The organism is Paenisporosarcina sp. FSL H8-0542, from assembly GCF_038632915.1.
GTDB lineage: Bacteria > Bacillota > Bacilli > Bacillales_A > Planococcaceae > Paenisporosarcina.
The window spans coordinates 1,717,884-1,775,554 of sequence record NZ_CP152050.1; the positions used below are offsets into that span (position 1 = coordinate 1,717,884).

The 57,671-nt window shown below is 35.6% G+C and carries 68 protein-coding genes and 1 pseudogene (2 of these 69 cut by a window edge); 61 read left to right on the top strand and 8 right to left on the bottom strand.

The genetic code is table 11. The features are described 5' to 3' along the window. From MHH33_RS08950 to MHH33_RS09050, 21 genes are all read left to right on the top strand, one after another. On the top strand, window positions 1-170 hold the 3' portion of the coding sequence (locus tag MHH33_RS08950) for a hypothetical protein (RefSeq protein WP_342543623.1). 541 nt of this gene lie to the left of the window's left edge; the window shows 170 of its 711 coding nt (coding positions 542-711); the start codon falls outside the window, past its left edge; the stop codon is at window positions 168-170. A 106-nt stretch (window positions 171-276) separates the two neighbouring features. After that, window positions 277-519 carry a MafI family immunity protein gene (locus MHH33_RS08955; RefSeq protein ID WP_342543624.1) on the top strand — a complete coding sequence of 81 codons (243 nt, stop codon included), beginning with the start codon at window positions 277-279 and terminating at the stop codon, window positions 517-519. Window positions 520-697: 178 nt separating this feature from the next. After that, window positions 698-1,120 (top strand): hypothetical protein, encoded by a 423-nt coding sequence (locus tag MHH33_RS08960; RefSeq protein ID WP_342543625.1) that lies wholly within the window; start codon window positions 698-700, stop codon window positions 1,118-1,120. A gap of 96 nt (window positions 1,121-1,216) precedes the next feature. Continuing rightward, a complete protein-coding gene (locus MHH33_RS08965; protein ID WP_342543626.1) occupies window positions 1,217-1,657 on the top strand; it encodes a hypothetical protein in 441 nt (146 codons plus the stop codon). Between the two features lie 111 nt (window positions 1,658-1,768). Continuing rightward, on the top strand, window positions 1,769-1,909 hold the full coding sequence (locus MHH33_RS08970) for a hypothetical protein (RefSeq protein WP_342543627.1): 141 nt from the start codon (window positions 1,769-1,771) through the stop codon (window positions 1,907-1,909). Then, a complete protein-coding gene (locus MHH33_RS08975) occupies window positions 1,896-2,198 on the top strand; it encodes a hypothetical protein (RefSeq protein ID WP_342543628.1) in 303 nt (100 codons plus the stop codon). Before MHH33_RS08970 ends, MHH33_RS08975 begins: the two co-directional genes overlap by 14 nt. 91 nt (window positions 2,199-2,289) lie before the next feature. Next, window positions 2,290-2,634 carry a hypothetical protein gene (locus MHH33_RS08980; protein WP_342543629.1) on the top strand — a complete coding sequence of 115 codons (345 nt, stop codon included), beginning with the start codon at window positions 2,290-2,292 and terminating at the stop codon, window positions 2,632-2,634. A 171-nt stretch (window positions 2,635-2,805) separates the two neighbouring features. After that, a complete protein-coding gene (locus MHH33_RS08985; protein ID WP_342543630.1) occupies window positions 2,806-3,444 on the top strand; it encodes a hypothetical protein in 639 nt (212 codons plus the stop codon). 602 nt (window positions 3,445-4,046) lie between these two features. After that, the gene (locus MHH33_RS08990; protein ID WP_342543631.1) at window positions 4,047-5,012 is read left to right on the top strand and encodes a YafY family protein; all 966 of its coding nucleotides are present in this window, start codon (window positions 4,047-4,049) and stop codon (window positions 5,010-5,012) included. 110 nt (window positions 5,013-5,122) lie between these two features. Next, on the top strand, window positions 5,123-5,749 hold the full coding sequence (locus tag MHH33_RS08995; protein ID WP_342543632.1) for a type 1 glutamine amidotransferase family protein: 627 nt from the start codon (window positions 5,123-5,125) through the stop codon (window positions 5,747-5,749). Window positions 5,750-5,800: 51 nt separating this feature from the next. Further along, complete coding sequence (locus MHH33_RS09000; protein ID WP_342543633.1) at window positions 5,801-6,325, top strand: VOC family protein; 525 nt, start codon at window positions 5,801-5,803, stop codon at window positions 6,323-6,325. Further along, window positions 6,315-6,560, top strand: a complete 246-nt coding sequence (locus MHH33_RS09005; RefSeq protein ID WP_342543634.1) for a hypothetical protein — start codon at window positions 6,315-6,317, stop codon at window positions 6,558-6,560. The genes MHH33_RS09000 and MHH33_RS09005 overlap by 11 nt, the downstream gene beginning before the upstream one ends. A 152-nt stretch (window positions 6,561-6,712) precedes the next feature. Further along, entirely contained in the window at window positions 6,713-6,922 is a 210-nt protein-coding gene (locus MHH33_RS09010; RefSeq protein WP_342543635.1) for a hypothetical protein, read from the top strand. A gap of 98 nt (window positions 6,923-7,020) precedes the next feature. Next, complete coding sequence (locus MHH33_RS09015; protein ID WP_342543636.1) at window positions 7,021-7,422, top strand: DUF4181 domain-containing protein; 402 nt, start codon at window positions 7,021-7,023, stop codon at window positions 7,420-7,422. Window positions 7,423-7,686: 264 nt separating this feature from the next. After that, entirely contained in the window at window positions 7,687-8,181 is a 495-nt protein-coding gene (locus MHH33_RS09020; RefSeq protein ID WP_342543637.1) for a DinB family protein, read from the top strand. 449 nt (window positions 8,182-8,630) lie between these two features. Continuing rightward, entirely contained in the window at window positions 8,631-9,305 is a 675-nt protein-coding gene (locus tag MHH33_RS09025; RefSeq protein ID WP_342543638.1) for a hypothetical protein, read from the top strand. A gap of 149 nt (window positions 9,306-9,454) precedes the next feature. After that, entirely contained in the window at window positions 9,455-9,958 is a 504-nt protein-coding gene (locus tag MHH33_RS09030; protein ID WP_342543639.1) for a DinB family protein, read from the top strand. 191 nt (window positions 9,959-10,149) lie between these two features. Beyond that, the gene (locus MHH33_RS09035) at window positions 10,150-10,359 is read left to right on the top strand and encodes a hypothetical protein (RefSeq protein ID WP_016427129.1); all 210 of its coding nucleotides are present in this window, start codon (window positions 10,150-10,152) and stop codon (window positions 10,357-10,359) included. Between the two features lie 171 nt (window positions 10,360-10,530). Then, entirely contained in the window at window positions 10,531-10,938 is a 408-nt protein-coding gene (locus tag MHH33_RS09040; RefSeq protein WP_342543640.1) for a DUF4181 domain-containing protein, read from the top strand. 94 nt (window positions 10,939-11,032) lie between these two features. Then, window positions 11,033-11,422, top strand: coding sequence for a hypothetical protein (locus MHH33_RS09045; protein WP_342543641.1), 390 nt, complete (start codon window positions 11,033-11,035; stop codon window positions 11,420-11,422). An 89-nt stretch (window positions 11,423-11,511) separates the two neighbouring features. Further along, complete coding sequence (locus tag MHH33_RS09050) at window positions 11,512-11,943, top strand: hypothetical protein (protein WP_016427132.1); 432 nt, start codon at window positions 11,512-11,514, stop codon at window positions 11,941-11,943. A 217-nt stretch (window positions 11,944-12,160) separates the two neighbouring features. On the opposite strand, the gene MHH33_RS09055 is transcribed toward MHH33_RS09050, so the two are convergent. Continuing rightward, complete coding sequence (locus MHH33_RS09055; RefSeq protein ID WP_342543642.1) at window positions 12,161-12,766, bottom strand: DJ-1/PfpI family protein; 606 nt, start codon at window positions 12,764-12,766, stop codon at window positions 12,161-12,163. Window positions 12,767-12,866: 100 nt separating this feature from the next. Here MHH33_RS09055 and MHH33_RS09060 point away from each other — a divergent pair, with 100 nt between their 5' ends. The 3 genes from MHH33_RS09060 (at window position 12,867) to MHH33_RS09070 (ending at window position 15,708) form a co-directional block, all read left to right on the top strand. Continuing rightward, on the top strand, window positions 12,867-13,502 hold the full coding sequence (locus tag MHH33_RS09060; protein ID WP_342543643.1) for an HTH domain-containing protein: 636 nt from the start codon (window positions 12,867-12,869) through the stop codon (window positions 13,500-13,502). Between the two features lie 249 nt (window positions 13,503-13,751). Then, on the top strand, window positions 13,752-14,714 hold the full coding sequence (locus tag MHH33_RS09065; RefSeq protein ID WP_342543644.1) for an MBL fold metallo-hydrolase: 963 nt from the start codon (window positions 13,752-13,754) through the stop codon (window positions 14,712-14,714). Between the two features lie 346 nt (window positions 14,715-15,060). Beyond that, on the top strand, window positions 15,061-15,708 hold the full coding sequence (locus MHH33_RS09070) for a hypothetical protein (RefSeq protein WP_342543645.1): 648 nt from the start codon (window positions 15,061-15,063) through the stop codon (window positions 15,706-15,708). A gap of 227 nt (window positions 15,709-15,935) precedes the next feature. Here the strand turns inward: MHH33_RS09070 and MHH33_RS09075 are convergent, their stop codons facing one another. Together MHH33_RS09075 and MHH33_RS09080 are read right to left on the bottom strand one after the other, a co-directional pair. Further along, window positions 15,936-16,631, bottom strand: coding sequence for a lipoprotein (locus MHH33_RS09075; protein ID WP_342543646.1), 696 nt, complete (start codon window positions 16,629-16,631; stop codon window positions 15,936-15,938). Between the two features lie 28 nt (window positions 16,632-16,659). Beyond that, window positions 16,660-18,054, bottom strand: coding sequence for an alkaline phosphatase (locus tag MHH33_RS09080; RefSeq protein ID WP_342543647.1), 1,395 nt, complete (start codon window positions 18,052-18,054; stop codon window positions 16,660-16,662). A gap of 396 nt (window positions 18,055-18,450) precedes the next feature. On the opposite strand from MHH33_RS09080, the gene MHH33_RS09085 reads away from it, so the two are divergent. The 5 genes and pseudogenes from MHH33_RS09085 to MHH33_RS09105 all read left to right on the top strand — a co-directional run bounded on the left by MHH33_RS09085 (window position 18,451) and on the right by MHH33_RS09105 (window position 21,286). Continuing rightward, window positions 18,451-19,053, top strand: a complete 603-nt coding sequence (locus MHH33_RS09085) for a winged helix-turn-helix domain-containing protein (RefSeq protein ID WP_342543648.1) — start codon at window positions 18,451-18,453, stop codon at window positions 19,051-19,053. Then, on the top strand, window positions 19,050-19,223 hold the full coding sequence (locus MHH33_RS09090; protein ID WP_342543649.1) for a hypothetical protein: 174 nt from the start codon (window positions 19,050-19,052) through the stop codon (window positions 19,221-19,223). Before MHH33_RS09085 ends, MHH33_RS09090 begins: the two co-directional genes overlap by 4 nt. Window positions 19,224-19,233: 10 nt before the next feature. After that, a pseudogene (locus MHH33_RS09095) lies at window positions 19,234-19,815 on the top strand (ATP-dependent Clp protease proteolytic subunit); the annotation flags it as partial. A gap of 579 nt (window positions 19,816-20,394) precedes the next feature. Continuing rightward, complete coding sequence (locus MHH33_RS09100; protein ID WP_342543650.1) at window positions 20,395-20,883, top strand: ABC transporter permease; 489 nt, start codon at window positions 20,395-20,397, stop codon at window positions 20,881-20,883. 163 nt (window positions 20,884-21,046) lie between these two features. Beyond that, on the top strand, window positions 21,047-21,286 hold the full coding sequence (locus tag MHH33_RS09105) for a hypothetical protein (RefSeq protein ID WP_342543651.1): 240 nt from the start codon (window positions 21,047-21,049) through the stop codon (window positions 21,284-21,286). Here the strand turns inward: MHH33_RS09105 and MHH33_RS09110 are convergent. Further along, the gene (locus tag MHH33_RS09110) at window positions 21,273-21,497 is read right to left on the bottom strand and encodes a hypothetical protein (protein WP_342543652.1); all 225 of its coding nucleotides are present in this window, start codon (window positions 21,495-21,497) and stop codon (window positions 21,273-21,275) included. The genes MHH33_RS09105 and MHH33_RS09110 overlap by 14 nt on opposite strands. A gap of 169 nt (window positions 21,498-21,666) precedes the next feature. Between MHH33_RS09110 and bioD the strand changes: the two genes are divergently transcribed. From bioD to MHH33_RS09150, 8 genes are all read left to right on the top strand, one after another. Continuing rightward, the gene (gene bioD, locus MHH33_RS09115; protein ID WP_016427146.1) at window positions 21,667-22,347 is read left to right on the top strand and encodes a dethiobiotin synthase; all 681 of its coding nucleotides are present in this window, start codon (window positions 21,667-21,669) and stop codon (window positions 22,345-22,347) included. After that, on the top strand, window positions 22,337-23,698 hold the full coding sequence (gene bioA, locus MHH33_RS09120) for an adenosylmethionine--8-amino-7-oxononanoate transaminase (RefSeq protein ID WP_342543653.1): 1,362 nt from the start codon (window positions 22,337-22,339) through the stop codon (window positions 23,696-23,698). The genes bioD and bioA overlap by 11 nt, the downstream gene beginning before the upstream one ends. Before the next feature lie 52 nt (window positions 23,699-23,750). Further along, window positions 23,751-24,305 carry a biotin transporter BioY gene (locus MHH33_RS09125; protein WP_051123212.1) on the top strand — a complete coding sequence of 185 codons (555 nt, stop codon included), beginning with the start codon at window positions 23,751-23,753 and terminating at the stop codon, window positions 24,303-24,305. Further along, window positions 24,271-25,269: a biotin synthase BioB gene (bioB, locus tag MHH33_RS09130; RefSeq protein WP_342543654.1), complete on the top strand. Its 999-nt coding sequence runs from the start codon at window positions 24,271-24,273 to the stop codon at window positions 25,267-25,269. The genes MHH33_RS09125 and bioB overlap by 35 nt, the downstream gene beginning before the upstream one ends. 388 nt (window positions 25,270-25,657) lie before the next feature. Beyond that, the gene (locus MHH33_RS09135) at window positions 25,658-26,776 is read left to right on the top strand and encodes an ABC transporter (protein WP_342543655.1); all 1,119 of its coding nucleotides are present in this window, start codon (window positions 25,658-25,660) and stop codon (window positions 26,774-26,776) included. Window positions 26,777-26,787: 11 nt separating this feature from the next. Continuing rightward, window positions 26,788-27,981 (top strand): ABC transporter permease, encoded by a 1,194-nt coding sequence (locus MHH33_RS09140; protein WP_342543656.1) that lies wholly within the window; start codon window positions 26,788-26,790, stop codon window positions 27,979-27,981. Window positions 27,982-28,004: 23 nt separating this feature from the next. Continuing rightward, window positions 28,005-28,913, top strand: a complete 909-nt coding sequence (locus tag MHH33_RS09145) for an ABC transporter ATP-binding protein (protein WP_342543657.1) — start codon at window positions 28,005-28,007, stop codon at window positions 28,911-28,913. 189 nt (window positions 28,914-29,102) lie between these two features. After that, window positions 29,103-29,906 carry a hypothetical protein gene (locus tag MHH33_RS09150; RefSeq protein WP_342543658.1) on the top strand — a complete coding sequence of 268 codons (804 nt, stop codon included), beginning with the start codon at window positions 29,103-29,105 and terminating at the stop codon, window positions 29,904-29,906. Window positions 29,907-30,001: 95 nt separating this feature from the next. Here MHH33_RS09150 and MHH33_RS09155 read toward each other — a convergent pair whose 3' ends face one another. Together MHH33_RS09155 and MHH33_RS09160 are read right to left on the bottom strand one after the other, a co-directional pair. Further along, a complete protein-coding gene (locus MHH33_RS09155) occupies window positions 30,002-30,385 on the bottom strand; it encodes a YqzG/YhdC family protein (protein ID WP_342543659.1) in 384 nt (127 codons plus the stop codon). Between the two features lie 161 nt (window positions 30,386-30,546). Further along, window positions 30,547-31,503: an NAD(P)-dependent alcohol dehydrogenase gene (locus tag MHH33_RS09160; RefSeq protein WP_342543660.1), complete on the bottom strand. Its 957-nt coding sequence runs from the start codon at window positions 31,501-31,503 to the stop codon at window positions 30,547-30,549. Between the two features lie 290 nt (window positions 31,504-31,793). Here MHH33_RS09160 and MHH33_RS09165 point away from each other — a divergent pair, with 290 nt between their 5' ends. Genes MHH33_RS09165 through MHH33_RS09175 form a run of 3 tightly spaced genes read left to right on the top strand, consistent with a single transcriptional unit; the run spans window position 31,794 to window position 33,394 of the window. Continuing rightward, window positions 31,794-32,504: a cytochrome c biogenesis protein CcdA gene (locus MHH33_RS09165; RefSeq protein ID WP_342543661.1), complete on the top strand. Its 711-nt coding sequence runs from the start codon at window positions 31,794-31,796 to the stop codon at window positions 32,502-32,504. A 40-nt stretch (window positions 32,505-32,544) separates the two neighbouring features. After that, a complete protein-coding gene (locus MHH33_RS09170) occupies window positions 32,545-32,874 on the top strand; it encodes a thioredoxin family protein (protein WP_342543662.1) in 330 nt (109 codons plus the stop codon). A 1-nt stretch (window position 32,875) separates the two neighbouring features. Continuing rightward, window positions 32,876-33,394, top strand: a complete 519-nt coding sequence (locus MHH33_RS09175; protein WP_147640323.1) for a cytochrome c biogenesis protein CcdC — start codon at window positions 32,876-32,878, stop codon at window positions 33,392-33,394. A 73-nt stretch (window positions 33,395-33,467) separates the two neighbouring features. Here MHH33_RS09175 and MHH33_RS09180 read toward each other — a convergent pair whose 3' ends face one another. Beyond that, on the bottom strand, window positions 33,468-33,899 hold the full coding sequence (locus tag MHH33_RS09180; protein ID WP_016427159.1) for a DUF2621 domain-containing protein: 432 nt from the start codon (window positions 33,897-33,899) through the stop codon (window positions 33,468-33,470). A 116-nt stretch (window positions 33,900-34,015) separates the two neighbouring features. Between MHH33_RS09180 and MHH33_RS09185 the strand changes: the two genes are divergently transcribed. From MHH33_RS09185 to MHH33_RS09265, 17 genes are all read left to right on the top strand, one after another. After that, window positions 34,016-34,234, top strand: a complete 219-nt coding sequence (locus tag MHH33_RS09185; RefSeq protein WP_016427160.1) for a DUF1659 domain-containing protein — start codon at window positions 34,016-34,018, stop codon at window positions 34,232-34,234. A 20-nt stretch (window positions 34,235-34,254) separates the two neighbouring features. Next, window positions 34,255-34,467, top strand: coding sequence for a DUF2922 domain-containing protein (locus MHH33_RS09190; RefSeq protein ID WP_342543663.1), 213 nt, complete (start codon window positions 34,255-34,257; stop codon window positions 34,465-34,467). A gap of 60 nt (window positions 34,468-34,527) precedes the next feature. Next, window positions 34,528-34,656: a YvrJ family protein gene (locus tag MHH33_RS09195; protein WP_016427162.1), complete on the top strand. Its 129-nt coding sequence runs from the start codon at window positions 34,528-34,530 to the stop codon at window positions 34,654-34,656. Between the two features lie 91 nt (window positions 34,657-34,747). Continuing rightward, complete coding sequence (locus tag MHH33_RS09200; RefSeq protein WP_016427163.1) at window positions 34,748-35,344, top strand: SCO family protein; 597 nt, start codon at window positions 34,748-34,750, stop codon at window positions 35,342-35,344. A 392-nt stretch (window positions 35,345-35,736) separates the two neighbouring features. After that, a complete protein-coding gene (locus MHH33_RS09205; RefSeq protein WP_342543664.1) occupies window positions 35,737-36,372 on the top strand; it encodes a PepSY domain-containing protein in 636 nt (211 codons plus the stop codon). A gap of 396 nt (window positions 36,373-36,768) precedes the next feature. After that, window positions 36,769-37,440 carry a response regulator transcription factor gene (locus MHH33_RS09210; protein ID WP_342543665.1) on the top strand — a complete coding sequence of 224 codons (672 nt, stop codon included), beginning with the start codon at window positions 36,769-36,771 and terminating at the stop codon, window positions 37,438-37,440. 59 nt (window positions 37,441-37,499) lie between these two features. Further along, window positions 37,500-38,831, top strand: a complete 1,332-nt coding sequence (locus MHH33_RS09215; RefSeq protein WP_342543666.1) for a HAMP domain-containing histidine kinase — start codon at window positions 37,500-37,502, stop codon at window positions 38,829-38,831. 108 nt (window positions 38,832-38,939) lie between these two features. Beyond that, entirely contained in the window at window positions 38,940-39,608 is a 669-nt protein-coding gene (locus MHH33_RS09220; RefSeq protein ID WP_342543667.1) for a phosphatase PAP2 family protein, read from the top strand. Window positions 39,609-40,492: 884 nt separating this feature from the next. Beyond that, complete coding sequence (locus tag MHH33_RS09225) at window positions 40,493-40,660, top strand: DUF3658 domain-containing protein (RefSeq protein ID WP_342543751.1); 168 nt, start codon at window positions 40,493-40,495, stop codon at window positions 40,658-40,660. A 786-nt stretch (window positions 40,661-41,446) separates the two neighbouring features. After that, the gene (locus tag MHH33_RS09230) at window positions 41,447-46,714 is read left to right on the top strand and encodes a S8 family serine peptidase (RefSeq protein WP_342543668.1); all 5,268 of its coding nucleotides are present in this window, start codon (window positions 41,447-41,449) and stop codon (window positions 46,712-46,714) included. Between the two features lie 523 nt (window positions 46,715-47,237). Then, entirely contained in the window at window positions 47,238-47,456 is a 219-nt protein-coding gene (locus MHH33_RS09235; RefSeq protein WP_342543752.1) for a hypothetical protein, read from the top strand. 196 nt (window positions 47,457-47,652) lie between these two features. Further along, window positions 47,653-48,333, top strand: coding sequence for a DUF3885 domain-containing protein (locus MHH33_RS09240; RefSeq protein ID WP_342543669.1), 681 nt, complete (start codon window positions 47,653-47,655; stop codon window positions 48,331-48,333). Between the two features lie 170 nt (window positions 48,334-48,503). Then, window positions 48,504-48,974 (top strand): hypothetical protein, encoded by a 471-nt coding sequence (locus MHH33_RS09245; protein WP_342543670.1) that lies wholly within the window; start codon window positions 48,504-48,506, stop codon window positions 48,972-48,974. 477 nt (window positions 48,975-49,451) lie between these two features. Continuing rightward, window positions 49,452-50,012, top strand: coding sequence for a hypothetical protein (locus MHH33_RS09250; RefSeq protein WP_342543671.1), 561 nt, complete (start codon window positions 49,452-49,454; stop codon window positions 50,010-50,012). Between the two features lie 140 nt (window positions 50,013-50,152). Beyond that, a complete protein-coding gene (locus tag MHH33_RS09255) occupies window positions 50,153-50,446 on the top strand; it encodes a 3-isopropylmalate dehydrogenase (RefSeq protein ID WP_342543672.1) in 294 nt (97 codons plus the stop codon). Window positions 50,447-51,012: 566 nt separating this feature from the next. After that, window positions 51,013-51,651: a hypothetical protein gene (locus MHH33_RS09260; RefSeq protein WP_342543673.1), complete on the top strand. Its 639-nt coding sequence runs from the start codon at window positions 51,013-51,015 to the stop codon at window positions 51,649-51,651. Between the two features lie 218 nt (window positions 51,652-51,869). Further along, window positions 51,870-52,085, top strand: a complete 216-nt coding sequence (locus MHH33_RS09265; RefSeq protein WP_342543674.1) for a hypothetical protein — start codon at window positions 51,870-51,872, stop codon at window positions 52,083-52,085. Between the two features lie 184 nt (window positions 52,086-52,269). Here the strand turns inward: MHH33_RS09265 and MHH33_RS09270 are convergent, their stop codons facing one another. Continuing rightward, window positions 52,270-52,743 (bottom strand): MarR family transcriptional regulator, encoded by a 474-nt coding sequence (locus MHH33_RS09270; protein ID WP_342543675.1) that lies wholly within the window; start codon window positions 52,741-52,743, stop codon window positions 52,270-52,272. 151 nt (window positions 52,744-52,894) lie between these two features. On the opposite strand from MHH33_RS09270, the gene MHH33_RS09275 reads away from it, so the two are divergent. The 4 genes from MHH33_RS09275 to MHH33_RS09290 all read left to right on the top strand — a co-directional run. After that, a complete protein-coding gene (locus tag MHH33_RS09275) occupies window positions 52,895-53,479 on the top strand; it encodes a DUF3238 domain-containing protein (protein WP_342543676.1) in 585 nt (194 codons plus the stop codon). 141 nt (window positions 53,480-53,620) lie between these two features. After that, entirely contained in the window at window positions 53,621-54,205 is a 585-nt protein-coding gene (locus tag MHH33_RS09280) for a DUF3238 domain-containing protein (protein ID WP_342543677.1), read from the top strand. A gap of 71 nt (window positions 54,206-54,276) precedes the next feature. Next, window positions 54,277-54,903, top strand: coding sequence for an FMN-dependent NADH-azoreductase (locus MHH33_RS09285; RefSeq protein ID WP_016427175.1), 627 nt, complete (start codon window positions 54,277-54,279; stop codon window positions 54,901-54,903). 419 nt (window positions 54,904-55,322) lie between these two features. Further along, window positions 55,323-57,671: the 5' portion of a S8 family serine peptidase gene (locus MHH33_RS09290; protein WP_342543678.1), read on the top strand. Its footprint extends 1,164 nt past the window's final position; the window shows 2,349 of its 3,513 coding nt (coding positions 1-2,349); its start codon is at window positions 55,323-55,325; its stop codon lies beyond the right edge, outside the window.

Sequence of the window (57,671 nt, forward strand, 5' to 3'; positions counted from 1 at the left end):
TTCCTTGGGTAAATATAAAAGATTTTAAAAAAGGCGGGATTATTACTCAATTGACTGAAAGTCCTTTCGATGAAACAATACTTGATTTCGAAAAAAAAGCACAAGAAGCATTAGGTTTAAGCAAATTTAATGGAAATGTAAATGATTATCCCAACCTACTGATTCTTTGATGCTTTGAAAGTTTCTTATTTAACTAACGAGTGCTTTAGTTCAATATCATCGGGCTGTTAAAGTAGCAATTATGGCTTATCCTATTAAAAATCAAGGTGTGGAAAAATGGATTTGAATATTTTATTAAGAGATATCTTTAAGAAAATACAGAAATTTTCTGGAGAACACGAAAAATATATATTAGAATATTTAGAACATAGAGAATGGGAACTGGCTTTGATAAGTATCTGTAGTGCAATTGAACAAGGTAATATTACCATAGACAAGAAAGATTTTTGTAAAATTGAAGAGGCTGGTCTCTATATGGATCTGGATAAACTTTTCTGGGAATCAATACAAACACAATGAATTGGCATATAGGGCTACATTGGTAGCTTATTGTTTTATTTTCTACGCGTTAATCCAAGAAGGATTAACGCTTTTTTTGTTGAACTTATTTAACTAACGGGGCAGTTTAGTTAGAGATGTCCGATTAGGTGAGTGTTTTAGAAAGTTGAAGGAAATAAATTAAAGTCGGTGACATTCATTGGAAAAGGATACTCAAATAGAAATTTTTAATATGTTCCACGACGGTACATTAATTGGAATATTAAATAAGTCGGGGAATATTGAATTGAAAATTGAAATACCATATTTAGCTGAAATGATAAATGAAAAGTTTAATTACTTTTATTGTGAATTGGTTAATTGCAAAGGGATTATGTTAGAGACCTGGAGCGATGAAAAAGAAGATACAAGTGATATAAATACAATAATTGAATATGAATTAGAGATATTGGATGCTCAAGCTTCGAAAGAAGGGATACTTGTAGGTTGTCGAAGCGAAAAAATCATAGGTGGTAATCTCCATATTAATTCGCAAAATATCAAAATCTATGATGAGAGTAAAAAAGAAATTTCTCTAGATGATTTAACTCGCACTTTTCACTGGTATTGGAACAAATTATAAATTTCTTATTGAACTAACGAAGCAGGTTAGTTCAATAAGGAATAATAATTTCCCCCAAAGATTAATGCAAAACATAAGAAAATGGTGATGAAACCGATGGGAAATTATAAAGATAATGATGACCTAGAATTATACAATTCAGTGATCGAAGAACTATGTATTAACCATCGTGAAAAAAGTATTACCTTTCAAATATTAAAGACCATATCACGCTTAGATAGACATGGCGGTTTTACCTATCGTGTAAAAAAAGGGACTTTGAAATTTGAGGACGTTTTTCATGCGAACATTCCGTATAGTTTTGAGTGGGATGAGTGGAGTGAATTTTATCGTTCGGCAGTATTGGAAAGTTCAAATGCAATTGATAATGTAAGAGAAATCGCTAAGGGAAATAAACATTTGAAGCATATTTATTTAGGGATTGATTATGGTGTTGAATATAAAGAAATAGACATAGTTTGCTCAAACCATTATCTATTATTAGAAGATCAAGAATATATCCTACATGATGAATTTGACTGGTTATATGAGGAATAAACAAAATGGTACGTTGATCCAAGAAGGATTAACGTTCTTTTTTATTGAATTAATTGAATTAACTGGGCAGGTTAATTCAATAAGCATAAAACAATAAGAGGGGCTGAATAATTGGGGGATCATGAGAAATATATTAGTGAAAGGTTCATAGAAATTATTCGTCAACTTGCGGCAGGCGCTTTAGAGCAGGTTAAGTCCGAAATGCCAGGTTGTATAACCTGTGATTTAATTGATGATTTTGAATTGGTATGAAGATTTCATTAAAATTAACACTTCAACATTATCTGAGAAACAAATGTACTTACTTAATGAGATTAATCGCGTTTCAGATGAGTTGTTTAAGGATGATGCCTTCAAGTGTTTGTACATTTATTCTGAAGAGGAAATAAAACAAAGCAACTATAAAGAAATCTTAGAGTCTGTTAATTGGAGAACAATAAGATCATTGGCTAATGACTTGCTAATTACATTGGGGGAAGAAAATAAAAACTTGCATCAATTTATCCAGATTAGTGACAGTGTTTGGAGAAAAACAGAATAGACAATGATTTTCTTATTCAACTAATGCAGCAGTTTAATCTAAGAAGAAATAGATATTGTTATCATTTTTTTAAGAAGAATGTTGGTGAGGGGTGGCTTTACAAGTGACTATTTTTTCGATAAACAATTACTTGAAATTAAAAAACCTTAATTTACACGATAGTGAACTCCACAATATACGGGTTGATTATTTGAATAAAGAAATACAAGTACAGTTTGTTACAGCCGTAACTCCAGAAGTTAATTCGAATCAAATTTTCTGGGTTTTTAAAGAGGTATACGACTTTAACATTACAATGAAAGAACCTTGGGGAAGTGGATTTTACGTTAACTCAATCGAATTTGATGAGTTTTCGGATAGGCATATTAAGACCATAGTTTTATTGAACTCAGGAGACGAGATAAATTGTATATCTGAAATAATAAAATTAGAGTAAGTTAATTTAACTAATGGGTGCTTTAGTTAAAGATCATCGGGCTGATTAGCGGCCCTTTCTCTTATTGAACTAACGGGGCAGGTTAGTTCAATAAGAATTATTTACAAACTAGAAGAGTTAGGACAAATTTTATGTACCACAGTTTCAACAACGCCAAAGGGATGTGTATTAATGAAAGAGTATTATCTCTCTAAAAAGAAGAAAATTAGGGGATGGAAGCGTCACAAGAGGAAAATAGAAAAATGGAGACAAAATGTAATCGACTTAGAAATTGATTACATACGAGAAAACCAAAAAGATTACGCAAAGTTGTGGATTCATCCCTTTTATTCGTTAGTCCGTACAAACCCACCAAATTGGTATAACCGTTTATTATTAAGCAAAATGATAGATGTATATCTAAACTGGTATGAAAAAATGGCGAAAGAAAATAAAGACTTTTATCTAAAGATTTGGTTATATGAACCTGAATTTATCAATTCCCAAATTGTTGTCTCGTACAAAGACTGTATAAATTTTTACAATGATACCTTTGATAAAAACACTATTAAAAAGGTATTTCCACTTCATAAATATGAGTCATTAAAGGATAAATTAGCAATGTTTGATTGGGAAGCCCACATTGATGCCGAAAAGTATTGGGAAGAGGAAATTAAAGAAGATATAGAGACAGGGTACAGAACAAAAGAAGAGGTAAATGAGATACTAAATAAATCTTATAAAACCGAAAAAATTAAACTTAGCTATGGAAGTGACACCATTTATAAAGTAAATGTTGGAGATGTTTGGGTGGGAACTTTGAAAAGATGATGGAGTACCCCTATGAAGAATGCTCTCAGTTCTTCATTAAAATATATACCTATACCATTTAAGCCATATTGAACTAACGGGTGCTTTAGTTGAAGATCCTCGGGCTGATTAGGTGGCTCTTTTTTCTTGTTCAACTAAAGGGGCAGTTTAGTACAATAAGTACTGACTTGAAATATTGTTTTGCATCTATTGAAGAAAGGGATTTACTACATTTCTTAATTGTGCAAAGAGATGAAATGCTAAGGTTTGATTTTGAACGTAATATAATTGAGTAAGCAGGTAGAAATTTTAGAGACCGTAAATAGTAATGAGACTTTGTAGCAAAGTTGGTAAACCCACCAACATCTCAGTGTTGCCACAAACACTCCTCACATGTGAAGTGTATAATATTGATGGTACGAAAAGAGATGTGACAGTACCACTCAAGGAAGTTGAAAGAAGGCAGACGAGTCACGTTGAATGCTGCGTGAGGATTGAAAGGCTGAAAGAGTGATGAATAAAGGGATGCAGGCGATTCGCAAAGCTAATAATTTAGATCCTTGAGAAGATAAAAAAGATATTTATAAAATATTGAGGTTTAATAAAAGGTGAGGGTTCAAGTTATGCCAAAAAACGATAATATGCTGGCCATTCTATGGATGCTGAATTCGGGCGTGAAAATAACTGCAAAACAGATATCAGAAAAGTTAGAAATAAATATACGAACAGTTTATCGGTATATTGATGCACTATGTGCCAGTGGAGTGCCTATAATATCCGATACAGGTCATAATGGCGGGTATAGCTTGCTGAATCATTTTATCAGAGCACCTCTGCTATTTGATATTGAAGAAAAAAAGGCACTTCTTCATGCTGCTGTTTTTGCAAAAGAAGCCGGATACCCTTTGAGTGAGGCATTAGGCAATGCGACATCAAAATTGAAAATGTATTCGAATCAGGAGCAGGAAAGTATACTTAGCCGTCATTTAGCTGGATTTGAAGTTATAAACCGCATGGGATACCCTTCTGTTCAGCCGGTATTAGCGGAATTGGAGCAGGCTGTAGCAAACGAATTCTCTGTAGAAATTGATTATCGCACAAGCCATGAAGAACAATCCATGAATAGGGTGATAGACCCCTATGGAATGGTTTACTGGAACAATAAATGGTATACTGTTGCATTTTGCCACCTAAGGAATGAAATGCGCAGCTTTCGGGCAGATCGGATTCTACAAATCAAGCGTACTCAAAAAATATTTAAGCGATCCGAAGCTTTTTCAGCCCGTGAATTTTTTATGCAAAATCTGTTACCTGATTTAGCGGGCAAGGATGGGTTAATTTCTTTAATTATCGGAGGCAGGTCAGAGGCATTGGATGACTTATGCCTGCATTGGTTTTTGGGACATCATCTGAAAGAGCGGACATCAAATCAAGCAATCTTTTTACTTGAGGAAAAATCAATTCATACATATGTCCCTTATTTTCTCCTATCATACGGGAAATCCATTCAAGTAATCGAACCACAGAGTTTGAAAGAAAAACTTGTTGCTGTTGTGTCGGAGTTAATGGAATATTATCAAATAAAATAACTTCACTGACAGCAGATGTCAGTGAAGTTATTTTATTATGATGATAATCATTGATTACTGATGGATGGTTGGTATCACTTGATGAATTGTAAAATAAGGAGAACTTGTAAATGAATAATACGGTATATCTTTATGTGTTTGACACAATGGCAGACTGGGAAATAGGTTACTTAACTGCCGAACTGAACTCGGGAAGATATTATAAGAAAGGGTTGCCCCCATCAAAAATAGTTACCGTGGGAATTGAAAAGACTCCTGTAACTACTATGGGGGGATTGAAAATACTGCCTGACATCAAACTGGATGAGTGCAGCATTGAATGCACAGATACATTGATTTTACCCGGTGGAGATACATGGACAGAAACAATTCACCAACCCATCTTAAAAATCGTTGAGAGGTGTTTAAAGGAAGGTATATTGGTTGTAGCGATTTGTGGTGCTACAATGGGGCTTGCCCAGACAGGATTGCTGAATTCACGTTGGCATACAAGTAATGATCTGGAATACCTTAAAATGATCTGTCACACTTACACGGGCGAAAAGTATTACAAAATGGAGTCTGCTGTAACTGATGGAAAACTGATCACTGCATCCGGAATAGCTCCGTTGGAATTTTCTGTACAAGTCTTGAAAGCTCTGGGTGTGTTTTCTTCAAAAACATTAGATGCCTGGTACAGTCTTAATAAGACTCATGAATCCAAATATTTCTATGAGTTGATGAATTCAATCCAATGAAGGTATAAGCATAAAATTGATATATTATGATCATTTAAAGGAGGAGTAAAAATGACTGAAAGCAAAAAATATATGGCAGTGTCAGGTAAATATACAAAGAATGGAACACCCAACGGCTTTACATCTATTACCCCATTTATAACAGTGAAGAATCCTTCTGAAGCAATAGAGTTCTATAAAATTGTTTTCAATGCAAGGGTTAAGGATATTACTGAATATCCAAATGGAAATGGCAATAAAATAATTGTTCATGCGGAATTAAATTTTGGAAATGGTTTTTTGCAACTGGGAGCAGCGAATCCGGCATATAAATTGGCCTTGCCGCCAGATGAAGACAATGCGTGTTATTCTTTAGGAATTTACGTAATTAATGTTGATCAGGTATTTGAAAACGCGGTAGCAAGAGGAGCAAAAGTAAGGGAACCGGTTGCAAGCTTTGTTTCAGGTGATCGATTCGGAAGTATATTGGATCCTTTTGGAGTAAGATGGTCTATTATGACTAGGATTGAAGATTTGTCAGAAGAAGAAAGTAGTCGGAGAGTTGCTGAATGGGCCAAAAGCTTTAGTGGAGAATAAACATGAGATTAATCGCGTTTCGGATGAGTTGTTTAAGGATGATGGCTTTAAGTGTTTGTACATTTATTCAGAAAGGGAAATAGAACAAAGCAACTATAAAGAAATTTTAGAGTCAGCTAATTGGAGAACAATAAGATTATTGGCAAATGACTTGCTAGTTAACATGGGAGAAGAAAATAAAAAGTTGCAGCAATTTGTCCAGATTAGTGACAATGTTTGGAGTAAACCAGAATAACAATGATTTCCTTATTCAACTAACGGGTGCTTTACTTCAATAAGGGGTAAAGCCTTTTTCTTATTGAACTAACGGGGCAGGTTAGATAAAGAAGGAGGGTGTTTTCTAATTGGTAAATTATGTTATAATTTATTTATAAGGGGGGTTGAGTGATGAGAACTAAGATTTTTGAATGGATTGGTTTCATTATCGTTTGCGTCTCGATATATGCTAATGCAACATTTCGTGCAGATGGTACTAACACGGAGACAGGAATAAACTTAACAGTAATCGGGATGATTATGGGTGCAATTCTTACTTGTACTTTTTTCTATATTAGGAAGTTTGGAAATAAAGGGGTACATACGAAGTCGACAAATTAACCTGCAATTTTATTTAACTAACGAGTCCGCTTTAGTGGAAGATCCCTAAGTTACTTTTACAATTATAGAGTAGGTCATTTTATTAACGGGAGGATCATATGTTCTTGATAAAGTTGGCACTCTTTGTGTTGATAGTGTTTGGTTTAAATGTGGTAGTAAAGCTTCTTTTGAAAAAAGTACTTAAGATTGAAAAAGAAAAAAACTCCTTTTTTTCTTACAACCACATAAACAATCTGCACAGGAAAATTGATTGGGGTATCAGAATTACTTCTATTATCACAATTACAATTACCAATATATTGGTGATAGTTGAAAATTATCCAAATTACCTTTTACTAATACCAATTTTCTGCCTTGGACTAGATTATCCAGTAAGAGCATTTTTTGAGAGGAAATATTCGCAGAACCCCAAACAATATATTCTAACTCTTAGCGAAGGGGTAATAATGTTACTTGCAATAGTAATAGTCATTCAATTTAATTTATTTATTACACAATAAAACTGCTTAGTTGTAGACAGTGTGGTTGCTAAGAAAGTAAGTAAGTCTTATTCAACTAACCGGTGCTTTAGTCAAAGATCTTCGAGTAGCTTAATCACTCTTTTCCTTATTGAACTAACGGGGCAGTTTAGTTGAAGAGCGGTAGTCAGGTACATGAAGAAGGAATTTAAACTGGATGAGTCGAATAATGAATGAGAATTTCATTGATTTTTTCATGTCTTTTAACTTTGAAAGATTACACTAAACAATGAGGAGATTGGTCTTATGCAAGTTGTAACCAAAATGTTTTTAGAACAACTCGACATGCATTGTTATGAGAATGAGTGGTTTGCATCCATGGAACAGGCACTTCATGGAGTCATCGCAGCTGAAGCAGTGTGGACATGTTCGGGAATCAGCAATTCGATTTGGCAGATTGTCAACCACTTGATATTTTGGAATGAAGACGTGATCCATCGAATTAAGGGCACAGAGAATCCGCATAAAGCAGAAAGCAATGATGAAACTTTTGGAAATCCAGGGGATCCAGAAGACGAAATTGGGTGGGCCCAGACAGTTCAGCGCCTTTATGAAGTCATGAATAAATTAAAAACGGTCATTGCTGACCTTGACGATGAAAAGTTAACAGCTCCGTATGCAACTAACAGATACTCTATTGAGCGTTTACTCAGCAATATTATGATGCACGATACGTATCATATTGGCCAAATTGTTCTGTTGCGAAAGTTGCAACCCTCCTGGAGTGGCGGTGATTGGTGAAATGAATAAGCTGTTTCCGTTAATCAGAACTTAAATACTTGTTTCCTTTTTTGGTCTTGGCCGATTTCTTCTTACCTGCACTTTCATTCTGTTCTGGTACAAGGCAGGCCCATATTCCTTTGTTCAATCATCGGGCGCTTTTCTTTAATAAGAAAGCGTAAGAAATGATGATTTATCCGCCGATGGTAACAAACTGACTGATACTTGTGTTTATTCTATAATAAAGTAACATTGTGAACAATTACACTTAAACTAAAGGTGTGCTTTACTTCAATAAGAAGTAAAGCATTTTTTTATATTACAAAGGGACAGGATAATGAATAGGGCATTTTGTTTTATCAATATGCCCTTAGAAATGGGCATACATTAAATGGACGAAAAAATTTCTTAGGTACCTTTTGTGATGCGAACCGGTGATATATCAATAAATAAAGAGGGAGCTTTGATTCTTGAAAAGAAATATTGCCTTAGTAGGTACACTTGGTTGTATGTTATTGGGTGGAATATGGATTCATCATCAGCATCAAGAAATTGTAGTTGCTTCAACTGTAAAATCTGAGAAAGAACAATCGGATGAGGTTCTGATCCAGAATACCCGGATGTTATCAAAACAAATAACAACTCAACTAAAGAAGGAACAAATTTTAGATATAGCAGGAATCAGTATAAATCACCAAAGTAAAGACATTGGTGTACGGGTAAATGGTACCCCGCAGTATCTGAATAAAGTGGAAAATGACATTAAGAGGATAGTTGAGATGTTGGCAGAAGAAACAATTTTTAAGGATTATGCAATCGGAGCTTATATTCAAATAACAAATGATAACAAAGCTGAATTAGATCAAATGGGGCAATTGAGTAAATTAATAAATACAATTCAAGAGGACCTAAAAGGTAAAGGCTTCGTAGAAATTGAAAATGTACTTATAGAAAAAAATTATAAGATGTTAATTGTGGTAATAAACACAACCATCCAAAAAAACGATTCAGCAAGCATCGATCGTGGAAAGGAAATTGAAAAAGAAGTTAAGGGCGCGTTAAAGGAAGTTAAATCCTCTTTAATAACTGAGACTGTAACAGTACAGGTTATAGTCAATAACTTTAGTCGCAAAAAAATAAATTAAATTCAAGATAAAAGTTCATAACGTTAAATTAGTCTTCTTCAACTAACGGGGGCTTTAGTTAAAGAAGGATTATTATAAATAATACAGCATATAAATATTGTGGCATCAAATGTCAATACTAAATCAAGTGGAAATGGAGGGAATTTAATATGACACACCCAGCATTAAAAATGTACAACTACCACGTATGGGCAAATGGAGTTATAATTGATCGTTTAAAAGAACTTCCAAAGGAAATTTATCATAAGGAAATTCAGAGTGGTTTTTCTTCGGTATCAAAGGTGTTGTCTCACATTTATCTCACAGATTATGCATGGTTTGACATTATCTCAGGTAAAAGTATGAATGATGCAATGGCGTTCACGAATCAATTAAGAGAACAGGTGGAAACGAAAAGTATTGAGGAAATGAAAAAAATATTTCTAGACTTAGCTGAACGAAACAAAGCACTTCTGAACAGTCAAGAAGATATTGAAAAGTTGATTGTGGTGGATAATCCATATGCTGGGTTGCTTGAAACTTCTATTTCTGAATCGGTACTACACGTTGTCACTCACGGATCATATCACCGTGGCAATATAGCTACTATGTTGCGGCAAATGGGGCACACCTCCGTTATGCAAGATTTCGGACTTTACCTATATTCAAAATAGATGAGAGTAACTCAAGCACCATCCACTTTAAATGGAACAGTTCCTCAACTAAAGGGTGCTTTACTTCAATAAGGAGTGAAGCATTTTTCTTATTGAACTAACGGGGCAGGTTAGTTGAAGAGGAAGGAGTTCTTTTATTTCATCGATCTTAGTCATATAATTAAGGAATATTTAAAGAAAGGAGTAGAAAAATGGAAAATAATTCTTTGCACATCAGAAATTACAATCGTCATAAAGAACATAATAAACGTGTAGCTGAATTTCATAAAAACCACGCTTCTCAAATAGCCAATGGAGAAAACGGAAATAGTTGGTTAGCTAAACTAGAAAGATATGTTTATAACAAAGGAATGACTCTTTTTAAGATAGTAAAAAAACATTTAATCAACTGTTCCTTTTAGGTACAGTTCTTTTTTTTGAAATTGATGATTATTTTGTTACACAGTTTAGGTCAACTCTACAATAAGTCTTCTTCAACTAACGGATGCTTTAGTTGAAACTCAAAGAGCTGTTTTATCGGTTCTTTTTCTTATTAAACTAACGGGGCAGGTTAATGGAATGGGAGGAGTTGTATGTTCTGGGTAAAATTCGGTTTAATTGCGATAATTGTTTTTGTCCTTATTTCAATAGTTAAGCTTCTTCTGAGGAAGCTACTCAAAATTGAGAAAGTAAAAAAAGAGCTATTTTCCTATAATCATATAAACGATTTACATCGAAAAATTGAAAAAGGTTTGAGAATTTTTTCTGCGATTGCTCTAATACTTCTATCTTGTGTGCTGTTGTATTATTTTGAAGATTTAATTTACCTGGTTTTAATTGCAGTAATCGTTTTTATGGTATTGGATTATTTGGTAAGAGCATTTTTCGAGTGGAAATATACACAATATCCGAAACAATCTATTTTAACTTTAACTGAAATGTTTTTAATTTTAATAGCAATAATAATCGTTATTGAATTTAAATTACTTGGTTCTTATTAAGCTAACGAGGTGCTTTAGCTGAAGATTATTTAAGCTTCTTAGACAGCTCTTTTTCCCTATTCAACTAACGGGGCAGAATACTTGAATAAGAAAAATGAAAAATATTGTTAAAATGAAAGTTCAAACCAATAGGGGGGTAATTATGATTGATGATAAAAAAATGAACCAATTTACATTAGTTGATGTTATTGAAAGGAAAATACATTTCACAAATACAAATACTATATTCGATAAAACAGAGTTTAAAGATATTAATGAAGGTGAATTGCTGGCTTATTATGAAATGTTGGCGGATGTTAAAGAAATGAAGGAAAATGAATTTGTAAGTAAGTACCTAAATATAATAAATAAACTTACGGTACAGTTTGAAAACGAAGAACTTACGGATAGAAGAGAGATAGAAAAAATGTCTGGATATAATAATGCCATTGTCTCTATCTTAAAGTGTATAAACCCGATTTATGAGTATGATTTAGAAGATTAGTCCATCAAAATTTAATTTGTCTTATTGAACTAACGGGTGCTTTAGTTGAATAACCAGCTGACTCATTTTCAGAATAGGGGGTTTAATGTTTGACTAGTAAATCACGCAAAATCTTAGGTGTTATATTAATTGTTTTGGCATTGATTCCGATTAGTAATGCGGTTAAATATTTCACATCTCCTCCCATATTAGTCGGTTATTCTGAAAATAAAGATTGGAAGGTTGAATATGTTTCAACAGGACATTATTGGGAGGCTCAGTTGTTCCCCTTGAAACAGGGTTTAGGACAACCTGAAAATTTAGTTTTTATCGAAGGCAATCAAAGGAATGAATATCCAGGTAAAGGTTCGAAAAATGAAGAACCCAACGATGCAAGATTATATTACTACTGCAATACATTAGGAAGCAGTCCGAAAGATAATGTATCTTATAAATTTGAATTCATCTCGAACAATGGACAGAAACAAATGATAAATTTAAAAAGACAAAAAGAAGAATTTTCAATTTGGAAAATATTTTAGCCTTTAATAGAGGGCATACTGAATCGATATGGTGTTCCTTCTTCAACTAACGGAGCAGGTTAGTTGAAGAAGTAAGATAAAAATTACATCAAAATTCAAGTGAGCATAAGATTCGAATAATTTTCTTTTAGAAATGTGCTTGAGAGTAAATATTGTAAAGGTAAAATGCACATAAATTCCTATCTTAAGGATTATGTGCATTGTGAATATTTGATATTTATGAATTAGTTTTTTTTGCCTCATAATAACCTAATTTATGGAAAGTGTAAAGTTGATTAATATGCTCCTTAGGATATGCTTCTAATAATTCAAGAATTTCTTTTGCAAATTCTAATGAAGCTGTTCCATTTGCGGTCACAATTTTTCCGTCAGAAACTGCTTGCTCTAGTACATAATTCATTTCATTTCTGTAGTGATCTTTTGCATAAGTTTTCAAATCATTAAGATCATTGCTTGTATGCTTTATTTCATTTAACCATCCATTGGCTCCCATAAAAACTGTTGCATCACATATTGCCCCTACTGGAATATCCATAGTAAGTGCCTTTTCCATTATTGGAATGACGTTATTGTTTAGTGGCTTACGCCAAGAATTTCCCCCAATTAATATTAAACCATAAAAGATTTCAGGTATACTTTTTAAGGTGTAATCTGGAAGAACATTTAATCCGCCGATTGACTTTATAACACCCTCACTTACACTAACTATCTTAGTGATGTACTTATCTGTATTATTTAAAAAAGCTGCTACATAAGACATTTCCCAATCAGCGAATTCCTCTAACACTACAATTAAAATCTCTTTTTTCTCAGTTTGGTTCATTCTTAATCCCTCCTAGTTAAATTATAAAAATTCTATTAATTTGATACTGTCTTCAGTATATATTGTAATAGTGACAAATGATGACACAATTAGCAAATGAGTGAAAATTTTGAGTAAGGCAATTAGATTAAATGAATTAAGGTTGTATATTAATCGAGTCAACAAGTTTAAGGTAGATGATTTAGCAAAAGAATTTAATGTTTCAAGAAGAACGATTCTTAGGGATTTAGAAGAACTAAGTATTTTAGGGGTTCCACTAATTTCAGAGGTAGGAGCTAATGGAGGATATCAAGTTTTGGAAGAAAAAAATCTACTTGCTGTCTCTTTTACAAATGAAACAATAAAAACAACATCAGAATTATTAAATATAAAAAATTATCAATTTAGTTCAGTAAGTATTAACCCAACTACATCGAATCCAATTATTGAGATAAGAATTGAAGGAACAAAAGAGTACTTTAATGCAGTGAAGAATGAAATCAGAATACTTGTAGCTGATGCAGTTTCTTCAAAAACAAATATAAATTTTGATGTTAAAGTAAATAGAAGAAGTGAAAATGAAATAAGAGATGAAAAATGGCATCCGATTTTCACGAGCGTAAGGGAAGAAAAACCGCTAAAAATTTTGAGGAATATAAAGGATTTGCCTATTCCTTCCACCCAGAACCTTTACAGATTATCATCAAAACAGATTTGGAAAAATCTAAGTGGTGGTGGGATTCCGATGAAAAAGTAAAAGAAATAGAAAAATATGTACAAGAGATAATTAAACTTAAAAGTGAAGAATTTTTAATCGAAGAAATACCTCATGAAATCATAATAAGAGGTAAAGAGAATAAGAAATTGAATTAAAAAGAACACTTTTGATTTGTTGAGTTAAAAGCGTTTTTCTTATTCAACTAACGGGGCAGGTTTGTTGAAGAAGGATTATCCTCCAAGATTATCGAATAAAAGGAAATCCCGGGTTGTGGAGGAGGAATAGCTTATGAAAAAAAACAGTATTATTTTCTTTGAAAGAAATTTTCCAAGTGCAAACATGATCCTTATTAAAGATCAACTGCCCATCCTTATTGATACCGGTTTTGGGAGTGAAGCGAAAGAGACAGAGCAATTAATTAAAGAAGCAGGCGTTTCACCAGAAGAATTACATCTTATTGTGAATACGCACTATCACAGTGATCATGTAGGAGGCAATTTTCATCTTCAAAAAAATTATGGTGTTTCGATTGCTACGCATAAATGGGAAGCCGATTTAATTAATTTTCGTGACCCTGAAGCCTGTAGTGCAGAATGGTTAGATCAGCCTGTAGAACCTTATCGAGTCGATACAAAGCTCTCAGATAACGATGAGATTAATACAGGAAGTAGAACCTTGAAAGTCTTGCACACACCAGGTCATACGTTAGGGCATATTTCTTTATATGAACCTGAAGAAGAGATATTAATTTGCGGGGATCTCTTTCACAAAAATGATATTGGATGGTTAAATATCTTTCGAGAGGGTGTCACATCTATCCAACGATCTATAGAAAGTTTGGATCGGTTGTCCATGCTCCGGATTCAAAAGGCATATTCAGGACATGGACCTCAAATGGAGAATCCTCTGGATGCCATTGATGCTGCAAGAGAAAGGCTTGAAAAGTGGCTCAAGATGCCAGAAAAAATTTCATGGCATGCCTGCAAGAGAATTTTTTCATTCACGTTAATCATTAAAAACGGATTGGCAAAAGAAGAAATCGATAACTACCTGCTAACATGTGGTTGGTTCCAAGATTTTGCACGCCACTCTTTCCAACTTCAGCCAGAAGAATTTATTCAAATCCTACTCGATGAAATGATTCGCTCGGGAGCAGCAAACTGGCACAATAATCATTTAATAGCCGCCACCCCATACCAAGCACCACAAAAAAATTGGCTGAATAAGAACATAAAGCCGAAAGATTGGTAACCTTAGGGATTAGGGTCTTAACTGCAAGATAGAACGTGCAAAGCACCTAAGGCTGATGCTACAACCAGAGTGGAATTAATCTCCCATGTCAGAAACTGAAGGGCTCTTTGGCACCATAGTTCATCGACCATCCTCACACATCCGCCTCGGCCTGTATCCATTTTCATCCTCTGTGGTGCAGTGCTGAATTTGTGTTGCATGGATGGCTAACGGAACAGGATAGTTTAACAAGTAAATGCTAAAATGTAACTGAATTACTGTGGAAAATCCTAATCAAAAACAGCTATATGAATTCACGGGGATAAAAAAGCACTAACAATCAGTAGTGAAAAAAGGGAGAAGAAGGTTGAAATATTTTAATTATAAAAACTCTGTTTCTGCTTTAATAAAGGAAGAGAGCGAGAAAATCGAAAATGTTGACATAGAAAATGTTGCATTTTTCAAAATGATGATTGAACGATATGAAATGGCGTTGAGAATTACCAGACATTCCGTAAGAAGAAAGAAAATTATTACACAAATTAATATGTTAAAAAATATGAATACGTTTTGGGCGAACGTCGTTACCGATAGTTCTAAAATTAGGGAAATATACATTGATGAAAATATAACTGAACGGGAGTTTGTTGAAATAATTTCTGAATTATACAAACAAGAATTTTTTATCTATGCGATTATTCCCGAATGGGAGGAGGAGTTACTTAATATTCTCTCCAACCAGTTCGTTTTAGTTAAAAACATTATATTACCTAACGTATTTCCAAAAAGCACAGGTTATGTTGGTTTCGTTAAAGACAGCCAAAAACAATTCGTTTATGAATTTTATTTAAGGTCTATGAGTATGGCTATAGTTTTTTCAGATGAAGATGTTTCTAAGCACTTGGATAATACAAGTAACGAAAATATTGATATTCATAATATTTTCGAATCAAATGAAATCTCTCATATAACAATAGGCTCTGATGGTGGATGGTTAAATATAACTGAATACTAAACAAACGTGGGTTAATAAAGTTCTGGCAGTTCCGGAAAATCTGCAATCATCTATATTTGATGGCGAAGCTGATTCAATTGAAGAGGCTAAAGCTAAGAGTTACATGGAAAAAGCAGTTTTCTTCAAAGGTGAAGAAAACTGCTTTTTTATATTAAACTTATCAGGAATTATGGGATTTTTAATAATTCCTTCTGTTTAATTCGGGATATCGGGGGAAGAAGGTTATATTAGATATCCAATTTTATAGTTTTCGCTTTTTCAACGTGTTCACCCACGCCATCAAGAACATCACTTGTTAGAATTTCAATTGACTTAATATCATTTGTGTTTTCCAAAATAAACCCCATATTGCCTTTCTTAACATCATTTCTTTGTATTTCACCAGTCAATTCTTCGAGAAAAATGTCTTCTTCCCATGTTTTCAGCTCACCTTTATTCGTCTTAACAAAAGCAACTGGTGTGAATTTTATGTCCTTATCAGATGTATTTTTTACTTCAATTCCTACTTTAATAAAATCAAACTCTTCTTCATGAGTATAGGAATGGAAAAAGTCAATCATGCTGTAATCCGGAACGAAATGTAGCAGCTTAGCATCTTTTAAAACCATTTCAACCCCACCTATATTAACTGTCTTATTTAAGAGTTTATATGATTTTAATGTGAGTTCGCCTTTGGCATCGGTAACGGTTTCTCCAACTGTCATAAGATTAATGTCATCCGTTATTTGAGGATTCGGGACATATACATCTTCTTGTATATTAAGTTTTTTTTCCGTTTGGTCGATAGTTTTGACCTGATTCTCAGTAGCTTTGTCCTCGGTGGTATATACTGATGAACAGCCTGAAAGAACTAATAATAGAATCAAGAAAAACAAGTATCTCTTCATAGGAATCCCCCTAGCATAATAAAACACCCGTCGCATTTAGCAACGGGCTATTTTATTGTATCTGTTATTTTTTATTTTTTGTTTTATCTAAAAGATCAAAGATAATTTTGGCATTGTCTGTATTATCAATTTGTCCTGCCAATCGTTCTTTGTAAGGTCCGTAGGCAAATACTGGCACGTCTTCACCAGTGTGACCACCAGTTGTCCAGCCTGTATGAGAACGCTCATCAAAGATTTTTTCGATTGCATTATCGATATCAGTGACTTTTTTAGTCGTTGCAGCATCTTTAACAGATTGGATTTCTTGTGCTGTTAATGCTAATAGATTTTGATCTATATACGTTTTTAATGTCTTTTCAACATCTTCACCTTTAGCAATTTCAGCTGCCATAAAGTCTGGTGTGCGCTTAGCTGCTTTAATAGGCTGAGCAAACCAGTTATAAATTCCATCAGAACCAATAGAGTATCCGCCAGTTGAATGGTCAGCTGTAATAACAACTAATGTATGTTTGTCCTTTTTAGCAAAATCAATAGCGGCCTTCGCAGCTTTTTCAAAGTCTGCCATTTCACTCATTGCTCCAACTATATCATTATCATGACCGGCCCAGTCTACCTGGCTTCCTTCAACCATTAAGAAGAAACCATCTTTATCCTTGCTTAAACGTTGAATAGCTGATGTCGTCATATCTTGAAGAGAGGGAACTTCTTCTGTACGATCAATCATTTTAGGGAGACCGCCAGATGCAAACAATCCAAGAACCTGTCCTTTTTTATCTTTTGAAAGTTCCTCTTTGTTTGTTACATAACTATATCCGGATTTTTTGAATTCTTCTGTAAGATTGCGGTCAGGACGAACAAAATTTGAAGAACCGCCACCAAGGAGAACGTCAATTTTATGTTTGCCATTTATTAATTCATCGTAATAGTCATCAGCAATTGCATTCATATTTTTACGGTTTTCATCGTGTGCACCAAATGATGCTGGTGTTGCATGGGTTATTTCAGAAGTAGCGACAAGGCCAGTTGCTTTTCCATTTTCTTTGGCAGCCTCTAAAACGGTTTTCACTTCTGATTTATCGTTATCGACCCCAATTGCTGCATTATATGTTTTTACGCCAGCAGACATAGCTGTCGCAGCGGAAGCCGAATCAGTTATGTTTTGTGTTGGATCTTCCGGATAAGTCATCTGTTGTCCTATGAGATATTTATCAAATACTGTTCTTTCTACAACAGTTGTTGAAGGATCATCATTAAAATAACGATAACCTGAAGTATAGGTTGACCCCATCCCATCCCCGATTAAGAAAATAACGTTTTTTATTTCCTTGTTTTCATTGCTTCTCTCTTTTTCTTCAGCTTGTACGTTGATACTGGTAATTGATGCAGCCAAACCACCTAATGCAAGAGTTGATACAACACAGATTGGAAGTAGCTTTTTCGTTATTTTAGTTTTAACCATCTGATTAACCTCCACCATTCAATTTAATATGATAACAAGTTTTACTATAAAGGTAGATTGTTAATATCCTATTAAACCAAAGTAAAAGTAAGTTAAGATGATGTAAATCTACAATATTCATTGAGTAACATTTGAAAAATAGGAGGGCTAACGATGCCCCAGGTGTCATAGTACTTGGAATGGTCATTATTTTACTGGATGTCTTATGGGAGCGTTGATCCAAGAAGGGATTAGCGTTTTTTTATTAAAATTTTTTCTAAAGAGGCAGGTTAGTTTAAGAAAGAACTTTTTTGTACTTTGTTTCTTGATTACTCATTATTGAAAGTTGACATAAAACAAAAGTAAGAATAAACTGAATTTAACGTAAAAAAATTATTTTTACGTGGAGGTAATAACATGAACATAAATAAAGCAAAGAAAATGCTTGTTACAGAAACGGAACAATTGATGATGATTCGAAATCCGTTCAAATTAGAAATTTTGCAGCATTTGTCTCACCCTCATTCTGCCAGCGAAGTGGCAAAGTTTATGAACCAAAGCCCTCAAAGGATGAATTATCATTTCAAGAAGCTCGAAAATGCAGGATTAATATGGAAAGTGGGAACACGCAACATACGGAACTTGGTTGAGGTACTTTATGAATCAGTAGCCGAGCAATACGTTGTCACGGAAAAAACAGATATTCAAACGGACTTTATCCAGCAATTAAGAGATCAGGGTCCATTGATGCATTTGTATGATTTGTCTGAGCAAATCAAAAAGGATACCGTCGAATTACTAAACATTGTAGATGATGCAGTTCATGTCCCAAGTGCCGCGTTGGATTTTCAAGTTCAATTTGTGAATGAAGATGAGCGCAAAGAGTTTTTGAACAAGTATATCGAGTTGGTTCATGAACTGGTTTCAAAATATCCGGCAGAAAAATCAACAGAAAACATTCATTTTAAAGCGCTAATCGCTGTATATCCAAAGATAAATAAAGGAGGAAAGCTTAAATGAGTAAGGTTATATATGAAAATGAAAAAGTGGTGTACATTCCTTCGGAAAAAACTGTTCAAGAACAGACACAAATTCATACGGTAGGTACAGAGAGTCGCAAAGTCGAGATTCGGCAGGTTTCTTCCGGGTTTGGCGAAAGAAATTCTATAAAAATTCAAATGGCAGCATAAGGAGGTCAAACAAATGAGCAATGTTCCATTTGTGGTTGAAAAAAGTAACAGTGATGAAAGGTCTTACGATATTTATTCTAGATTGTTAAAGGATCGTATCATTCTAATCAGTGGTGAAATTGATGATTTGCTGGCAAGTAAAGTAATTGCACAGCTTCTATTCTTAAGTGGAGACAATCCTAATGAAGATATTCAACTATATATCAATTCACCTGGAGGATCTGTTACCGCAGGTTTTGCCATTTATGACACGATGCAGCATATTAAACCGGATGTCAGTACAACTTGCGTAGGAATGGCTGCATCCATGGGTGCATTTTTGCTTATCGGAGGGGAGTTGGGCAAAAGGTATGCCATGCCCAATAGCGAAGTTATGCTTCACCAACCATTAGGGGGAGTTAGGGGGCAAGCTGCGGTTATGGATATCCATGCAAGGCACATTCTTGAAACGAGGAATCGTATGAACCGCATTATGTCTGAGCGTTCTAAAGTATCAATCGAAAAAATGAATGAACTGACAGATCGCGATCGCTTTTTCTTTGCCGAGGAAGCAAAAGAATTGGGATTGATTGATATCATCTTAAGTAAATAATAATTTTCAATAGAGTTTCCTACTTCTGGAAAATGAAGTTAACAGACTTTGAGAACTGGCGCTACCGTCTTATAATTCAAGAGGTGCCTGTTCAAGAAACAGTCATAATATTTATAAATGATTAAACTTTCCTGTTTATTGTTCCTCTAAAAAACCGTTGGCGCGAACACGCCAACGGTTTTTTAGCTTTCCTTATTAATCGGGATTATTGAGAAGTACCTGCATTAACTAGAAAATAATGGCAATTCTGGTGCAGTAACAAGATCAGAATTAATCTCCCATAAGTGCTACCCATATTGGGTGCGACAGACTGTGATGCACCGTGGTCGTTGGTGTCAGACTCACGGGAGGGCTTTACCGCACCATAGTTCAGCGACCTTCATCTCCTAGCCGTAGTAATTTATACGGCTGGTTATTGCGATGCATGGATGGCAAACGGGGGAGGTTAGTTGTGAAATTTTGTTCTTTAAATTGGAACTTATTTGAATATTAACCGTATGAAGTAAAGGATAGCTATCACCGATAGCCGAATTTTAGGAAAACCACTACGATGATTGTGGTGTTTCATACAGAAAGGCAATGAAATTTGAGCTGATTTTTACTGAAGTTTTTTGGAAAAGCGTAAAACGGGGAGGGAAATGTATCTTTGAACAACAGTTTTATCATAAAGTAGCGAAATCATCTGCGAAATTTTTAATATTTACAATCATCATTATTCTTTTTTTTACGGGAATCACATTTACGTTTGTGATTCCTGGATTGAAGGGATTTAGTTTGTATTTTATGATTGTTTCTTTATTGATATATTTTGTGGTTGCGAACATATTTGTAGGGCTATCTAAAGAAAGAATATGGTTTGTCTTTATTGGCAGCTTGATTTTAAGTAGCCTTGGGATGGGATGGCGTTTATGGCTTGAATGGGGAGAATATAGTTTAGTTGAACATATGAATCCAGTAGTTTACGTTGGTTACCCAAGTATTATCGCTTTCATCATTACAGCAATTTATAGCTTTAGTAGTTCGTATTTGGAAAGAAAGTTAAATGAAAAAAAGCGATCTGTGTTTTGATAGGTAGTATTCCTGGACGTTTCTGTATTAGGCAGAATGCTCTTTCGCTAACTGGCAGAATTCCGGTGTACACGAATATTGCTAATCATTATGAATGAAGATCGTATGTCTTTATTTAAGTAACGGGTGCTTTACTTTAATAGAACGGTTTAGGAGGAATGATATGAAAAATATTATACAAATTTTGTTGGGAATCACTGTTATTGGTTTGGCTACATACTCACTAATATCTCCTGAATATGACTATATATTACTTCCAATAATGAACTTGGTAATGGCTTTACTACTTGCAGTGATAGGTTTATCTGTAATGAAAGATAATCATAAAAATGTAGGTATTTTATTGTTGATTACGTCTGGACTTTTATTTGTTGTTGCAAGTGCTAAACTTATTTTAGAATAACGGAGCCATAGTCAAGTAGAGCAACGTCATTTGAGACGTTGCTTTTTTTATATTTAAAAAGTAATTCCGATAAAACTTCTTCAGCAGCCTTCGAGTTAGTAGAAAACATAAACTCAAAGATCGCTTTCTCGATAGCAAAAGTTCGATTTACCTTTACCTCCCGGTTAAATAATTGGGTATTTGCTCCTTTTTTATTTGAAAAATAATCCAATTTTTCTGTCTCCAATGATTTTTTCTAAGTACGTAATATGTAATTTGATTCAATTATTTCATAAATCTTTTAATTCAAACCCAACTTGTGTTAACCTATTAATTGATTAGGTTAACACAAGTGTTTTTTAGGTTAATCTTTAAGATAATAGGAAAATGAGGGAATTACATTGCAACATTTTTGGGTGGTAGGTACTGATACAGATGTTGGAAAAACGTTTATCACAACAGTATTCATGCGTCATCTCCAAATGCAGGGACATAGAGTAATACCTTACAAACCTGTACAAACGGGTGAAGTCATGGATAAAGGTCGCTATTATTATCAGGACACAACCAGTTATTTAGAATATAGCTTACATCCCTTAGCTCAAGAGGCACTGAATACATACTCTTTTTCGACACCTGCATCACCGCATTTTTCAGCGGAACTTGAAGGGGAAACTATAAAAGAAGACAGGCTGCTTAAAGCGATTGAAAAGTTAAAACTAGAATATGACACGGTTATTTGTGAGGGGGCTGGAGGACTATATGTGCCACTTCATTCGGATACTACTTTGACATTGTTAGATGTTATCCAGCAATCAGCACTTCCTGTCATACTCGTAGCAAATACGAAGCTCGGCACAATCAATCACACTTTGTTGTCTGTAAATGCGCTGAAGGCACGTAATATCGAAATACTAGGTATTGTGTTCAACAAATTCGAGCAGAGTGCATTAGAAAAAAATAATATCGACACAATACGTCGATTTACCGCTGTTCCATACGTGGTAATTGAGGCGAATCGTACGATTGAAAGCTTTGATGATGAATCGGTTTTTGAAAGGTTGTTGACCGATGACATATAAAGAACTTCAAGCCCGTGACCTTAAACATATTTGGCATCCTTGCTCACAAATGAAAGACTATGAATCCTTTCCACCGATTGTGATAGACCATGGCAAAGGGGTGTGGTTGTACGACAATCAAGGAAATCGCTATTTAGATGCAGTTTCCTCATGGTGGGTCAATTTATTTGGTCATGCGAATCCGCGTATTAGCAAGGCTTTAGCTGAGCAAGCACAAAAATTGGAGCACGTTATTTTTGCGAACTTTACCCATGAGCCTGCGATACATGTGGCTGAGAAACTCGTTGCACTGACACCAAAAGGTTTGGAAAAAGTGTTTTTTGCCGATAACGGATCCGCCGCCATTGAGGTCGCACTAAAAATGAGCTTTCAGTACCGTGCCCAAACGAATCAGCCGAAGAAAAAACGGTTTTTAGCATTTACAAATGCCTATCATGGCGAAACACTCGGTGCCTTGTCCGTTGGAGGAGTCGGTTTATACAACGAAGTATTTGCTCCTCTGTTATTAAACGTTGTACATACACAGGGACCGGATTGTTTTCGCTGTCCTTTTGGCGAATCACCAACGACCTGTAGCGCTCCTTGTACACAGTATGTAGAAGAACAATTGAAGCAATATGCCGATACGATTTCTGCTGCCATTATTGAACCGTTAATTCAAGCGGCAGCAGGAATGAAAATGTATCCGCCTGTTTTCCTGAAAAAATTAAGGGCATTATGCGATGAATATGATGTGCATCTAATAGCTGATGAGGTGGCGGTCGGCTTTGGCCGTACGGGTACATTCTTTGCATGCGAGCAAGCTGATATTACACCGGATTTTTTATGTTTATCCAAAGGCATTACGGGTGGCTATTTACCGCTTTCCGCTGTATTGACAACGAATGAGATATTTAACGCCTTTTATGACGACTACGGTACGATGAAGGCATTTTTACATTCGCATAGTTATTCAGGTAACCCACTCGCACTACGTGTAGCACAAGAAGTATTGGCCATTTTTGAAGAAGAACAAGTGTTGACAAAGTTAGTAGCCAAACAAGAATTGTTAAAAAAATTAGCAAAAAGAGCATTTGAACATTTACCTTATGTAGGTGAATATCGTCAAACTGGCTTCGTTGGGGCAATTGAATTAGTTGCAAATAAAGAGACGAAGTCGTCATTCCCAAGTGAAGAGCGAATCGGCTATCAAATTTATCAGCGTGCACTAGAGAAAGGGCTCCTGATCCGTCCGCTCGGTAATATTATTTATTTCATGCCACCTTATGTCATTTCAGAAGATGAAATCGAATGGATGATTGGGACAACGAGAGTAGTTATCGAACAATTTTTCAAAGACAGGGGAATATAAATTGAAAAACTCACGAACTTTATCGCTTACCCTTGTTGCGGTTTTTGCTGCAATGACCGCAATTGGCGCTTTTATTAAAATTCCGTTACCCGTTGTGCCCTTTACACTGCAAATTATTGTCGTGTATTTAGCAGGTTCATTATTAGGAAGTAAGCGAGGTCTTCAAAGTCAGTTGGTTTATGTCCTCGTCGGTTTAGCGGGACTTCCTGTCTTTACTCAAGGCGGAGGTATTATGTATGTATTACAACCGACATTTGGTTATTTAATTGGCTTCGTTGTAGGTGCATATGTGATCGGCTTCATCATTGAACGCGTCGAGCAACCTACACGCAAACACTTTATTGTTGCGAATTTGATTGGAACTGCTGTCATTTATGCGATTGGTGTACCTTATCTTTACCTGGCATTAAATCTTTGGCTGGACGTACCAACTAACCTATCACATGTACTGGCAGTAGGGCTGTTAAATACGGTAGGTGTTGACATTGCACTTGCTATTTTTACGAGTTTAATAGCTACTCGTATATATCCATTTTTGAAAACAATACATTCAACGAAAAGAGGCACACAAAATGAACTGGCAAACATTAGCTCAGGAAGTCATTGACGGTAAAGAAATAACAAATGAAGAGGCAATGGAAATTTTAACAACGGACGATGATGAACTACTACCCCTACTGCATGGTGCTTTTACAATCCGTAAGCATTATTACGGGAAAAAAGTGAAATTAAATATGATTATGAATGCGAAAAGTGGCTATTGCCCAGAGGACTGCGGTTATTGTTCACAATCGTCAAAATCAACTGCACCAATCGAAAAATATCCGTTTATATCAAAAGAAGAAATATTGGCAGGTGCTAAGCATGCATTTGAAAATCAAATCGGTACATTTTGTATCGTTGCAAGTGGCCGTGGTCCAACACGTAAAGACGTAAATGTTGTCAGTGAGGCAGTAGAAGAAATTAAAGAGAAATACGGATTGAAAGTATGTGCTTGCTTAGGACTTTTAAGAAAAGAACAAGCCGAGCAGCTGAAAAATGCTGGTGTCGATCGCTATAATCATAACTTAAATACATCTGAACGCCATCACGATTACATCACGACTTCACATACATATGCAGATCGTGTGAATACGGTGGAAATTGTAAAAAAACATGGTATCTCTCCATGTTCAGGAGCAATAGTTGGTATGAAAGAAACGAAGGAAGATGTAGTTGATATTACACGTGCACTTCGCCGCCTGGATGCGGATTCGATACCAGTAAATTTCCTGCATGCGATTGATGGCACAAAACTGGAAGGTACAAACGAACTGAATCCGCGCTATTGCTTGAAGGTACTGGCACTGTTCCGTTTTATGAATCCAACAAAAGAGATTCGTATTTCGGGTGGTCGCGAGGTGAATCTTGGTTCACTTCAACCATTGGGTCTATATGCAGCAAACAGTATTTTCGTTGGCGACTATTTAACGACAGAAGGTCAAGCGGAGAATAAAGACTATTTAATGTTGCAAGATCTAGGCTTCGAAATAGAGCTTGCAGAAAAGCAAGCATCATTATGTGAAGCTTAACTTAATCAGGCAGTGACATATATTACATGTTTCACCAAACAAAAGTAGTGCTCATGGGAAAAATAGGTAAATGTGAGTTAGAAACTACTCTGTTTAGTCTAAGTAACTTTCAAAATTCTTTTTTAAAACTATTTTTTATATAGAAGAAACCATTTTGATTTTTGTCAAAATGGTTTCTTTTAGTTTGATGCTAAAAAAACATTCCAATATTTTGAATTTTTCGGGATGAATATTACATATATTTATGTTAAAATTTTCTAGTTAACGAGACTATATTTCATAGATAGGGAGGGTGATATAGGTTAGGAAGATATTTGAGCTAGTTTCAAATATTTGTGTTATTTGTGGATACATATTAAATACTGAGATTAGAAGTTGAGGGATGCCAATGTGGAACATTTTAAAGACTTGTTTAGTCCTAGAGAAATCAAATAAAAAAAATATTTTTGCTTGTATTTTCGTAGCAGTAGTTATTTTTGGCTTGATGTTATTTGTGAAAACTGAGGATTTAGGAAACAAAGTTAAAGAAATATCTGGTGAATCTCAATCGCTTTCATTAGCGTTGAGTAAATTTCAAAATGTAGACGCAACTGATGACGGAAATGGCAGTGACTTATATAAGAATTTAGCACTTCAACGTCAATATGTAGCTAAGCAAAGCATGTCACTAACAATGGAACGACCAGAATTATTTGTAGATACAGCGATAGACCTTGCAAATTTAAGAGCTAACTCATTTGATATGGAGGGCTTTGATAGTGTTGCGAGTTATCTACCTACAAAAGTAGAAAATCAATTAGATCGAGTGTTTTATCAATCTATTAAGAAAACCGGAATGTCGTTTTCCATAGATTCATTATCTTTCTTTCCATTTCTTGCTTATCTATTTGGTGTACTAGGTTCAGTTTGGTTTATTTTCACGTGTATGTATTCATGTGGAATCATGATTGAGGACTTCCAACATACATCTTTAATTAAGGGGTATCCAATCACGTTTGATAAGTATGTAATAGCTAAATGTATCTCATTAATGCTCATAGTAGGTATATTTCTTCTAGAGTTATTTGTTTGCAGTCTACCGTTAATTTATTTTAAGGGATTTGGTAATCCTTCATTTCCGATTGCTATCTTTGATGGTATTTTTGAAGTTTATCCAATATACCAATATCTAGGTGTATCTATGCTTTATATGATTTTGATTTCCATTTTTACAATACTATTATCAATAATATTAAATGTTTTATTGAAGAATATGTATTTGACGCTTTTTGTGCAATTATTATTGTATATTTTCCCTATATTATTTCCAAACATGATAAACCTTGTACCGTTTAATCCGTTTAATTTTTTGAATTTTCCGGGTATTTTGAATGGGCAATCTCTCGGCCTGGCAAACCCAGTCGTCCTAAATAGCACACATGGTCTTATCTATATCGGGATTAGTATTGCCATAATGGTAGTCGCTGTAAAGTACTTCTTGACTACTGGGAAACTTAAAAACATATAGGGGAGTGAGGAATGTTGGCGTATTTTAAGTTTGAATTTTTCCAATTTATTAGGAATAAGAAAAATATTGCAATTTATGTCATTCTACTTTTTTTCTCATGTTATTATGCACTAATAATTGCTCCAACATATAACCCTATTGAAAAAGTAGATGAAAGTGAAATTGAAGCACGGTATCTAACAAGGGAGGAATTTCTAAATAATGTTGAGTTTAGTGCAGGAACACATTTTTTAACTCTTTTTGCTATAGAAATATACCCAGAATGGAATGAATATGATAAAGGACGATTAGAAGCTATTAAACATCACAATCTGAAAGAGTATGCTGAGGCCACTTCTAAGTGGTATGCGTACGCTGATAATATGATTTTTTACAGGGGAATGGGTGTCCTATTTTATAACCCGGGGTATTACACATTTGGAAATAATTATGCAACGATGGACGGACACTATGCCTATTTACATTCTGCAAGTCGATACGAAGGATATACAGAAGGGAAATCGAGTTTATCTGTAAATGTTTTCGAAGAAAGGACAGCCTTACAAACATTGCAACGTCTGTTACACTCTTACCTTCCGCTAATTCTCATTGTTAGCTGTATATTCTTCACGGTGGATATCGTGTTGAAGGATCGCCGGAATTCAACACTGTTACAAGGCTTACCACTATCAAATTGGAGAAAGTTGCTTGTAAAAGGAGGAGTTGCCTTACTAGGTAGCATCCTATCAATTATTCCACTCTCTGTTGGTTTATTGATAATTGGTGGACCAAATGGATTTGGAGATTTTGATTTACCTGTACCGATATATTCTGCTGATGAAAAATTATTTTCAAATATAATGCTATGGGAATATCTAATACAAAACATGCTCTTTATGGTTTTCTGGTTTTTATTCATCATTTCATTACTACTTCTTGTGAGTGTAATGTTAAAAAATGAGTTTGCAAATTTATTGGTAGGTAGTGTGTTTGTTATTGCTGAATTTATCTATTTTGATAGAGGTAATGGGACAGTTTGGAATGTTCAGTGGACTCCAACGAGCTATGTTCAAGTTGGGCAAATTATCTCGGGGTATCGAAACTATCTTTATAATTCCAAAGCACTCACATTTGAAGGCGGACTCTCCGTATTAGGATTGTGTACGTGTATTTTTCTGTTATCCACTTTCTTGATTAGTAATCAAAGAAAGTTTAAGCTACTTTAGTTTGATAGAGATGGAGTGAAGATATGATTGAATTAAAAAATATTGGTGTTCACTTTTCAAGTAGAGACATTTTAAAAGATGTTTCGGTGATGTTCAATCCGGGAGAAATTATTGGTTTGGTGGCTCCGAATGGGACTGGAAAGTCAACGCTTATGAATGTAATCATGAATTATATCAACCCAAACAGTGGGAAAGTCATTCTAAATCATAAGTTAGAATATACAAATAAAAAGAATGAAGTGAAAATACATCAACTAGTATCCATGATGCCTGATCAAGGTGACTTATATAATCAGATTTCGGGAAAAGAGCATTTAAAAATTTATTCCTCTATGTGGAACAGTAACCCAAAATTGATTGACAGTATAATAAATGAACTAGGAATGGCGTCATATATAGACAAGAAAACAGGAACGTATTCTTTGGGGATGCGCCAAAGACTTTGTTTTGCAATGCAAATTGTATCAGATACCCAAGTCATGTTAATGGACGAAGTGATGAACGGATTGGATCCTACTCATGTCGAACTTATTTCAAAAATACTAGTTAAAAAGAAAATCGAAGGAAAGACGATTATTGTGGCTTCTCATTTATTAGAAAACTTAGAAAAATATGCGAACCGTATTTTCTTTATGAAAAATGGAGAATTGATACTAGTCAATGCCATATCCCCAGGGTTTGAAGAAAGAGAAATCACAACCGTAAGAGTAAAAGAAATGACAGAGATGACAAAAGAAAAGTTTTCAAAAGAGTTTCCAGATACAAACGTACGATCATTGCCAAATGGCGGTACTCTATTAGATGTGCGCGGATATGATTCGGGGAAATTAGGAAATATAGTAGAGTTTCTTAATGAAAATCAATTAACAGAGTTTAGTTTCGGGAAAATAACATTAAATGACTTGTATTCAATGTATTATCAAGAAGGCTGAGGTTATAGTAAAATATCAAAGCCCCGATTATGCTTACGTTCTAAGCTATCGTAATCATACTTTTATTATCTACTATACTCTTGAATTTTTAAGACAAAGATGTATAAGTAAGACGGTTTAATCACTATGTAGGATAGTTAAGATGGGATAAAACTCTTTATCGTGGGAAAGCTAGCCTTGGTGATGAAAATGAAAAATGGATGGATATTAATAATATTTATTGTTTTAGGAGTGTTTTCTTTATCTATACATTCTGAAGAGGCAACACTCTTCAGTGATGCATCTAATAAAGATGAAATACTGGAGAGTTCATATATTTCTTCTGATGTAAAGATGCCTGGAATTAGGGAGAAAGTATCCTTTGAAGGGTATGAAATTGTCGCAAAGTCAACTGAAGAGAATATTTCATTGTATGCAAAAAAAATGGAGGACTTAGAGAGCCAATATCGAGATTTTAAAATCGATTTCAAAGGTGAAACTTACTCCAGACCTTTTTGGATGAACGTTACTAACCCTACGTATGCCCCGGAAATTTTTTACGAAGATATTAACAAAGACCAGAAGAAAGAGCTAATAATAATTTTAACGCTGGGTTATGGTACTGGTGCTTTACTTGAAGAGGTTTATGTTTATAGATATACAAATGGATTGATTGACGTGCTAGTTGATGATCCTATAGCAATAATCAATAAAAACGTAAAAACCAAGTTAACGACTGAAAAAGCAGAAATAAGAATAGGTGACAAAGAATATAAAATTGATTTGGCCCCTTTACAAATAAACCCTACAAACTTATTTGAGGAAATTGCTTTTGGCGGTGTAATAAAATATGAAGTAAAAGACCAACAACTTACCGCTACACTCCCAGCTCAAATTACTGCAGCTGGCTATCTTGGTGAAATAGTTATTGTATATGAATTTCGTGACAAAATGTATCAAGCAAAAACAATTGAATTCCAACCTAGTGAGTTATTGAAAAAACGGGTGGAGTAGTTAAAAGAGCAGCGATTAAAAAATCATTGCTCTTTACTAATTAATTTATTTGTTCAATGAAAGGACCATTATGCATGTTTACTTCGAGTGACGGCTCATCTTGACGTTTCTTGAAATTTAATATTAACTACTTCTTCAGTTTCGGTATTATATTCAATTCTTACATAAACGCCGAATTCTCTGTTACCATCTTTTAACCATAATTTAAATTTTTCAATGGTTGTATTCTCTTTAGATTCGCTTCCTTCATGTAGATAGTCAATAATATCTGCATTGGGATATTTAGATTTTGTCTCTGACATAGCGAGCTGTCCCCACTTAGCGTAAGCTGGAATTTCTCCTTGTGCATTAGCAATAGACGGAATATGTGTTGGTGTTGAATTAGCTGTAATAATAATTCCAAGTGCAATAATTGTTTTTCGCATAATTAATCTCAACTCCTTTTTTATAGGATGAGTCATTTGCTTAAATTCATTCAATCCATACCTCTTTAGATGTTACTGACTCAAGGCCAGCTCGCCAATATCTCTGGTACGTAAGAGAACGCGCATTTTATAAAAATATAAAATGTGCGTTCTCTCATTTTCATTAAATAATCAATTCTAGTTTTTTCGCTTACTATATTATTTCAACAACTCTTTCACACAGTGATGACAACTTTTCCTTGAGCGTGACCTTCTTCAAAATACCTGAAAGCATCAGGTACTTCACTGAACTTATAACATCTATCAATAACCGGTTTTACTTTGCCGGCTTCAAGTAGTTCTTTCATAAAAATCAGATCTTTTTGGTTTGCACTTTGTAACATGGTACCCATTTTTTTATTGCTGATAAATGAATGCCAAGGTCCAAGTACCATTGCCTGGGTTAGTTGTGCACCGGCACCTCCGACCATAACATAATTTCCTTTGGGATTTAATGAACGCTTATAAGCAGAAATGGGTTTGTATCCGTTAACAGCAAGAATCAGGTCATAACGCTCCGCTTTTTTTGTGAAATCTTCCTTGGTATAGTCAATGACATGGGCTGCTCCAATCGATTGCACGATGTCCACATTTCTCGTACTGCAAACAGCAGTTACCTCAGCCCCAAAAGACTTGGCAATCTGTACTGCGAAAGTACCCACGCCACCAGAGGCACCATTAATCAATACTTTTTGACCTGACTGAATTTTGCCTTTATCCCGGAGACCCTGTAAGGCTGTGACTCCCGCCATAGGTACAGCAGCAGCTTCCACAAAGGAAATATTGGCTGGCTTTATGGCCAATGCATTTTCAGGAACAGCTACATATTCGGCAAATCCAGACCACCCACAACTAGATAGATCTCCGAATACCTCATCGCCTGGTTGAAACTGTTTAACATATTTTCCGACTGCTTCAACACGACCCGCTATGTCACCGCCAGGTATGGAGTATTTGGGTTTTAGAAGTCCGAAAGCAAAGCGGGCTAAGAGCGGTTCTCCTCTCAAAAGTACCAGGTTACCATAGTTCACGGATGCTGCATGAATCTTAACGAGTACTTGATTGTCCTCGGGAGTGGGTTTTTCCACCTCTAACATTTCAAGAACATCAGGTGAACCATATTTGTAACACACAATAGCTTTCAGAATTATTCCTCCTAATTCCCTTCGAATTCTTCCTTAAAGACTATAAAGATTGTCTTATTTATAGATATTCCAGTAAAGAGTTAATCAAGACTGGTATTTGTAAAAAATCACACTAGTTAGATTAACAACGATTGACTACAAGTAAGAGCTGGATACTTAAAAAATGTTAAAAAGTCACTAGCATTTTCATTTGGACAAAAAAATGTCACAAGCATTAATGACGTCATATGACTGATTATTTGATACGATGTTAGGAGTATCGTAAAGGAGCGACTTTGATGACGACAGATATCAATTTACTATTGGCATTTGGAGCCGGATTTTTAAGCTTCATCTCGCCGTGTACTCTGCCTTTATATCCAGCATTTCTTTCTTATATAACTGGCATGACATTGGATGAATTGAAAACGAATCGAGGCATTTTGCAAAGAAGAGGTATGTTGCATACTCTATTTTTCTTGATTGGTTTTTCAAGCATTTTTATTGCACTCGGATTTAGTACAAGTTTGTTTTATACGTTTTTCCAGCAGAATCAAGAATTAATCCGCCAAGTTGGAGCGATTTTTATCGTATTATTTGGTCTGCTTGTTGTGGGCGTGTTCAAACCTGAGTTTTTAATGAAAGAACGAAGAATTCAGTTTAAAAACCGACCATCCGGTTATTTAGGGACGGTATTAATAGGAATGGCCTTTGCAGCTGGATGGCAACCATGCACGGGGCCGATTTTGGCGTCAGTGTTTGTATTGGCTACAGATAACCCTGGTTCAGGTGTATGGTATATGCTTGCTTATGTTCTTGGATTCGCTATTCCGTTCTTCGTACTGTCTTTATTCATTACAAGACTTGGGTGGATTCGAAAACACAATGCGAAAATCGTGAAGATTGGCGGATATGTCATGATCGCTGTCGGGATATTACTATTCTTTGATGGGATGACATACATCATCCGTATATTAAGTCCGATTTTTGGTGACTTCCGAGGGTTTTAACAGGTAAAATAAATGGTATGTGGCAGAGGTGGTGTTGAAGATGAAATCCATATCAACTTATGAACAATGGCAGGAAGTCGTTCAACGCGAGAAGCATCTGCTGCTATTTGTGAAAACGACGAACTGCTCGGTATGTGAAGGGTTATATCCGCAAATCGCTGCACTTGAAGATGAAGTGTCTATTCCGTTTTATGTCGTGAATGCAGCAGAGGTACCTGAACTTGCAGGGCAGCTCAGTTTATTTACAGCACCGGTTGTCATGTTGATGTTACAAGGAAAAGAGTATGCAAGGTATGCAAGGTTCGTACCTGTAAAAGAAGTACTAGGAAAATTACAAGAATTACAGAAATGGGAGGAATCCAATGTTTGAACTGTATAAACAAATTCCTTCACAATGGCTAATCATTGGTTCAACCATCATGGCAGTGGTCATGGGGACAATTGTGATGATGGTACGCGCGAAATCTGCGAATAGACCGGTCAGTGCGAAGAAAATAATACTGCCACCATTGTTCATGTCTACAGGGGCTTTGATGTTTGTATTTGAATATTTCCGTGTTCCTCCAATGCAAATTGCAGAGGCACTTGGTGTAGGTTTGCTGTTTTCATTGGTGTTAATTTGGACGTCCAAATTCGAAGTGAAAAATAACAACATTTACTTGAAACAATCGAAAGCCTTTATTTTTATATTAATTGGTTTGCTGATTATAAGAGTCATTGCAAAAGTCATTCTAAGCTCGACGATTGATGTAGGCGAGTTAAGTGGAATGTTCTGGATCCTTGCTTTTGGCATGATAGTGCCATGGCGCATTGCGATGCTGATTCAATATAAAAATCTCGAGAAGAAAATCATCCATAATCACACAGAAAAGCCGACCTTAACTTCATAGGTCGGCTTTTTTCTATATTTGTTAGCTATTTAGCTCAATCCGCACGGGGGCCTGACGTGAGTCGCTTTCAGGTTTAAAACAAATGTTCATAAGGAGTCATATCAATTTTCATAGACTCAAGCTTTTTACGTAGGAATTTATGATCCCGCTTCGGTGTTGCTTGAATATATCCTCGAATAATATGATCATGCTCAATGGAAGTCGCTTTTTCCTCCAAAGCAATTTGACCCACTTTACCCGCAATCTTTTGTTTAGCAACTGGTCTGAATAATTCAGGAACAGGCGTGACCAGCTCATTCAACATCAACTTTGCTTGATCTCCCCATAAGTGTAGAGACTCCTGGACGTAATGCTCTTCCCAGTCAAGTACGGATTTTCCATCATCTTTCGGCAACACTTTCAAAAACTTGCGGAACATGAAGTAGCCACCAATGGCAAACAGGCCGGCAAGTACAAATACCCAAAATACAATAAACCACAAAAACCACCCATCTAAGCCCAACATTCTCACCTCTTATACACGATTCTTCCATTATAGAAGGTTTTGACAAAAAAAACACGCCCTATGTATCTTTTTTCTTGATTTCTCTCTATGTAATGAGTGAAAGGAGGTGATGCAACATGGCAAACGTTGATTTCAAAGAAGCGGTTGTACGTTTAACGTATGACGCAGGACTCACTCAGGATGGGAAAATGATTAAAAAAGCGAAAACGTACCGCAATGTAAAACAAACTGCAACAGCTGACCAATTATCGGAATTAACAGGCATACTATCTAGCTTTTCATCGTTTCCGATTATCGCTGCTGAGAAAATTGAAACAGGTAATATCCAAAACTAATGGAGAGAGGAGACTAACAAATGGCACAAGTACTCGAAATGCAATTTGAAACAGCTGGTGGCAAAAAACTTTCTGTTTCCATCGATGATCCACGTGCGGATTTAACTGCACTGGAAGTGGAAACTGGGATGCAAGTAGTAATTGCAAGCGCAGTCTTTGAAGTGGATGGATTCGGTTTAGCCAATGCTTATAATGCACGTTTAATCGAACGAAATGTAACGGATCTGGTGTAATACCATAAAAGGCTGCCCCGCAAAGTGGGGCGGCCTTTTATTTTACAAGGAGGTTAAAATATGGAGCAATGGCTGAAGTTAATTCAAGAAGTAGGTTTTCCGATCTTCGTGTCGTTTTATTTGATGCACCGTGTGGAAACAAAACTTCAACTCATTCACGAAGCGTTGTTATCATTAAAAAACGGATAGACACAAATTCGTTGAAATCGCTGGATACTCCCTCCTTGAATTCATAAATCCGATTCGATAAGATGAATAGGAGCGAAAGTGGGGAGAGTCCATGACGAAACTAACAAAAGCGTTCATAGTCATAACTTTGAGCGTAATCTTATTGGCTGGATGTAATTCAAATAAGTTTAAAGCAGAAACTGACTGGGAAGTAGAATCTTTTTCACATGAATCACAACGTGGGGAAGACGTATCCTTGGATAGTTTAAAAGGGAAAGTATGGTTGGCAACATTTATTTTCACTAATTGTGAAACGGTGTGTCCGCCGATGACAATGAATATGACAATGGTGCAAGATGAATTAATCAAATTGGGTGTGGAAGATTATAAAATCGTCGCATTTAGCGTAGATCCAAAAGTGGATACACCTGAAATCTTAACAGAATACTTAGCTAAATTTAACCCACCTGACGAAACCAAATGGGAATTGCTTTCGGGTTATGATCCTGTTTATATTGAACAATTTGCGAAAGAATCATTTAAATCTTTAGTCAAAGCTGATCCTTCCTCCAATCAAGTGGTCCATGGGCAAAGCTTCTACTTAGTCGATCAAAACGGTGTAGTTGTAAAAAGCTACAATGGCTTTCAAGATGTGCAAAAAGAAGAAATCGCATCTGACATGAAAGCATTAATCGAACAAGGAAAGTAAAATGAACAGGCTAAGATAGATTTAGCTAATATTTAGTAGGATAGTTAGTCCTTTATGAGGACTAACTATCCTTTTTTTATTGATTGTTTTTGATTTTCTTCTTCAACTAATGCAGCAGGTATCTAAGGAAAAAGAATAACCATAGGTTTTCGCGTTATTTTTCCCATATACTGTATAACTTAACTGAGGAGTAGAACGTGCTGAAGTTAAGAATATGAATGAAACGTAACATCTTTGTTAATCTTAGATAATTCAGCAGGGAAAGAAAAATGAGAAGTATCTCACTTAACATTCACTAATTTCTTAAAAAAAGTCAGCTGTCTTTTCATACACGTCTGTCACAATAAGGATTGTAAGATCGTTTCACACTACATTTTAGGAGGAATTCGGTTATGAGAAAGAAATTAATCATTCCAGCATTGGCTTTAACTTTAGTGGGAGGAGCAGTCGTAGGTACAAGCCATATGATGCCTGCGTTTGCCAAAGACAATACAAGTAACACCAATCAAGAGGAACATCAAGATAAAGAGAACAGTGCACAATTGCAAAAAATCGCAAAAATTTCTAGTAAAGAAGCAGAAGCCATTGCCTTAAAAGAAGTTCCCGGAACAGTGAAAGAGTCTGAGCTGGAAGAAGAAGATGGTGTCCTTGTTTATGGATTTGAAGTGCAAACAACTTCAGGTGATGTAAAAGACGTCAAAGTAAATGCAAAAAATGGTGATATTTTCAAAGTTGAAAATGAAGACAACGATGAAGGAGACGGTGAAGAAAATGACGACAACATCAAAAATCTTCAAAAAAGAGCTTCATTATCAAGTAAAGAAGCAGAAGCTATTGCTTTAAAAGAAGTTCCAGGTACAGTAAAAGATTCTGAACTAGAAGACGAAGATGGCGTCGTTGTGTATGACGTTGAAGTTAAAAAGTCTGAAGGGATTATCAAGGGTGTCAAAGTAGATGCGTCTTCAGGCAAAATCATTAAAGTTGCTGACGAAGAAGAAGATAATGATGATGAAGTCGAGAATGACTAACATCAAAAATAAATCTATAAATAGTTCAAAGGAATAGATGAGTTTATTTCATCTATTCCTTTTTTCTTGCCAATTGTTATTAGTGATTTTAATTTATTCAGGTACGATTTAGAAAAAAGAGGGTCGTTGTGATTAAACAAAAGGATTTACAAAGGAGCACGAAACAGGTTAGTTGCGATGAACCACTTAAATTAGCATATAAAAAAGATGATGTTTATGGTCTTTTAGGAATAAATGGGCAGATGAGACCACGACCCTTTACAAGTTAATTGGTTATTTAAGCCTTCAAATGGCGAAGTTAAGTGTTAAGTGAAAATAGATTGATGTCGAACAAAATTGTAAGGCTCACTGTTGTTCGATTACATAGACATTACCTGATTTCTTGGAGGGTTCATATTGAAGAAAATATTGTTAATTGAAGACGAAGATAGTATCTCTGAATTTTTAGAGTTAGAACTCAAACATGAAGGTTTTGATGTCAAAGTTGTCGATGATGGGAGAGAAGGCCTGGACGCTGCGATGAATCAAGAGTTTGATTTAATTTTACTCGACCTAATGCTTCCACATTTAAATGGAATTGAAATATGCCGTAGGTTAAGAGTGGTAAAAGATACACCGGTCATTATGTTAACTGCCAGAGATAGCGTTATGGACCGAGTCATGGGTTTAGATGTGGGTGCAGATGATTACGTTTCAAAGCCTTTTTCTATTGAAGAACTATTGGCCAGAATGCGTGTGATTTTTCGGAGACAGGAGAAGCATGAAGACAGCATCGCCAAACATTTAAAGTTCAAAGAGATTGAAGTCGACACCATCTCTCGGACTGTAAAGAATAGAAGCAAAGAGGTTACATTGACAAAAAGGGAGTATGAACTTCTCTTGATGTTTATGCAAAATGTCAATCGAGTTTTAACACGTGAAATCATTTTAGAAAAAATTTGGGGATATGAGACATTTATTGAAACGAATGTGGTTGATGTATATGTTAGGTACTTACGTAACAAAATTAGTATCGAAGATGAAAACTACATCCAATCCGTTCGCGGGGTAGGGTATGTGATGAAATAATGAAGTTCAAGACGAAGTTAAAACTCAAATGGAAACTTGTTTTATGGTCGACTCTCTTAATGATAGGTTTATTTCTATCTTATAATTTATTGCAGTACTTCGTGATGAATAGTTGGATGGTTCGATATGAAGAGCAATCGATTGAGAGAAAGATGGATGCTACTCAAGAGTATTTCTCGGAGCAAGATAATCAAAACTTATCGATAAGTACGTTTAAAGAGAGTGAATCTTTTTTAGAATCTATCAATGAAAAATCAGAAACGATACGAATATATGATCGATATGGTAGAAGCGTTGTTGCAGTAAGTCAAGAGGAGGAATTAATCGTAACCGAAAAAACTGTTCAAAATGAACAGTTTGAATTACAAAAGATTGGTGATGATAGGCTCCTCATTTTCAGAAAACCACTAGTAGGAACGAATTTTGTTGGGACAATCGAAATCGTGAAAAATCTAGAAATTTTTGATGATTTGTTAGAACAATTTGGAATGATGATGTTTTTAACAGGCATTGGCGCCTTTTTTTTAAGTTTATTAGGTGCGTTATTCCTGTCAAAACAATTTTTAAAACCCATTCAGGATATTTCATATACCTTAACGAGGATAAAGAAATATGGATTGGAAGAGAGGGTAATGGTTCATCAAAATCGAGATGAAATTGCCCAACTTGCAGTTCATTTTAATGAGCTAATGGACCAATTAGAAGAGTCTTTTAATCAACAGAGACAATTTGTGGAGGATGCTTCTCACGAACTGAGAACACCACTATCTGTATTACAGGGAAACCTTATGATGTTGGAGCGGTGGGGGAAGAACAATACTGAAGTTCTCAATAAATCATTAACTTCCTCATTACGAGAAGTTGAAAGAATGAATAAGTTAGTCAAAGAATTGTTAGAACTTTCAAGGCTTGATTCTGAAACAACGAATGATTCAAACATTACACAAATTGAGCCGAAACTTGTGATTGAAAAAGTAATAAATGATTTTAGACTGACTCATCCTGATGTTGATTTTAATCTATTCTTAGCAGATAAAGCACCGATTGCGATGACAGAAAGCCATTTAGAACAAGTCGTTACCATATTAATCGATAATGCGATTAAATACTCTGACTTCAAAAGTAAGCTGGTAATTCACTATCAGTCAAAAGATCTCGAAAATGAGATAATTGTGCAAGATTTTGGAATAGGAATATCTAAAGAAGAAATCCCATTTGTCACGCACCGATTTTATCGCGTTGAAAAATCACGAAATCGTAAAAAAGGTGGTTACGGGATTGGACTTTCCATTGCTCAAAAAATCATGGATACATACATGGGAAGTATGAGAATAGAAAGTGAGGTAGGAAAAGGAACATCCGTGACACTTACTTTTCCCAATCCAAAATGATTCAAATCGTAATGATTTTATTCCCGGTAAATACCAAAAAAACTCTTCCATATTAAAGAGTGTAGGAGGACATTTTTTACTATTAGTTCGAAATGGTGTGATTCATGCATGGATAAAAAAATTAAACTTTCGATTTTTTTAATCATCGGCTTATTTTCCTTTATCGGTTTTGGGGTAATGGCTATTTTGGTTCATGGTCAAAAAGTGATTAAATTTGATGATATAGTCATCAACTCAATTCAAGGATTAGAGACCCCTTTTTTGACGACAATCATGAGGTTTTTCACTTTCCTTGGGTCTATTACAGCCATCGTATTGTTGGCGGTTGTAATTATGTTAATTTTCTATTTTGTGTTTAAAATCAGATCAGAATTACTTTTATTTTTAGGCGTGATTGTAGGCGCGAATATCCTTTTTATCACGTTAAAACTTATTTTTCATAGAGCACGTCCAGACCTGCATCGACTCATTGAAATTACGGGGTATAGTTTTCCTAGTGGGCATTCCACGAATGCAATAGCTATCTATGGTATCCTCTCATTTATTCTGTGGCGACATATTCCCATCAAATGGGAACGAACTGTTGTAGTAATTTTAAGCGTTCTGATGATTTTAGCAATTGGTATTAGTCGAGTTTATTTAGGCGTTCATTATCCGAGTGATGTGATCGGTGGATATTTTGTTGGAGGTTTTTGGTTAATAATTAGCATTTGGCTATATCAGTTCTACAAAGAAAGGTTATATGAACGAAAACATAATCTCAAAGTTGATAAATAAGCAATGTCTTTTATCTATATCGTACAGTTTTTCATAGGACTTCACTTTTCGAAAACTCGGATGCTGCCTTTCTTACAACGCTTAACCTGAAAATTCCCAAACAAAAAGACCCTCTCAAAGTGTCCCGAGAAGGTCTTTTGCATTTTTAATATAATTCAACCAGTGCAGGATATCCTTTGGAGTGATCAATTGGTAACGCTTTCCTGTGTGTGTGAAAAATTCAGTGATAAATCGTTGCCATGAAGAAAAAAGACATCAACTGGTCCGAACGGTCGATTCATATCCCGAATGGAAAACGGCCAGTATCGTCCTCTTCACGAAGGAATGTGAGGAACACTTGAAAGTCTATCTTGAACCTCAGTGGGACGACCTGCCATATCTGTTTCTGAATACATCCAATAGCGAGCAGATTTGCAGGCGGACCATTCAAAAGCGGTTTACGCGTTAAACCAATAAGCTTGGCTTTAAGCTGACCCCACATACGCTCAGACATACGTTCGCAGCACACCTCGCCATCAAAGGGATGCCGCTCGTGTGTATCCAGACCCTGTTGGGCCATCACGATTTGAAACAGAAGCAATACTACGTAAGGCTCTACGACCATGCCCGGAAAGCCATCTATGACGAATGGATGTAATTTAGGGGATATAGGGAATCTTCGCAAAAAAATTATATTAACGCAAATAACCTACCATTCATAAAATGCCCAAAACCCTTGAATATAAGGGTTTTGGGCATTTTTGTTTAGGTGTTAAGGTTAAGAAAAGAGGGATTAACGCAAAAACGACTGAAAATCGAGCAAATTCGAAGGAATAAATGAAGATAAGGGTTGTTTTCTATCGAGTTAAACCTGAATATAAGGTTTTTGCAGAAACGGATGAAATATATTTTATGAAAAAGCGAGAGTAATCGGTGAAGCCATTGGGAATTTAATTCAATATATTGGCGACCAGTTTGTTAAATATAGAGTGAGACATTTAATAATGAATGGAGTCTTTGAAATAGAAGGTATTCCAAAAGCAATGAGGTTTTACAGTGTGAAACTCCGTTAATCTTCTTAAACTAACGGATGCTTTAGTCAAGTAGAGCAACGTCTTTTAAGACGTTGCTACATTTACATATAAAAGTACTTCTGATAAACAACCGGTTATAGCAGGTTCAAACATTGCAGTGGTTACAGGATTGTTTAAAAATACTTCCTACTATTTAAGAGTAAAAGTAGTAGGCGGCTTGAACGATGGTATATCTAACGTTGTTACGGTAATAACAGCAGATCCATTACTACCTGCTAAAAAGAACAACAATTAAAACCGCAATCATGAATGTGAAAAGCCGTTCACAGGCAGTCATTTATGCCGTTCGAAATCAACTTGTTCCGTTTTCTTATTTAAAAATCACTTATAAAAAAATGTCCTGTCCCTTATTATGTCCCTCTTGGTATAGCACTTTTGTTTTATGCAGGTATAGAACCAAAGAACAGCAAAAGATACATCCTATGTTTAATTTTCAGAAAAATATAAATGTGGGATGATAAGGGTTAATTGGTTTATATTTCTGAATATTTAATGAATAGATGTTGAAAACCCCAGTTGATACCAGATTAGTTGAAAAATTTTGAAAACCTGATGTTGAAAGACAGATCAGTGTATTAAATGTGAAGTTAAGTCATTGGCACGATACCTTTACATTTTTACAAATATATTAATTTACTTTTAGTTAGATAGGGGAGAGGAATGAGGAAAAGGAGAAACAAAAAAATTATTATTAGAATCATTGTTTCGTTCGTAATTCATTGCACTAAATGTGTAATAAAGAGACAGGGACTTGGAGGAAAGAAAATGGGGAAAAAAGCAAACAATAAAAGTAAGGTCTTAAAAAGCTTATCTGTATTTGCTCTATCATCTAGAAAACGTAAGTTAAAGTACATTTTAGCAACTACGACGATGAGTGCTTTATTATTGTCATCTGTCATTCCGTACAACGTGCTAGCGGCATCATCAACACCTATCGATCCTTTTCATCAGGATTCGAGCGTTCCACAGTTGACGAAAGAACAGATTGCGGCATTGAATCAGTACAGCATAGGTGGTCCAGAAATTTCGTCTAAGATCAACACTTCAAGCGCGGAATCTGTTCGCGTCATTGTTGAATTCAAGCAAGCACCGGCGAAAGTAGCTGTCATGCAGGCACAATTAGCTGGAGACAAGACAACATTAGAAGAAGAAACACAAGACGTAAGCGATTCGCACAAACAGTTTCGTGCATTTGTGGATGGATTGTCTCAGCACAAAGCTGGCCCAAGTGTTAATGCAGTTACTAAGCAAACTTTAGCTAGTGAAGAAGATGCTGGAGATTCATCTGCCATCCAAATTACAAGAGAATATAAGAACGCGTTAAATGGGGTTGCCATGACGCTTCCAGGAAACATGGTCGAGAGACTATTCGAATCTGGTCTTGTTAGCCATGTATTCGCAGATGAAATAGTCAAACTTGACCCGATAGAAGTGGAACAAGTGAAGCAGCAAAGCGTTGAAGGGTTAAAAGAAAATTCGATCCCACTTCCGGGAATTGATGCGCTTCATAACGCAGGCATTAAAGGAAACGGCATTAAAGTCGGCGTGTTAGATACAGGAATCGATTACAATCATCCAGATTTAACGGATGTGTATAAAGGGTACCGAAAACAAGAAGGTGAGAACCCTAGTACAATTGACCCGAAATCAGTTAAGGGGTGGGATTTCGTCGATAACGATGCAGATCCGATGGAAACAACATATGATGACTGGGTGAATGCAGGTAAGCCAGTAAGACCAGGCCGTGAATACCCGACGTCCCACGGTACGCACGTATCTGGAACAATCGCAGCACAATCGAAAGCCAATGTCGAATATCCGGCACAAGGGGTTGCCCCTGGCGTTGATTTATATGTCTACCGCGTACTAGGTCCTTATGGTTCTGGTGCTTCAAGCGGGATTGTTGCAGCCATTGACAAGTCCGTTAGTGACGGCATGAAAGTCATTAACCTGTCACTTGGTGCAGCGAGTAACGAACCATTATCAGCAGAAGCAATCGCGGTTAACAATGCGACAATCGCTGGTGTTACATGCGTCATTGCAGCAGGAAACTCAGGTAATTATGCATATACACTTGGCACACCTGGAGCAGCAGCGCTTCCGATTACGGTTGGTGCAAGTGACTTCTCGATGTCGATTCCGACCGCAACGGCAACAGTTGGAAACGAAACGTTCACCGACTTTAAATTGCTTGGAAAAGGGTTCAATGACCACGTGGAAACACTTGCGAATAAAACGTATCCAGTTGTGTTTGTTGGCTCAGGTGGCGAGGATGATTTCAAAGATGTTGATTTGCAGGGGAAAATAGCATTGATAGAGCGCGGAACGTATGCGCTTAGTGAAAAAATTGTGAATGCACAAAAAGCAGGCGCAGTGGCGGCAATCATGTATAACAATATCGACGGCGACATCGATAACTATTTAGCAAGTGGTGTTGGTTTTATCCCAACATTCCGGATGTCAAAAGCAGACGGCGAGCGTTTAAAAGCAGCTGCTGAAACGGATTCAATTACGTTTACCAATATCGGATCGATTGTAACAGAAGGAAACAATTTGGCCGATTTTAGTTCAAGAGGACCCGTTACGTCAACCTATGACATTAAACCGGAGGTTGTGGCTCCTGGGGTATCGGTTTACTCGACGTATCCAGAATTTATCCACAGTCCAGAAACAGGAATTGATTACTCACAAGCATATGCTCGTATTTCGGGTACATCAATGGCTTCTCCGCACGTAGCAGCGATTGCTGCACTGATTTTACAAGCACACCCAGATTACAAACCGGCTGATGTCAAAGCAGCGTTGATGAATAGTGCGGACAAACTAAATGGCGACTATTCCGTGTACGAAGTAGGCGCAGGTGAAGTAGATGTAGCAGAAGCTGTTCATAACGAGATGGCATTCAAGGTACAAGACACCACGATAATAGGTGATGGAAAAGGTGGCTTTATAGAGAACGCGTATGAAAAAGGCTCATTGACGTTTGGTACGGTTTACAAAAAAGACGATAGCACAAATACAACAAACCGTACGATTGTCTTTGAAAACCGCGGTACCCAAGGGAAAACATTCGACGTTTCGGCAGAATATAGTAAACCGATTGATACTGTAAGTGCACATGTAAGTGACGCAGTAGCGAACAATGTAACCGTAACGACTTCTTCAGCATCTGTGACGGTCGCTGCAGGGGAGGCAACAAATGTAACGGCAACGGTTAACATACCTGCGAGCGCAGAGATGGGACAATATGAAGGGTATGTGAACATTGTCAACCATGACAATCCAAATGAACACTATCGCATTCCGTTCGCGACTCGCTTCGTTGAAAAAGGAATCGGAGACGTTGAGATCTTGAATCCAGCAATCTCAACCCTGCCTTGGAGGCATCCATATACGGCGCCTCAAACTCGCTATATCTATTTCAGATTAAACAGCCCGATGAAAGATTTATGGCCGATTATCTATGATAAAGACGGCAAAGCACTTGGAGCAAGTTCGGTAAAACCATTTAGTTTAAACGGTGCGCCTCTTGATACGGACCTAAGAGCAGTATTCTCGCCATCGTATTATCCGTTTATCGGCGATCCGAAAGATGAAAAAACAGACATCAAGCAGCCAATGGCGAAACTGCCAGAAGGTGAATATACAATCAAAGTTCGTACAACAGATGCAGATGCTGTGAGATACGAGGTCGTTAGTAAAAAGTTTATCATCGATAACACGTTACCGAAGTTGACGTTAAAAGACCATAAACCTGGCGTCTATGAGCTAAGTGATTCGGACTTTACAAATGAAAAAGGGCCAGATGGAAATATGGCTAATGCGCATTGGGTTCATGCCAACCTGTGGGATGAAGGAACGGCAAAATTAGCATCTTCAGACTACACACAGTCTGAAAATAAGCTATATTATTACTTTAATCAAAAAGCTGTAGTAAACGGCGATTTCCCACTTGATGCAAATGGGGATACAAAATTCGGTATTGAACCATCTGATATTGAGAATGGCCCAGCAACAATCAAACTATTCCCTATTGATATGGCGAAAAATGGGGAAATTTTAAATGAATCCAATTTCTATGCATTCGTCAAAAAAGGTACACCTTATGTGATACCAACTTACGATAAGGAAAAAGTCTATCAAGATGAAACGTTGACGATGACATTAAATCTACATAACGTAAAGGATTTGATGGCTGGAAACTACAATGTTGAATTCTATGATTGGCTCTTCCAGTTCCAAAGCGTAAAAGTTAACCCAGCATTCCAGCAGTATGCGGATGCAAACGGATTCACAGTAAGTGTCGATGAACCCACTGTGAAGGAACACCCTTTATATCCAGGTATTAAAGACGAGGTGAATGCGGGCGCACATATCAGCGGTGGTGAAGATTTTAAAGGAATCAGTGGTGATACGCCATTCCTTGATGTGACATTTAAACTGATAAATGACCGTATGTACGACGTCTACTATGACACGATGAACGTCGAAGCTAATACAGTGCCATTCACGTACACACAATACGGTGAGCAAGAACCGGTTGTCATCCAATCATTCAACCATATTAACCAATATAAAATCATACCAAAGAGCAATTATGTGGTATCCTATACCCATCTTGAAGCGTTCTATTCAAACTTTACGATGGATTATTCCATCATAGGAGCAAAAGCATACGCGCAATTGAAAGACGGGACAAAAGTGCAAGGAACGATTGACAAAAAAGGCTTTGTAGATATCGAGAATCTTCCTTTAACGAAAGATCCAATCGATATTGTCGTTGAAGCCCCTGGACATCTGAAGAGCATTCAGAAAGTGACGGTTGGTAAGAAAACACCGTGGGGCGAAGACGTCGGTGAGTATATACAAAAACAAGGTGCTCAACCAGTTGCAGCAGCCGGTGATGTAAATGGAGACGGTGTCATTGACGTGTTAGACGTGAAACAAGTTGCGAAGAAATTCGGAGTTCAAAAACAGACTGATTTCAACATCGAAGACTTGAACCACGATGGTATTGTCAATGCAACGGATATGAACTTTCTGGTTGGGAATCTTTACAAATCAAACCCAGATGCAACAATCACACCAAAAGAAATGGTCGACGGAAAAGTTAGCACAGATTTCTTCAACGAGTTAAGTATTAAATCTCTTGTGAACACATTGAAAGCAACAACAAAAACGAATCATACAGCAACACTGAATTGGCTAGCAGCTGTTGATGCGACGAATGTAAAAATTGAAAAATCAACTGACGGCTTATCATGGACGGCAGCTACAACAGCAAATTCTGTAGCAGTTGATTCAAACTCAGCAGTTGTGACTGGATTAAACGAAAACACGACTTACAAATTCCGCGTAACGGTAACAGGCGGATTAAACGCTGGTTCTTCAAATGTGGCAACTGCAACAACGGATGTCACGTTACCTCCAAACCCAACACCAACTCCGGAGCCAACGCCTGAGCCAATCACATTTGCTGATATCTCAGAACATTGGGCAAAAGAGGATATTGAATTATTAGCAACAAAAGGCATTATTAATGGACTGAAAAATGGATTATTTGCACCCGAAAAAGATATTACACGTGCAGAATTCACAGCCCTACTTGCGCGTGCTCTCGACTTGCCAAAAGCGACGGAGCAAGAAAACTTTACAGATGTCCGACCAACGGATTGGTATGTTTCGGAACTACAATCAGCTGTTGAAGCAGGATTAATCAATGGTTACGAAGACAATACATTTAAACCAAGTATGTACATCACACGTGAACAAATGGCTGCATTGATGGGTCGTGCATACAAAATTATAGAGAAACAAGCACCAACAGTGGATGTGGATCAAGTATTGGCAAAATATATCGATCGTAAATCTATCAGTGCATGGTCCAGAGCAGACGTAGCATTAGCTATACAACTTGGCGTAATTCAAGGAAACAAGGCAAATGAATTGCAACCAAAAGAATCTGCAACAAGGGCAGAAACAGCAGTCATGCTAAAAAGATTACTGGTAGAAATTAAACTGCTGGAAGAATAGATTTGCATAAAGCGATATCCATCAAATAAAATGACAAATTATCAAAAAGGGTATGTTCAAAGTGATTTCGAACATACCCTTTTTTGCCTCCTTCCGGCATTAAAGAGGAAAACTAAACCGGCATTGACAGAAGAATTGAATATATCGAATTTCATCGTATTTATGATGGGAAAATCAGCCAAGTTGAATGGCTATTTTATATACGTTGTAAAACAGGTTTGTCTTAGTTTTCATATTACTTAGAAACTGTAAGCATTAAAACTAAGTATACAATGACACCAATGTATGTATTTTTGAAATAAAGATGCGATATTTTGAATAATGTCGCGACGTTTGCAAAAAAGTTGCGTTGATCCGAGCAGGATTAACGCTTTTTTGTTGAACTTATCGAACTAACGGGGCAGGTTAGTTCAAGAAGAATTTTTCATTTATTGGAACTATTTGGGTTAAATAACGTAATAATTATAAAGGATTAAATTAAGGAGGATAACCCTTGAACAAATTCGGTGTTATCTCATTGCTAATGTTTATTAGTAGTATTATTGCTTTTTATATTTTGAGAGGACCTAATGCTGATATATATGTTGGTATAAAAATTTTTAGTGTTCTATCAATTATTGGGATTGTGTTTGCATTTATTTCAGGAAACAAGTTGTGGTTTTTTATCGGGGGGATTCTAAATATTTGTATGCTGGTGTTCACTTTTTTTCTATTACTCGCAATGGGTATAGGTGAGCCTTAAACTATCGGAAAAAAATTAAAAGATGAAATGGTTGATATATTATTTACTTATACAGCTAATTTCTTATTGAACTAACGGGGCAGTTTAGGTGAAGATGCAATGTTATAATTATTATCAAATCGATTATTTATGTAGACAAATCCAAACCTTTTTCGGATACCTTGAATTCGATGTAAATGAAAGCGAGAATGAGTAAATGAACATATTGGACTATCTTAAGGGAAGGTTTCCAACTGTCGAATTAATCCCAAGCATTTATTATCAATGGGACATTGGCATCCACTTTTCACTTGGTGGGGAAATCTATCAATTCAAAGATAATGATGATCTCAATCTTAATCGATTTCGACTTGTATATAAGCAAACCTCAACAATTTTCAATGAGTTGTTTGAGCAAAATGACGAGCTGTTCTTCGTGACGAATGTTTATAATCACAAAACAAAAGAGAAACATACTAGAAAACTGAAGGTATACCAGCCGTTTCTGAAGTGTAAAAATAAATTGAATCGAATTCAGGTGAAAACGTACCCTTATCCGTTCGAGTCGGACGAAGCAGAAGAATTCGAGTTGCAACAATTTTCCTTGTTGTGTAAGCGAGGAGACATACGTGTGAATGAATTACTTAAGGCAGCGAGTAATGAAGATTTTCCATTGAAACCAAAGTTCGGAAGGTACTCCATCGATTATCCCGATGTTTTCTTAGTGAACATCACAAAAGACATTATTTTCTTTGTCTACGACGACCGAGGGTGCGAAGTTATAGCCCGTGAAGCAGATCGAATACGTCCACTTTATGAGAAATACTACGATTGGGTAGAAGAAGTTGATAGAAAAAGGATTGAACAAGGGTTAGGAGGAAGAGGATTGAAAAAATGAAAACAATCAAAGTATTCATCTATTTTCTCTTGTTCAACTAACGGTGCTTTAGTTGAAGATCAAGTGCTCCTTAGACAATACTTTTCTTATCAAACTAACGGGGCTGGTTTGTTGAATAATCAATTAGTAATATAGGTTTTGATTTTTTGAGGAGTTTGGAGAGGAATAGATTGAAAAAGTTTCGTGGAAAAAGGAGTTATTTTCGTAATTTATGGTGGACGGTAGCAGTAGAGCATAATGATTTGGACTTTGGAAACGAGGGATGGTTTGATTTATGGCATACCCATCTAGACTTTTTCGGGGTTGGAAATAATAGTTTAAAGATAAGAAGAGAGCATGTAAAAGCACATTTAGCTATATATGAAAACTTATTAGAAAGGCTCGACACACTTGATAAACCTTATCAATCGTGGATTGAATTAGATGATGAAGATGCTGGTAAAGATGCAGTTTATATTCATACTCCTAATCCTAATGAAAATAATTTCCCTCTTAAAATAGAAAATTTAAACTGGGATTGCATTATCCCGAAATATTTCAAGGATTTAATAGACCTGAAGGAATTTAATGTGGGTCACTATAAGTGGGAATGCAATAGCAGCTATTTAATCCAGTCTAAAAATAAGGGGATTAAATTGTAGGACTTAAAGAACTAACTGGTGCTTTACTTCAATAAGGGGTAAAGCCTTTTTCTTATTCAACTAACGGGGCAGTTTAGTTTAACAAGAATGCTAAAATGAATTAATTGTAAAGCGGTTAAATTGGGGAGTGAAACATGAATATAATCCTTTGGCTTGTAAATGCTGTTATGTTATTTGGTGTTTGGTTGTTTGCTTCTGTCTTTCTGTCGACAGGGGATGAATGGTGGTCCTTATACACTTTTAATATGGAGGAAATATCTCCTTTCAATCTAGAAATATCTTGGCTAAATGTCTTTATATTTGGATTCATTTCTTTGGTAATTTCTTTCTTCCTTGTAAAGATAACTTCAGTAAAAAAATAACAACTTAGTTCTTCTTCAACTAACGGGTGCTTTAGTTAAAAATCATCGGGCTGTTTAAACAGCCCTTTTTCTTATTGAACTAACGGGGCAGGTTAGTTCAATAAGAAAAAGAGTTATGGACAGAATAAGGGGTAGAAAATTAAATAAAAGGAAGTGGGATTGCATGGTTAATATCGACGATGAAACCAACTTTGTAAATAATCAAATAGACTTTTGGGATTGTGAGTGTACTGAAAACCCATTATTTATGTACAACGTGGACGGTGAGTTTAGAGAAACGTTAACTGCATTTTGGAGGAACTATAATAGCTTTCCACTAAAAGTAGTTCATAATTTTGTACGAGAAATAGATGATTTAGATTCGGATGATAAAGTATATAAATTAAGAATTGATACAGTAAATACAATAGATGAACTGGTTAAAATGTTAGATGAAATAGGATGGAAATTAACTGAAGAAAACTTCTTTATAACTAATTCATCCAAAGAAATTGTTTTTAAAACAACAGAGATAGATATATTAAAGGGAAAAGTATTTGCACAGAAACCGATTTTTGAATTAGATACAAGGGAGACCTTAACAGAAGTCATTTTACATGGGTATTCCTTTTTGATAGGTACAAATGATACTAAGTTATCTACTAAGGAAATGGTTAAAGATATTTCCCTTCGTTAAAGTAGTCTTTAGGTAATTCAACTAATGAAGATCATCGGGTTGCTATGCAGCCCTTTTTCTTATTGAACTAACGGGGCAGAATAGTTCAACAAGATTTTTAGTTTAAATGGTAAGATATGTTTATAAAAGGGGGGAGTTAAATGAGTGATTTTTTCTTAATCCTTATGGGCTTTTTTATTGTTGTTGCAAATATTATTGGATTTATATCTTACAAAAAAAAGAAAAATCTATACTTTGCGGCTTTGACAATATTATTATTAGCAGTTTTATTTGGGACAATCGGTGGTGTATTAGCACTTTTTGTTATTCGTGATGCTTTTGCAATATTCTATGGCATGCAGCTAGGATACTATTTAATAATAAATAGCGTCATCGTTTTTTTAATTGCAATTTTAGCAACTGTAATAAACAAATTTAACAACAGAAAAATGTAATTCATGATTATATTCTACTAACGAGTGCTTTAGTTAAAGATCCTCGTGCCACTTAGCCAGCTCTATTTCTTATTGAACTAACAAAGCAGTTTAGTAGCTTGAGGAAAATCTTGATGCTAAGAAATATCTTATAAAGGATACATTAATAGCAATCGAATAGGAGTAACCAACTTTGAATTATGTTAGATTTTGTATTTATCAATTCATCTTATTTTCCTCAATTTTTGTTATCAGCTTTTACCAAGATCAATACTTAGGTAAACCATTTACTTCTGTTGATTTAATAGCAATATGTATAAGTTTATTTATCGCAATAATCGGTTACCGATTAGTAAATAAGATATATAAACGATTCGAGAATATTAGGTTGCAAAATAAGATATTAATTTCAATACCAACTGTAATATTATCAATCCTGTTTATTGGCTTACTTGAGCAATTACTCGTTTAGTTTTCTTACTCAACTAACGGGGCAGGTTAGTTCAATAAGAATTATTTACAAACTAGTTGAGTTAGGACAAATTTTATGTACCACAGTTTCAACAACGCCAAAGGGATGTGTATTAATGAAAGAGTATTATCACTCTAAAAAGAAGAAAATTAGGGGATGGAAGCGTCACAAGAGGAAAATAGAAAAATGGAGACAAAATGTAATCGACTTAGAAATTGATTACATACGAGAAAACCAAAAAGATTACGCAAAGTTGTGGATTCATCCCTTTTATTCGTTAGTCCGTACAAACCCACCAAATTGGTATAACCGTTTATTGTTAAGCAAAATGATAGATGTATATCTAAACTGGTATGAAAAAATGGCGAAAGAAAATGAAGACTTTTATCTAAAGATTTGGTTATATGAACCTGAATTTATCAATTCCCAAATTGTTGTCTCGTACAAAGACTGTATAAATTTTTACAATGATACCTTTGATAAAAACACTATTAAAAAGGTATTTCCACTTCATAAATATGAGTCATTAAAGGATAAATTAGCAATGTTTGATTGGGAAGCCCACATTGATGCCGAAAAGTATTGGGAAGAGGAAATTAAAGAGGATATAGAGACAGGGTACAGAACAAAAGAAGAGGTAAATGAGATACTAAATAAATCTTATAAAACCGAAAAAATTAAACTTAGCTATGGAAGTGACACCATTTATAAAGTAAATGTTGGAGATGTTTGGGTGGGAACTTTAAAAAGATGATGGAGTACCCCTATGAAGAATGCTCTCAGTTCTTCATTAAAATATATACCTATACCATTTAAGCCATATTGAACTAACGGGTGCTTTAGTTGAAGGTCATTGAGTTGCTTTGCAGCCCTTTTCTTATTGAACTAACGGGGCAGTTTAGTTGAACAATCAAATCAAATAAAATATATTTAAAAATGGAGATACAGGTGAAATCAAGAATATTACTCTCGATGATGATTCTAAGTTTTTTTATCGTAATTACTGGTTGTAATTCTGAAGAAAAAAGCTATAAAGTATGGGTTGAACCTTCAACAAGCAGTCAAGAAACGATAGATTCAGCGATTAAAAGGCTTTCAAATGCCAAAGTCGATTTCATAATTGAAGACAATGGAAGTGTTTTAGTAAATGAGAAGGATTTGAACAAGGCGGTAATATGTTGTTCTTAAATAGTTGAGTATATTACTTCAACAAGGAGTGAAGCTTTTTTTCTTATTGAACTAACGGGGCAGGTTAGTTCAATAAGCATGTATATTTAGAAGTATACAAATTAGTTTACTTTTATTGTTTATGGAGACTATGTATTTTTTATGTTGATGAATGTGCAAATAGTCCCACTTATAATCTCTATGATTACCAGACAGGTCTTAATCTCGTTGGTAATTTATCTCCATTTGCTTCATAAACTAATTTTGTTAAATCTTCTTTGAGCATTTGCAGGCGTTCAGCACCTATGTTTTCAATCCAACGTTGCTCAATCTCAGTTAGTATCTTCTCTTTTGCTTTCACTACTAACCAACCTCGTTCCGTCAAAACAATAATTTTACCTCTCTTATCAGTGGGATGAGCTTTGCGCATTACATAGCCACTTTTCTCAAGATAATCCACCATTTTACTCACAGCTTGCTTTGTAATTCCTAAATATTCGGCTAGTTCTATACCTGTTGCTCCATTGGGAGTGATGCATTTAAACATAAAACCATGTACAGGTCTAATATCTCCAAATCCCAATTCACTCAATCTGTCATGTAATTCATTAATTGATGTACTAAAGGATAATGATAATAGTGATGTAAGATCCAATTCACTAAATACTTCATGATTCATACATAAAACCTCCTTAAATAAAGTCAATTAGGTTGACTTTATTTGAAACCCATTGTACTATACACCATGTAGTCAATCAAGTTGACCATAGTTCAATTATAAAAGAAATAGGATTCACCGTAACAAAATTAATACATTATGGAGGGTTCTCATGGCTAACATCGTTAAAATTAGAGGAAGTGTATTTGCACCGTATGCTTGGTTGGAACCTATTAAAGATACTGCAACAGAAAAGATATTCGAATACACTGGTGATGCACGTGAATTTACACCAAACGCTGTAAACACTACACGGTCAAGATTAGAGCAAGAAGTGATTATTGATTTTTATAAAAAAGAAATTTTCACATATACAAATGCTTGTATCGTAACTGTAAAAGTTACAAATCCAGATGGTTCTATTGATTATAAAAAAGGAAAAACAAGTACAGAAAATATTGTATGTACTAATGTTGTGTGGGGCACTGATGAAGTTTCTTTTGAAATGAGGGCAAGTGCAAGCAATCCTTTAAATGCAGCAGCACCTGCGGCTGATTATTTATTAACTATACATGTTAACAAGAGTGGTGTTGCACAAATTGAAGGTGCACATGATGGGTTCCCCTGCTATGAATTTTATAAACAAACAGATTTTGGTCCATTTGAATTAATATATACACATGATTTCAGAAAAACTGGTGACACTCCGGCAACGCTAGCTGGGGAAATGGAATACAGTTTTAAAACGACAATCTAGATATAAATATAAGTAGAAGTTTACAAGCAGCAAATATTAAAGGAAAAGCAATAATTTATACGAAAGAAATTGCGATCTGTTTTGCTCAATGGCTCAATATTATTATCCAAAATAAAATTAAAAATCATAGAGGTGTGTCTCATGACTAATATCGTTAAAGTTAGAGCAAGTGTATTTATTCCAATGTCTTGGACTGAACCTAAGAAGGATACTCAAACAGGAAACGTGATTCAATTCGAAGGTGACTCACGTGAATTTACACCATATGCTGTAAACGCTATGCGTTCCAGAATTGAACAAGAAGTAGTTATAGATTTATATAAAAAAGAAATCTTCACATATGCGAATACTGGCATAACAACGGAAAGAATCACAACTACTGATGGTTCCGTTAATAAAAAAACAGGAAAAGCTAGTACGGAAGGTATTTTGTGCACTGATGTTGTATGGAGGTCAGATGACGTCAAATTTCAAATGAGTGCTAGTGCTGGCAACCCATTAAATGTATATGCACCTCCCGTTGATTATCTATTAACTGTACATGTCAAAAAAGATGGTACTGTCGATATTCAAGGTGCACATGATGGATTCCCTTGTTATGAATTTTATAAGCAAGTAAACTATGGTCCGTTTGAAAAGATTCATACACATGACTTCAGAGAAACTGGTGATACAGCTGAAGCTCTAGGTGGAGACATGGAATATAGTTTTAAAAAGATATTGTAAAGCCAATAGGATTCCCTTTTTAGTGAATAAATATATAACAACATAAGAGTGAGCAACAGGAGGAAAAGAGAATGACAACAGTTTTATTTGTAAAAGCAAACGATCGCCCAGCAAACCAAGCAGTTAGTGTGAAATTATATGAGGCTTTTTTAGCAAGCTACAAAGAATCACATCCAAATAATACAGTGATAGAGCTTGATTTATTCAAGGAAGAATTGCCATATGTAGGTGTAGATATGATTAACGGTACATTTAAGGCAAGTAGAGGACTTGATTTAACAGCAGAAGAAGCAAGAGCAGTAGCTGTTGCTGATAAATATTTAGATCCATTCCTTGCAGCTGATAAAGTTGTATTTGGTTTCCCTTTATGGAATTTAACTATCCCAGCTGTACTACACACATATATTGATTACTTAAACCGTGCGGGCAAAACATTTAAATATACGCCAGAAGGTCCAGTAGGTCTTATTGGAAATAAAAAAATAGCATTATTAAACGCAAGTGGCGGTGTATATTCTGAAGGACCAAAAGCTGAAGTAGAAATGGCTGTTAAATATGTAGCAAGTATGATGAACTTCTTCGGTGTAAAAGACATGGAGAAAGTAGTGATTGAAGGTCACAGCCAATTTCCTGATAAAGCAGAAGCAATTATTGCTGCTGGGCTTGAAAAGGCTGTTAAAGTAGCAAGTACATTCTAATTAACATAATGCTTGCCACCCTGTAGGGCAGTACCAACACTTTTATAGTGGTGGTACTGCTTTTTTTTATTCACTTATCTCATTACTTTTGGGCAATGATTGGAATTGCTATATTTGATACTATGCAACTTAAGAAGAAAGTAAAGCCTTTTTCCTTTTTGAGCTGACGGGGCAGGAGGTGATCAGGCAGTCATTTATGCGGCTCGAAATCAACTAGTTCCGTTTTCATAATTAAAATTCACTTATAAAAATATATCCTGTCCCTTTTTATATCACTCTTGGTATAGTACTTTTGTTTTATGCATGTATAGAACCAATAACAGCAAGAGTTACATCCTATGTTCAATTTTCAGAAAAGTAGAAATATGGGATGATAAGGGTAAGTGGAATAAATATAAACTCAAAAAGGAGAGACGTAAATGAAAAAAAGTAAATTGAAAGCATTTAAAGTCATGTCTACTGCAGCTGTCACATCTTTACTTCTAACATCTTTAACAGCTTTTGCAGAAACGAATGACACTTCAACCAAGTTTCAACCATTGGAAGATATAGTGGAGCAAGAAAGTAAGGATCTTTATAGTGAAGCTGTTACTAAAGAAGGTTTAATTAAAGCGTATAGCACGAATGAAATGGTCCGCCTAATCGTTGAAGTTGAACAGCTAACTGATGTGGAGCAATCATCAAAAAATAAAAAGTCAATGATGAAGCAAAAGCAAGACAAAGTGATTGATGCAATCACTAAAACGAAAAATTCAAAAGTAAATTCCGCTACTAAAGTGAAACATCGTTATTTTGAAGGTTTTAACGGATTCAGTTTAGAAACTGAGTTTCAGAATTTGAAAGAAATCGAGTCTATTCAAGGAGTTACGAATGTACATATTGCTAAAACATTCCATGAAACGATGGCAGCTAGTAAAGAATTGGTACAAGCTCAAAAAGTTTGGGAACAATATGGCTATAAAGGTGAAGGATTAGTTGTAGCGGTCGTAGATTCTGGGATTGATCATACACACAAAGATATGAAACTATCTGATAATGCAAAAGCGAAAGAAAAATGGACTCAAGATAAAATGAATCAAAAAATGGCAGATACAGATGTAAACGAAATTTGGTATTCAGATAAAGTCCCGACAGGTTATGATTGGGCAGACAATGATACAAATGTCATCCCTGGGTTAAATGGTAGTTCGCATGCAACACACGTTGCTGGAACAGTTGGAGCTAATGGGGACGAAGCAACTGGTGGGGTCGCTGGTATTGCTCCAGGTGTTCAACTATTAGCAGAAAAGGTATTCTCGGATATGGGCGGCGGAGCCTATGAGGATGATATTATCGCAGGAATCGAGCATGCCGTTACAATGGGTGCAGATGTTATCAACATGAGCTTAGGTGTTGATGCAGGCTATGTTAGTGAAGAAGATGATCCGACTCAAAAAGCCATTCGAGTTGCGACAGAGCGTGGAACACTAGTTGTAGTGGCAGCTGGTAATTCCGCTCATAGTACGAAAAATAATTTATTTCTTGACTCTGCTTCAAAGCCATATGCAGAAAATCCTGATATTGGGACAGTTGGTGCACCGGGTGTAGGTCCATATGCTTTATCGGTAGCATCCTATGAAAATACAAAATTGCATTTAAATACTTTAGCAGATACAGATGGTTTTAACCTTCCTTTCCAAGATCAAACGATGTTTCCTGCAAAATATAATTTTAAACTTTCAAGATTTTTAAATCCGAATCAAGAATATGAAATGGTGTATGCAAACGAAGGACGAAGCAAAGCTGATTTTCCCGCCAATAAAACTGGCTACATTGCAGTAATAAAATTATTAAATCAATATACTTCTTATTCTAGTATTCAATTTAACGCAGAAAGGTATGGAGCAAAAGCGGTTATCATAATACCAGCTGATAATATGGCGACTGATTATCCTTATCTAAGATTAACTGAAAATTCAATTCCAACTGCTACAACAGGTAAGGCTCCAGGCCAAGAACTATTAAATAAACTAAAAAGTGGTCAAACCGTCAAGATGAAATTAGACGGGGAAACTTGGATAGATAATGCAAAAAAAGACAACATGTCCAGTTTTTCATCCTATGGTTCTCCAAGTACATTAGATTTTAAACCTGAGATTTCGGCTCCTGGTGGAAATATTTATTCAACTGTTCCAGGAAATGATTATGAAATCATGAGCGGTACATCAATGGCAGCACCTCATGTTGCAGGCGGCTCAGCATTGTTATTGCAGGCCCTTTATCAAAAAGGATTAACCCATTCAGAAGATACAGTTTTAAAAGCAAAACTTGCTTTAATGAATACAGCTAATGTTCTCATGGATCCAAAAACAAACGGTGAAGTACCATATTCACCACGCTTACAAGGATCTGGTTTAATGAAAATTCAAAATGCCATTAACACACCTGTCATTGTGAGAAGTCGAAACACGCCTTTAGAACAAGCTGGAGCAGTTGCTTTAAAGGAAATTGGACAAACTACAAGCTTTAAATTAAACGTGGAAGCATTCGAAACTCCTAAGGGAAATAATAATAGTGAGGATATCGAATACCAAGTTTTTGTAGATGTTTTAAAGGATCAGACTGAAATGAAAGAATATGATTTAGATTTTGATGGTGACATGGATTCCAAGGAGTATTTAACTTTAAAAAGTGAACGAATCAATGGAGCAACCGTCACTGTCAATGATAAAAAAGTGACAGTAACAGAAGGAGCACTTCTTAAAATTAAACCTGGTCAAACAAAACAG

Excerpts from the sequence above, each read along its gene's own strand:
- MHH33_RS08955 (WP_342543624.1), top strand. The coding sequence starts at position 277 with ATGGATTTGAATATTTTATTAAGAGATATCTTTAAGAAAATACAGAAA.
- MHH33_RS08965 (WP_342543626.1), top strand. The coding sequence starts at position 1,217 with ATGGGAAATTATAAAGATAATGATGACCTAGAATTATACAATTCAGTG.
- MHH33_RS08985 (WP_342543630.1), top strand. The coding sequence starts at position 2,806 with ATGAAAGAGTATTATCTCTCTAAAAAGAAGAAAATTAGGGGATGGAAG.
- MHH33_RS08990 (WP_342543631.1), top strand. The coding sequence starts at position 4,047 with ATGCCAAAAAACGATAATATGCTGGCCATTCTATGGATGCTGAATTCG.
- MHH33_RS08995 (WP_342543632.1), top strand. The coding sequence starts at position 5,123 with ATGAATAATACGGTATATCTTTATGTGTTTGACACAATGGCAGACTGG.
- MHH33_RS09000 (WP_342543633.1), top strand. The coding sequence starts at position 5,801 with ATGACTGAAAGCAAAAAATATATGGCAGTGTCAGGTAAATATACAAAG.
- MHH33_RS09010 (WP_342543635.1), top strand. The coding sequence starts at position 6,713 with ATGAGAACTAAGATTTTTGAATGGATTGGTTTCATTATCGTTTGCGTC.
- MHH33_RS09015 (WP_342543636.1), top strand. The coding sequence starts at position 7,021 with ATGTTCTTGATAAAGTTGGCACTCTTTGTGTTGATAGTGTTTGGTTTA.
- MHH33_RS09020 (WP_342543637.1), top strand. The coding sequence starts at position 7,687 with ATGCAAGTTGTAACCAAAATGTTTTTAGAACAACTCGACATGCATTGT.
- MHH33_RS09030 (WP_342543639.1), top strand. The coding sequence starts at position 9,455 with ATGACACACCCAGCATTAAAAATGTACAACTACCACGTATGGGCAAAT.
- MHH33_RS09035 (WP_016427129.1), top strand. The coding sequence starts at position 10,150 with ATGGAAAATAATTCTTTGCACATCAGAAATTACAATCGTCATAAAGAA.
- MHH33_RS09040 (WP_342543640.1), top strand. The coding sequence starts at position 10,531 with ATGTTCTGGGTAAAATTCGGTTTAATTGCGATAATTGTTTTTGTCCTT.
- MHH33_RS09045 (WP_342543641.1), top strand. The coding sequence starts at position 11,033 with ATGAAAAATATTGTTAAAATGAAAGTTCAAACCAATAGGGGGGTAATT.
- MHH33_RS09055 (WP_342543642.1), bottom strand. The coding sequence starts at position 12,766 with ATGAACCAAACTGAGAAAAAAGAGATTTTAATTGTAGTGTTAGAGGAA.
- MHH33_RS09065 (WP_342543644.1), top strand. The coding sequence starts at position 13,752 with ATGAAAAAAAACAGTATTATTTTCTTTGAAAGAAATTTTCCAAGTGCA.
- MHH33_RS09075 (WP_342543646.1), bottom strand. The coding sequence starts at position 16,631 with ATGCGACGGGTGTTTTATTATGCTAGGGGGATTCCTATGAAGAGATAC.
- MHH33_RS09080 (WP_342543647.1), bottom strand. The coding sequence starts at position 18,054 with ATGGTTAAAACTAAAATAACGAAAAAGCTACTTCCAATCTGTGTTGTA.
- MHH33_RS09085 (WP_342543648.1), top strand. The coding sequence starts at position 18,451 with ATGAACATAAATAAAGCAAAGAAAATGCTTGTTACAGAAACGGAACAA.
- MHH33_RS09090 (WP_342543649.1), top strand. The coding sequence starts at position 19,050 with ATGAGTAAGGTTATATATGAAAATGAAAAAGTGGTGTACATTCCTTCG.
- MHH33_RS09100 (WP_342543650.1), top strand. The coding sequence starts at position 20,395 with ATGAAATTTGAGCTGATTTTTACTGAAGTTTTTTGGAAAAGCGTAAAA.
- MHH33_RS09105 (WP_342543651.1), top strand. The coding sequence starts at position 21,047 with ATGAAAAATATTATACAAATTTTGTTGGGAATCACTGTTATTGGTTTG.
- bioA (WP_342543653.1), top strand. The coding sequence starts at position 22,337 with ATGACATATAAAGAACTTCAAGCCCGTGACCTTAAACATATTTGGCAT.
- MHH33_RS09125 (WP_051123212.1), top strand. The coding sequence starts at position 23,751 with ATGACCGCAATTGGCGCTTTTATTAAAATTCCGTTACCCGTTGTGCCC.
- bioB (WP_342543654.1), top strand. The coding sequence starts at position 24,271 with ATGAACTGGCAAACATTAGCTCAGGAAGTCATTGACGGTAAAGAAATA.
- MHH33_RS09135 (WP_342543655.1), top strand. The coding sequence starts at position 25,658 with ATGTGGAACATTTTAAAGACTTGTTTAGTCCTAGAGAAATCAAATAAA.
- MHH33_RS09140 (WP_342543656.1), top strand. The coding sequence starts at position 26,788 with ATGTTGGCGTATTTTAAGTTTGAATTTTTCCAATTTATTAGGAATAAG.
- MHH33_RS09145 (WP_342543657.1), top strand. The coding sequence starts at position 28,005 with ATGATTGAATTAAAAAATATTGGTGTTCACTTTTCAAGTAGAGACATT.
- MHH33_RS09150 (WP_342543658.1), top strand. The coding sequence starts at position 29,103 with ATGAAAAATGGATGGATATTAATAATATTTATTGTTTTAGGAGTGTTT.
- MHH33_RS09165 (WP_342543661.1), top strand. The coding sequence starts at position 31,794 with ATGACGACAGATATCAATTTACTATTGGCATTTGGAGCCGGATTTTTA.
- MHH33_RS09170 (WP_342543662.1), top strand. The coding sequence starts at position 32,545 with ATGAAATCCATATCAACTTATGAACAATGGCAGGAAGTCGTTCAACGC.
- MHH33_RS09180 (WP_016427159.1), bottom strand. The coding sequence starts at position 33,899 with ATGTTGGGCTTAGATGGGTGGTTTTTGTGGTTTATTGTATTTTGGGTA.
- MHH33_RS09185 (WP_016427160.1), top strand. The coding sequence starts at position 34,016 with ATGGCAAACGTTGATTTCAAAGAAGCGGTTGTACGTTTAACGTATGAC.
- MHH33_RS09190 (WP_342543663.1), top strand. The coding sequence starts at position 34,255 with ATGGCACAAGTACTCGAAATGCAATTTGAAACAGCTGGTGGCAAAAAA.
- MHH33_RS09195 (WP_016427162.1), top strand. The coding sequence starts at position 34,528 with ATGGAGCAATGGCTGAAGTTAATTCAAGAAGTAGGTTTTCCGATCTTC.
- MHH33_RS09200 (WP_016427163.1), top strand. The coding sequence starts at position 34,748 with ATGACGAAACTAACAAAAGCGTTCATAGTCATAACTTTGAGCGTAATC.
- MHH33_RS09205 (WP_342543664.1), top strand. The coding sequence starts at position 35,737 with ATGAGAAAGAAATTAATCATTCCAGCATTGGCTTTAACTTTAGTGGGA.
- MHH33_RS09215 (WP_342543666.1), top strand. The coding sequence starts at position 37,500 with ATGATAGGTTTATTTCTATCTTATAATTTATTGCAGTACTTCGTGATG.
- MHH33_RS09220 (WP_342543667.1), top strand. The coding sequence starts at position 38,940 with ATGGATAAAAAAATTAAACTTTCGATTTTTTTAATCATCGGCTTATTT.
- MHH33_RS09230 (WP_342543668.1), top strand. The coding sequence starts at position 41,447 with ATGGGGAAAAAAGCAAACAATAAAAGTAAGGTCTTAAAAAGCTTATCT.
- MHH33_RS09235 (WP_342543752.1), top strand. The coding sequence starts at position 47,238 with ATGTTTATTAGTAGTATTATTGCTTTTTATATTTTGAGAGGACCTAAT.
- MHH33_RS09240 (WP_342543669.1), top strand. The coding sequence starts at position 47,653 with ATGAACATATTGGACTATCTTAAGGGAAGGTTTCCAACTGTCGAATTA.
- MHH33_RS09250 (WP_342543671.1), top strand. The coding sequence starts at position 49,452 with ATGGACAGAATAAGGGGTAGAAAATTAAATAAAAGGAAGTGGGATTGC.
- MHH33_RS09255 (WP_342543672.1), top strand. The coding sequence starts at position 50,153 with ATGAGTGATTTTTTCTTAATCCTTATGGGCTTTTTTATTGTTGTTGCA.
- MHH33_RS09260 (WP_342543673.1), top strand. The coding sequence starts at position 51,013 with ATGAAAGAGTATTATCACTCTAAAAAGAAGAAAATTAGGGGATGGAAG.
- MHH33_RS09265 (WP_342543674.1), top strand. The coding sequence starts at position 51,870 with ATGATGATTCTAAGTTTTTTTATCGTAATTACTGGTTGTAATTCTGAA.
- MHH33_RS09270 (WP_342543675.1), bottom strand. The coding sequence starts at position 52,743 with ATGAATCATGAAGTATTTAGTGAATTGGATCTTACATCACTATTATCA.
- MHH33_RS09275 (WP_342543676.1), top strand. The coding sequence starts at position 52,895 with ATGGCTAACATCGTTAAAATTAGAGGAAGTGTATTTGCACCGTATGCT.
- MHH33_RS09280 (WP_342543677.1), top strand. The coding sequence starts at position 53,621 with ATGACTAATATCGTTAAAGTTAGAGCAAGTGTATTTATTCCAATGTCT.
- MHH33_RS09285 (WP_016427175.1), top strand. The coding sequence starts at position 54,277 with ATGACAACAGTTTTATTTGTAAAAGCAAACGATCGCCCAGCAAACCAA.